General features: G+C 34.5%; 60 protein-coding genes (1 of these 60 running past the window's edge). All 60 read right to left on the bottom strand.

All coding sequences use genetic code 11. The annotated features are described in order from the left end of the window. A protein-coding gene (locus BMZ74_RS02045; RefSeq protein ID WP_089858873.1) for a DUF3084 domain-containing protein crosses the window boundary here: on the bottom strand, positions 1–1,066 show its 5' portion. It extends 218 nt beyond the left edge of the window; the window shows 1,066 of its 1,284 coding nt (coding positions 1–1,066); it begins with the start codon at positions 1,064–1,066; its stop codon lies off the left edge, out of view. 26 nt (positions 1,067–1,092) lie between these two features. Continuing rightward, on the bottom strand, positions 1,093–2,193 hold the full coding sequence (locus BMZ74_RS02040) for an LptF/LptG family permease (RefSeq protein WP_089858870.1): 1,101 nt from the start codon (positions 2,191–2,193) through the stop codon (positions 1,093–1,095). Positions 2,194–2,207: 14 nt separating this feature from the next. Further along, on the bottom strand, positions 2,208–2,927 hold the full coding sequence (gene lptB, locus BMZ74_RS02035; protein WP_089858867.1) for an LPS export ABC transporter ATP-binding protein: 720 nt from the start codon (positions 2,925–2,927) through the stop codon (positions 2,208–2,210). Continuing rightward, the gene (locus tag BMZ74_RS02030) at positions 2,928–3,593 is read right to left on the bottom strand and encodes an LptA/OstA family protein (protein WP_089858864.1); all 666 of its coding nucleotides are present in this window, start codon (positions 3,591–3,593) and stop codon (positions 2,928–2,930) included. It lies immediately after the preceding gene. After that, positions 3,586–4,182 (bottom strand): LPS export ABC transporter periplasmic protein LptC, encoded by a 597-nt coding sequence (gene lptC, locus BMZ74_RS02025; RefSeq protein WP_089858862.1) that lies wholly within the window; start codon positions 4,180–4,182, stop codon positions 3,586–3,588. The genes BMZ74_RS02030 and lptC overlap by 8 nt, the downstream gene beginning before the upstream one ends. Continuing rightward, a complete protein-coding gene (gene lpxB, locus BMZ74_RS02020; RefSeq protein ID WP_089858859.1) occupies positions 4,175–5,314 on the bottom strand; it encodes a lipid-A-disaccharide synthase in 1,140 nt (379 codons plus the stop codon). The genes lptC and lpxB overlap by 8 nt, the downstream gene beginning before the upstream one ends. Further along, positions 5,302–6,138: an LpxI family protein gene (locus BMZ74_RS02015; RefSeq protein WP_089858856.1), complete on the bottom strand. Its 837-nt coding sequence runs from the start codon at positions 6,136–6,138 to the stop codon at positions 5,302–5,304. Before BMZ74_RS02015 ends, lpxB begins: the two co-directional genes overlap by 13 nt. 10 nt (positions 6,139–6,148) lie before the next feature. After that, positions 6,149–6,967, bottom strand: a complete 819-nt coding sequence (lpxA, locus tag BMZ74_RS02010; RefSeq protein ID WP_089858853.1) for an acyl-ACP--UDP-N-acetylglucosamine O-acyltransferase — start codon at positions 6,965–6,967, stop codon at positions 6,149–6,151. Positions 6,968–6,976: 9 nt separating this feature from the next. Then, positions 6,977–7,426, bottom strand: a complete 450-nt coding sequence (gene fabZ / locus BMZ74_RS02005; RefSeq protein WP_177181336.1) for a 3-hydroxyacyl-ACP dehydratase FabZ — start codon at positions 7,424–7,426, stop codon at positions 6,977–6,979. A gap of 1 nt (position 7,427) precedes the next feature. Continuing rightward, positions 7,428–8,300: a UDP-3-O-acyl-N-acetylglucosamine deacetylase gene (gene lpxC, locus BMZ74_RS02000; protein ID WP_245750786.1), complete on the bottom strand. Its 873-nt coding sequence runs from the start codon at positions 8,298–8,300 to the stop codon at positions 7,428–7,430. A gap of 139 nt (positions 8,301–8,439) precedes the next feature. Next, on the bottom strand, positions 8,440–8,910 hold the full coding sequence (locus BMZ74_RS01995) for an acyl-CoA thioesterase (protein ID WP_089858847.1): 471 nt from the start codon (positions 8,908–8,910) through the stop codon (positions 8,440–8,442). A gap of 38 nt (positions 8,911–8,948) precedes the next feature. Continuing rightward, a complete protein-coding gene (gene lpxD / locus BMZ74_RS01990) occupies positions 8,949–10,025 on the bottom strand; it encodes a UDP-3-O-(3-hydroxymyristoyl)glucosamine N-acyltransferase (protein ID WP_089858844.1) in 1,077 nt (358 codons plus the stop codon). Positions 10,026–10,076: 51 nt separating this feature from the next. Next, the gene (locus BMZ74_RS01985) at positions 10,077–10,970 is read right to left on the bottom strand and encodes a hypothetical protein (protein ID WP_089858841.1); all 894 of its coding nucleotides are present in this window, start codon (positions 10,968–10,970) and stop codon (positions 10,077–10,079) included. Positions 10,971–11,039: 69 nt separating this feature from the next. Then, positions 11,040–11,591: an OmpH/Skp family outer membrane protein gene (locus BMZ74_RS01980; RefSeq protein ID WP_089858838.1), complete on the bottom strand. Its 552-nt coding sequence runs from the start codon at positions 11,589–11,591 to the stop codon at positions 11,040–11,042. Between the two features lie 59 nt (positions 11,592–11,650). Continuing rightward, a complete protein-coding gene (locus BMZ74_RS01975) occupies positions 11,651–13,339 on the bottom strand; it encodes a BamA/OMP85 family outer membrane protein (protein ID WP_089858835.1) in 1,689 nt (562 codons plus the stop codon). Between the two features lie 27 nt (positions 13,340–13,366). After that, positions 13,367–17,914, bottom strand: a complete 4,548-nt coding sequence (locus tag BMZ74_RS01970) for a translocation/assembly module TamB domain-containing protein (protein WP_089858832.1) — start codon at positions 17,912–17,914, stop codon at positions 13,367–13,369. 23 nt (positions 17,915–17,937) lie between these two features. Beyond that, a complete protein-coding gene (locus tag BMZ74_RS01965; protein ID WP_245750785.1) occupies positions 17,938–19,914 on the bottom strand; it encodes a SpoIVB peptidase S55 domain-containing protein in 1,977 nt (658 codons plus the stop codon). Between the two features lie 24 nt (positions 19,915–19,938). Then, positions 19,939–20,973 carry a rod shape-determining protein gene (gene mreB, locus BMZ74_RS01960; RefSeq protein WP_089858828.1) on the bottom strand — a complete coding sequence of 345 codons (1,035 nt, stop codon included), beginning with the start codon at positions 20,971–20,973 and terminating at the stop codon, positions 19,939–19,941. Between the two features lie 191 nt (positions 20,974–21,164). Beyond that, entirely contained in the window at positions 21,165–22,445 is a 1,281-nt protein-coding gene (locus BMZ74_RS01955) for a cation:proton antiporter (RefSeq protein ID WP_089858825.1), read from the bottom strand. A gap of 67 nt (positions 22,446–22,512) precedes the next feature. Next, on the bottom strand, positions 22,513–22,989 hold the full coding sequence (locus tag BMZ74_RS01950; protein WP_089858822.1) for a CBS domain-containing protein: 477 nt from the start codon (positions 22,987–22,989) through the stop codon (positions 22,513–22,515). Between the two features lie 4 nt (positions 22,990–22,993). Beyond that, complete coding sequence (locus tag BMZ74_RS01945) at positions 22,994–23,944, bottom strand: 1-phosphofructokinase family hexose kinase (RefSeq protein WP_089858819.1); 951 nt, start codon at positions 23,942–23,944, stop codon at positions 22,994–22,996. 126 nt (positions 23,945–24,070) lie between these two features. Then, positions 24,071–25,318 carry a UDP-N-acetylglucosamine 1-carboxyvinyltransferase gene (locus tag BMZ74_RS01940; RefSeq protein ID WP_177181335.1) on the bottom strand — a complete coding sequence of 416 codons (1,248 nt, stop codon included), beginning with the start codon at positions 25,316–25,318 and terminating at the stop codon, positions 24,071–24,073. A gap of 70 nt (positions 25,319–25,388) precedes the next feature. Then, entirely contained in the window at positions 25,389–25,955 is a 567-nt protein-coding gene (locus BMZ74_RS01935) for a YueI family protein (RefSeq protein WP_089858816.1), read from the bottom strand. Between the two features lie 165 nt (positions 25,956–26,120). Beyond that, positions 26,121–26,783, bottom strand: coding sequence for an HAD family hydrolase (locus BMZ74_RS01930; RefSeq protein ID WP_177181334.1), 663 nt, complete (start codon positions 26,781–26,783; stop codon positions 26,121–26,123). Between the two features lie 14 nt (positions 26,784–26,797). Continuing rightward, positions 26,798–27,664 carry a tagatose-bisphosphate aldolase subunit GatY gene (locus tag BMZ74_RS01925; RefSeq protein ID WP_089858810.1) on the bottom strand — a complete coding sequence of 289 codons (867 nt, stop codon included), beginning with the start codon at positions 27,662–27,664 and terminating at the stop codon, positions 26,798–26,800. A 43-nt stretch (positions 27,665–27,707) separates the two neighbouring features. Continuing rightward, on the bottom strand, positions 27,708–28,871 hold the full coding sequence (gene nagA / locus BMZ74_RS01920) for an N-acetylglucosamine-6-phosphate deacetylase (RefSeq protein ID WP_089858807.1): 1,164 nt from the start codon (positions 28,869–28,871) through the stop codon (positions 27,708–27,710). 26 nt (positions 28,872–28,897) lie between these two features. Continuing rightward, complete coding sequence (gene agaF / locus BMZ74_RS01915; RefSeq protein WP_089858805.1) at positions 28,898–29,329, bottom strand: PTS galactosamine/N-acetylgalactosamine transporter subunit IIA; 432 nt, start codon at positions 29,327–29,329, stop codon at positions 28,898–28,900. Between the two features lie 56 nt (positions 29,330–29,385). Next, complete coding sequence (locus BMZ74_RS01910; protein WP_089858802.1) at positions 29,386–30,210, bottom strand: PTS system mannose/fructose/sorbose family transporter subunit IID; 825 nt, start codon at positions 30,208–30,210, stop codon at positions 29,386–29,388. Continuing rightward, a complete protein-coding gene (agaW, locus tag BMZ74_RS01905) occupies positions 30,200–30,973 on the bottom strand; it encodes a PTS N-acetylgalactosamine transporter subunit IIC (protein WP_089858799.1) in 774 nt (257 codons plus the stop codon). Before agaW ends, BMZ74_RS01910 begins: the two co-directional genes overlap by 11 nt. A gap of 38 nt (positions 30,974–31,011) precedes the next feature. After that, on the bottom strand, positions 31,012–31,485 hold the full coding sequence (gene agaV, locus BMZ74_RS01900) for a PTS N-acetylgalactosamine transporter subunit IIB (RefSeq protein ID WP_089858796.1): 474 nt from the start codon (positions 31,483–31,485) through the stop codon (positions 31,012–31,014). Between the two features lie 18 nt (positions 31,486–31,503). Then, positions 31,504–32,670 (bottom strand): SIS domain-containing protein, encoded by a 1,167-nt coding sequence (locus BMZ74_RS01895; RefSeq protein WP_089858793.1) that lies wholly within the window; start codon positions 32,668–32,670, stop codon positions 31,504–31,506. Positions 32,671–32,727: 57 nt separating this feature from the next. Further along, the gene (locus tag BMZ74_RS01890) at positions 32,728–33,447 is read right to left on the bottom strand and encodes a UTRA domain-containing protein (protein WP_089859099.1); all 720 of its coding nucleotides are present in this window, start codon (positions 33,445–33,447) and stop codon (positions 32,728–32,730) included. 185 nt (positions 33,448–33,632) lie between these two features. After that, positions 33,633–34,067: a F0F1 ATP synthase subunit epsilon gene (locus BMZ74_RS01885; RefSeq protein ID WP_089858791.1), complete on the bottom strand. Its 435-nt coding sequence runs from the start codon at positions 34,065–34,067 to the stop codon at positions 33,633–33,635. Between the two features lie 3 nt (positions 34,068–34,070). Continuing rightward, positions 34,071–35,483: a F0F1 ATP synthase subunit beta gene (atpD, locus tag BMZ74_RS01880; protein WP_089858788.1), complete on the bottom strand. Its 1,413-nt coding sequence runs from the start codon at positions 35,481–35,483 to the stop codon at positions 34,071–34,073. Between the two features lie 23 nt (positions 35,484–35,506). Beyond that, positions 35,507–36,400: an ATP synthase F1 subunit gamma gene (gene atpG, locus BMZ74_RS01875; RefSeq protein ID WP_089858786.1), complete on the bottom strand. Its 894-nt coding sequence runs from the start codon at positions 36,398–36,400 to the stop codon at positions 35,507–35,509. 2 nt (positions 36,401–36,402) lie between these two features. Continuing rightward, entirely contained in the window at positions 36,403–37,977 is a 1,575-nt protein-coding gene (gene atpA / locus BMZ74_RS01870) for a F0F1 ATP synthase subunit alpha (protein WP_089858783.1), read from the bottom strand. Position 37,978: 1 nt separating this feature from the next. Further along, the gene (atpH, locus tag BMZ74_RS01865) at positions 37,979–38,539 is read right to left on the bottom strand and encodes an ATP synthase F1 subunit delta (RefSeq protein ID WP_089858781.1); all 561 of its coding nucleotides are present in this window, start codon (positions 38,537–38,539) and stop codon (positions 37,979–37,981) included. Then, positions 38,536–39,015 carry a F0F1 ATP synthase subunit B gene (atpF, locus tag BMZ74_RS01860; RefSeq protein ID WP_245750784.1) on the bottom strand — a complete coding sequence of 160 codons (480 nt, stop codon included), beginning with the start codon at positions 39,013–39,015 and terminating at the stop codon, positions 38,536–38,538. Before atpF ends, atpH begins: the two co-directional genes overlap by 4 nt. A gap of 135 nt (positions 39,016–39,150) precedes the next feature. Continuing rightward, positions 39,151–39,408 carry an ATP synthase F0 subunit C gene (gene atpE, locus BMZ74_RS01855; protein WP_089858776.1) on the bottom strand — a complete coding sequence of 86 codons (258 nt, stop codon included), beginning with the start codon at positions 39,406–39,408 and terminating at the stop codon, positions 39,151–39,153. Positions 39,409–39,460: 52 nt separating this feature from the next. Then, positions 39,461–39,868 carry an ATP synthase subunit I gene (locus BMZ74_RS01850; RefSeq protein ID WP_089858773.1) on the bottom strand — a complete coding sequence of 136 codons (408 nt, stop codon included), beginning with the start codon at positions 39,866–39,868 and terminating at the stop codon, positions 39,461–39,463. Between the two features lie 105 nt (positions 39,869–39,973). After that, positions 39,974–40,231, bottom strand: a complete 258-nt coding sequence (atpE, locus tag BMZ74_RS01845; RefSeq protein WP_089858770.1) for an ATP synthase F0 subunit C — start codon at positions 40,229–40,231, stop codon at positions 39,974–39,976. Positions 40,232–40,254: 23 nt separating this feature from the next. Further along, the gene (atpB, locus tag BMZ74_RS01840) at positions 40,255–40,914 is read right to left on the bottom strand and encodes a F0F1 ATP synthase subunit A (protein ID WP_089858766.1); all 660 of its coding nucleotides are present in this window, start codon (positions 40,912–40,914) and stop codon (positions 40,255–40,257) included. A gap of 113 nt (positions 40,915–41,027) precedes the next feature. After that, on the bottom strand, positions 41,028–41,249 hold the full coding sequence (locus BMZ74_RS01835) for an AtpZ/AtpI family protein (RefSeq protein WP_089858763.1): 222 nt from the start codon (positions 41,247–41,249) through the stop codon (positions 41,028–41,030). Positions 41,250–41,423: 174 nt separating this feature from the next. Continuing rightward, positions 41,424–42,470 (bottom strand): glycosyltransferase family 4 protein, encoded by a 1,047-nt coding sequence (locus tag BMZ74_RS01830; protein ID WP_218142030.1) that lies wholly within the window; start codon positions 42,468–42,470, stop codon positions 41,424–41,426. Positions 42,471–42,493: 23 nt separating this feature from the next. Beyond that, positions 42,494–43,105: a uracil phosphoribosyltransferase gene (gene upp, locus BMZ74_RS01825; RefSeq protein WP_425432337.1), complete on the bottom strand. Its 612-nt coding sequence runs from the start codon at positions 43,103–43,105 to the stop codon at positions 42,494–42,496. 120 nt (positions 43,106–43,225) lie between these two features. Next, positions 43,226–43,699: a low molecular weight protein arginine phosphatase gene (locus BMZ74_RS01820; RefSeq protein ID WP_245750783.1), complete on the bottom strand. Its 474-nt coding sequence runs from the start codon at positions 43,697–43,699 to the stop codon at positions 43,226–43,228. Beyond that, positions 43,692–44,876, bottom strand: coding sequence for an L-threonylcarbamoyladenylate synthase (locus BMZ74_RS01815; protein WP_089858755.1), 1,185 nt, complete (start codon positions 44,874–44,876; stop codon positions 43,692–43,694). The genes BMZ74_RS01820 and BMZ74_RS01815 overlap by 8 nt, the downstream gene beginning before the upstream one ends. A gap of 35 nt (positions 44,877–44,911) precedes the next feature. Then, positions 44,912–45,769, bottom strand: a complete 858-nt coding sequence (prmC, locus tag BMZ74_RS01810) for a peptide chain release factor N(5)-glutamine methyltransferase (RefSeq protein WP_089858752.1) — start codon at positions 45,767–45,769, stop codon at positions 44,912–44,914. A 2-nt stretch (positions 45,770–45,771) separates the two neighbouring features. Further along, complete coding sequence (gene prfA / locus BMZ74_RS01805; protein WP_089858749.1) at positions 45,772–46,845, bottom strand: peptide chain release factor 1; 1,074 nt, start codon at positions 46,843–46,845, stop codon at positions 45,772–45,774. A gap of 6 nt (positions 46,846–46,851) precedes the next feature. Next, entirely contained in the window at positions 46,852–47,439 is a 588-nt protein-coding gene (locus BMZ74_RS01800) for a thymidine kinase (protein WP_089858746.1), read from the bottom strand. Between the two features lie 98 nt (positions 47,440–47,537). After that, positions 47,538–47,753: a 50S ribosomal protein L31 gene (gene rpmE, locus BMZ74_RS01795; protein WP_089858743.1), complete on the bottom strand. Its 216-nt coding sequence runs from the start codon at positions 47,751–47,753 to the stop codon at positions 47,538–47,540. 141 nt (positions 47,754–47,894) lie between these two features. Then, on the bottom strand, positions 47,895–49,175 hold the full coding sequence (gene rho / locus BMZ74_RS01790; protein ID WP_245750782.1) for a transcription termination factor Rho: 1,281 nt from the start codon (positions 49,173–49,175) through the stop codon (positions 47,895–47,897). Between the two features lie 27 nt (positions 49,176–49,202). After that, positions 49,203–50,225: a sodium:calcium antiporter gene (locus BMZ74_RS01785; protein WP_342742420.1), complete on the bottom strand. Its 1,023-nt coding sequence runs from the start codon at positions 50,223–50,225 to the stop codon at positions 49,203–49,205. 125 nt (positions 50,226–50,350) lie between these two features. Then, positions 50,351–51,208 carry a class II fructose-1,6-bisphosphate aldolase gene (fba, locus tag BMZ74_RS01780; protein WP_089858732.1) on the bottom strand — a complete coding sequence of 286 codons (858 nt, stop codon included), beginning with the start codon at positions 51,206–51,208 and terminating at the stop codon, positions 50,351–50,353. A 17-nt stretch (positions 51,209–51,225) separates the two neighbouring features. Then, complete coding sequence (locus BMZ74_RS01775; RefSeq protein WP_089858729.1) at positions 51,226–51,879, bottom strand: hypothetical protein; 654 nt, start codon at positions 51,877–51,879, stop codon at positions 51,226–51,228. 156 nt (positions 51,880–52,035) lie between these two features. Continuing rightward, on the bottom strand, positions 52,036–52,809 hold the full coding sequence (locus tag BMZ74_RS01770; RefSeq protein WP_089858726.1) for an enoyl-CoA hydratase/isomerase family protein: 774 nt from the start codon (positions 52,807–52,809) through the stop codon (positions 52,036–52,038). 21 nt (positions 52,810–52,830) lie between these two features. Beyond that, on the bottom strand, positions 52,831–54,441 hold the full coding sequence (locus tag BMZ74_RS01765; protein WP_143070135.1) for a CTP synthase: 1,611 nt from the start codon (positions 54,439–54,441) through the stop codon (positions 52,831–52,833). Positions 54,442–54,573: 132 nt separating this feature from the next. Further along, positions 54,574–56,235, bottom strand: coding sequence for an arginine--tRNA ligase (argS, locus tag BMZ74_RS01760; protein ID WP_089858723.1), 1,662 nt, complete (start codon positions 56,233–56,235; stop codon positions 54,574–54,576). A gap of 32 nt (positions 56,236–56,267) precedes the next feature. Continuing rightward, a complete protein-coding gene (locus tag BMZ74_RS01755; RefSeq protein WP_089858719.1) occupies positions 56,268–56,705 on the bottom strand; it encodes a YwiB family protein in 438 nt (145 codons plus the stop codon). Between the two features lie 90 nt (positions 56,706–56,795). After that, complete coding sequence (locus BMZ74_RS01750) at positions 56,796–57,203, bottom strand: hypothetical protein (protein WP_089858717.1); 408 nt, start codon at positions 57,201–57,203, stop codon at positions 56,796–56,798. Positions 57,204–57,671 lie beyond the last annotated feature (468 nt).

Raw genomic sequence — 57,671 nt, 5'->3', positions numbered from 1 at the left:
GGCTATTTTCGATTTCAGAACTGCTCTGACCTGCCACTATCTGCTTACTGCCAATTAGAGAATCTTTTTCAAAAACTATAAAATCTTCGTGCAGCTGAAAATTGGCATAAAGCCAGTCATTTTTGGGCACATTGACTCTGGCCACTAAAGAAACTATTACCCGACTACCTGGATCCATATTATAAATAATGCGAGCCGCATTCAAAATATCTTCTGTCTGCAGACGCAAAGCCATCCCGGTCTCCTGATTAACTTCAATTTCATTCTGCTTGGCAACTTCATTTGCTGCCTGCAGATATTTATTTAAAGCAGAAATAGTTGACTGTTCACTACGCCCTCCTGTTAGAACATCAGTATAAACAATATCACCTTTCTGATAAACCATATCTTCACCCATATAATAAATAACACCTGCCTGCAGCTGATTAGCAACTTCTCGCAGCCTGTCATAGTCAGATTCCAGATTAGCAATCTGCTCGTTTAAATCAGCTGTCTGACTCTTAAGATCTGTAATTTGTTTTTCTAAATCATCTCTCTGGCTGTTAAGTTCAGTAATTCTAGCCTGAAGTTCTTTACGATTTGCAGAAAGATTCTTTAATTCTGCTTCAACTGCAGCTATTTCCTGGTCTCTTTTTGCTATCTCTTTTTCCCGGGCAGCCAATTCATTTTCTTTTTCTTCAATAACCTGTTCTTTACTATCAATTTCATTTTGCAATTTAGTAAGCTGATCATCTTTAGCAGCCAGTTCTTTATTCCTGGCAGTAAGTTCTTGATCACGCTCTGCTAACTGCTGGTTTAAACTTTCCAGTCGAGAAAGAACATCATTAATATTGAAAAGAGCATGCCTGAGTTCAGAATAAATCCCTAATAAAATAGTGATCGAAATAACAGCAATTAAAATACCAGTTATAATTGTAATAATAATAGAAGAATAGCGGGGCCGAAGACCAAATAAAGAAACACGCTTTTTTCCCATTTTAAGTCCAATTCGATCACCAATAAAAGCGATTAAGCCACTCAAAAAAACTACCATTGCTATGATTACAAAAGCATTAATGGCCTTCACCTCCTCAAATCAAATAAACATTACTATTATTGCCGGGCACTTCGATAAAGCATAATAGATCCAACTAGAAAAATAACTATATTCTGCAGCCAGGCACCAAGCCAGGGAGCAATACTTCCTTTACTACCTAAAGCATCACCAACTGTCATTAAAATATAATAAATAAATATTATAATAATACTGATTCCAAATCCAGTTGCTGAACCAGCAGAGCGTTGTGGTTTAATTCCCAACGGAGCTGCCAGCAGTGCAAAAATAAAACTGGCCAGTGGAATAGCAAACCGCTGATGTAGTTCAACTCTTTCTTCATAGGCAGTTCTCCCCTGCTCTTCCTGTAAAGTAATTTTTTCGCGCAGCTGTCTAATATTCATTTCATCAATATCTTTACCCAGTTTACCAGCCTGAGCTGGCGAATGAATATCTTCTCGAGAACGATAACTGCTGAACTCTAATGCTGGCTGCCGATTCGATTTATCGAGAAAATAAACAGTCCCATTGTAAAAATGCCAGCCATCAGTTAGCCATTTAGCACTCTGAGCCTCCAAAACACGCGCTGGATGACCATTTTCGAAAATCTGTACTACTACATTTTTCATTTCTCCACTATCAGCATTAAAAGTTCTCGCATAAAGCATATAATCTGGACGATGGGTCTGACTATCAATCGGATTTAAAAAAAGATCATATTGAGTTTCTGGACGTTGCTCTCCATGCTTAAACTGATAAATAATTTGCTCTGATTGATAATTTGCCTCTGGAACTAAAAATTCATTAATCGCAATTGTTACCCCACTGGTCACCAGCCCCATTAATAATGCTGGCATAACAATGGCAATTACACTGATCCCACCGGCCCGCATAGCAGTAATTTCGCTGTCACCGGAAAGGCGATTATAAGCCATAATAGTTCCTAAAAGAGAAGCCATTGGAAAAGTAACAACTATAATTGCTGGCAGACTGAGAAAAAAGAGCCTGATTAAAGTTATTACATTTACTCCCCATTCGGTATAATATTCGGTTAATTTAAAAATTAGATCTGTTCCAATAAAAATTCCAGTAAAAGCTGCCACCCCAAAGAAAAAGGGTGCAATTAACTCTTTGTAAATGTATTTATTAACTGTTTTCAAAAGAATGCACCCCATTAAATTTTAAATTTATCACCCAGATAAAATTTACGGGCTTGTTCATCTTCGGTAATTTCTGCTGACGTACCTGACAGCAGAATTTTACCTTCATGCATAATATAAGCACGATCTGTAATCGAAAGTGTTTCGCGTACACTGTGATCAGTAATTAAAACTCCCAAACCACGTTTTTTTAAATAGCGAATTATTTCCTGAATATCATTAACAGCAATAGGATCAACACCAGCAAAGGGCTCATCTAACAGAATAAAATCTGGCTCTGTTGCTAAAGCACGTGCGATTTCAACTCTTCTTCTTTCTCCACCTGAAAGCTGAAATCCTTTCCGCTGGCGTAATTTTTCAATATGAAACTCAGCCAGCAGTTCATCGATACGACTTTTAATCTCTGACTGATTTAAACTCTGAAATTCTAGAATAGACCGCAAATTATTAGCTACTGTCATCTTTTTAAAAATAGATGCTTCTTGCGGCAAATACCCTACTCCCCGCCGGGCTCTTTTATGAACAGAAAGCGTTGAAATATCATTCTGGTCAAGAAATATCTTACCAGCATCTGGCTTAATAAAACCAAGCACCATATAGAAAGTAGTAGTTTTACCAGCACCATTCGGTCCTAAAAGTCCAACTATCTGACCTCTTTTTACTGTTAAATCAACCTGATTAACTACCTTTTCCTTATTATAAATTTTAACTAAACTCTGTGCTTGCAGAGGCATTTAATTTCCCCCCTGCTCATTAGAAGGACTATCCTGTGCTGCTGAATCAGATGTTGTTGATTCAGCTGGTAAAGTAAGCTTAGCCTGACCCTTAAGTTTTACCTGATTAGTTAACTGATTCACTTCTGCTGAATCAGAAGTGAATTTTTGACCATTTCTTGCTCCACGTACATTACCAGTTAAAATCATAAATTTACGATCCAAATAATAAGTTGCCTGGTCGGCTTCAGCCCAAAAATCTTGATATTTAAGGTAAACATTACCACTTGCTTCAACACGCTGTTCTAGCTGATAAAAATCTATCTGGTCACCACTAACTTCTGCTTCCGCAGTGGTTAGCTCTGCCTGATCTTGTAGATGATAAACCTGCTGATTAACATTACCTGTCAATTTTTGAGCAGCCCCCTGATATTCCTGGTAAAATAATTCTACATCATCTTGAAAATCTAATTGGCCACTGTAACGATAGTAAATACCTTGCCCAGCTGCTGTTACTTTAAGCTGATCATATAATAAATTAACATTACCAACAGCAGTAAAAATTTGTCCCTGCTCATTTTCGGAAAAATCAAGTTTATCGCCAGTTAATTCTCGAACTGCAGCTGCTTCTACTGTAGTTAAAAATAATAATATAATCAATAAGATAAATAAAGTTTTTTTAATCATTTTGCTTTCTCTCCTCTGGCTCTTTAAATTTAACCTCAGGCTTAAAATCTTTTTGCTGCCCGATAAGTTTTAAGTTATTCAGCTTTAAATCACTGTTAAAAGAGTCGGCCTTTGCATTAAATTCATTACCAGTAATTATAACTGATCCACTACCTGATAAATAATTTTTATCAAGATAATAATCTAATTTATCAGAATTAATTTGATAAAGCTCACTTTTAAGCTCAACATTTCTTTTTACTTTAAGATAATGCTCAGCTGTATAGTAAGTTCCTGTTTCTCCAGTAATTGTGTACTGCAAACTGCCATCAAGCAGAGAATAAGCTTCTGCTCGAAAAGGGGTTAAATCCATTTTAGCTGTTGTAGTATAATTATCTACATTTTTACTAATTAGTTTAATTCTAAGCTGCTGTTGATTGTTATAAATAGTAAAATTTACATTTTCCAGTTCCTGATCAGGTTTAGGCTGCTGTTGACTATCCTGCACAGGTTCAGGCAAAATAAAATTAGTATCATTAATTGTAAAATAAATCGAGAAAAAAATAATTATAAAAATAAAGAGCGCTAAAAAAATATATCGTTTATCCATTCCTTAGCCCTCCCTTATCTATTAATAATTCTGCTGTTTTTTTGACTGCACCGCCACCACCTAATTTTTTTCTAACTACTGCTAATTCAGATTTTAACTGCTGTAATTTTACAGGATTTTCTAACCAATCTGCTACCTGCCGATATATTTTAGCAGCGGTAAAATCATTCTGTAATAATTCCGGAATAATTTCTTTCTGCATAATAATATTAGGCAGACCAACAAATTTTACCTTAAATATATATTTAGCCAGCAGATAAGTAGTAAAAGCAGAGTGATAACCAAGCAAATGTGGCGTATTTAGAATTGCTGCTTCCAGGGATGTAGTCCCCGAAGCAATCAAAAGCAAATCAGCTGCCTTCATTATTTTATAATTACTCCCCCTTAGAACTGGTAAATCAAAATCAATTTTATCTAAGAATTTAGCCAGAAATTGATCTGTTATACCAGCAGCTGCAGCTAAAACAAATTCAGTCTGATAGTCTTTATGCAGCCTGGCGGCAGCTTTAATCATTTCCGGTAATAGGCTCTCCACTTCAGAATGACGGCTACCTGGAAATAAAGCGATTACTTTGCGAACTTTAGATAGCTTAAGTTCTGCTCTTAATTCTGAAGAACTAGCCTGCACTTTAACTAAATCAAGCAGAGGATGCCCGACAAAAGTAACATCAGCCCCAGCTGCCTGATAGACATCTCTTTCCATCGGAAAAACTGCCGCTATATTGGTGCCATAAGCGGCCATTTTGTCAGCTCTCCTCCTATTATAAACCCAGGCCGAAGGTGGAAAATAATTAACAGCCGGGATTCCCAGCTGACTACAGCTTTTAGCTAATCTCATATTAAAAGCTGAATAATCAACTAGAAAAACAAGATCAGGCTGGCGTTTTTTCAATAACTGGCGCATCTGTTTGAGATTTTTGAAATGCTGTCCGATATTTTTGAAAGCTTCTAGATAGCCAATGGTACTGATAGCTGTAGGATCAATTAAAATTTCTGCTCCCAAATCAAGTAAAGCAGTGGACCCCATGCCAAATATCTCAGTCTGTTTTATTTTATTTTTCACTTCTTTGAGTACTGCAGCAGCATGCATATCACCCGAAACTTCTCCTGCAGAAACCATTATTTTTGCCAAGGGAAAATCAGTTCTCCTTTGTTGTGTCCAGCCGCTACAACCACTAAATTATTAGCAGCTGCCCGCTGTAAAAACTCGGCCTGATTTAAAATAAATGTCTTACCTGATTCAATTATTAAAGCGGCTGCTTGACTGCTAATTAAATTATCTAGTGTCTGCAGACCAACTGTAGGTAGATCAAACCGCAAGTCCTGTTCTTTTTTACTGCACTTAGCCATAACTATCCCCGGGCCACCAAATTCAGCAGCTCGTTTAATAGCCTGGTCAGTACCTTCAATAGCTTCCAGAGCTAGAACCGCTCCATTTTTAGTTAAAGCAGTCTGACCAATATCAAGCTGGCCTAAGTTATAAGCAGTTGTAAAGGCAAAACTCAGCTCAGTTTTTAATTGCTCAGTTAGTTTGCCTGCTAAGACTCCTGTTTTAGCTAATTGATCTTGCAAAAGATAATCTTGGGGTAGAACGTTAATACCTGACCGAGTAAATTCTTTTACCAGAGCCAGCATTATTGTATCATCATTAAAATTAGGCAGCCCAGCCAGTAATTTTTTTAATCTTATATCGGGTTCAAAACCAGCAAATAAGTGGGCTTTTTGAATTTTGCCTAACATAATTAAATCACTAACTTGTTCTGCTTTAAGGAGTTCAATCAGTTTATTAAACTCACTTAAGTTAATTGTATATTCCTGACAAGCAAACTCAGAAAAGTTAGCTGTTATTTCTTCAGCAATAGAAATAATTATAAAATCTTCCTGAGCCATTTTGGCTTTTTCAGCCCACAGCAAAGGCAAATTCCCCCAACCAGCAAGTAAGGCCTTTTTACTCATAGCAAAACACCTACCGGCAAATTCCGCGGCTAGCATTTCTTAAAAAGCGTAGGAAATGTTCAATTTCCTCACTTGTATCCAGCTCCTGGTCCATTTTTTCTATCGCTTCTTCAATACTTAATTTAGATCGATAAAGAATTTTATATGCTTTTTTAATTTCTCTTCTCAGCTCTGGAGCAAGTCCATTCCTTCTCAGACCAACTACATTAATTCCATTTACACTAGCGGGATGGCCATCAACTAAAATATACGGTGGTACATCTTTAACAACTTTAGAATGTCCCCCGACCATTGTCATTTTACCTATCCTGACAAATTGATGTACTCCAACCATACCTGAAATAACTGCACTATCTTCTATAATTACATGGCCAGCCAGATTAGATGCATTTGACATCACAATATGATTACCAAGCTGACAGTCATGTGCTACATGACAGTAGGCCATAATTAAATTATCATTACCAACTCTTGTCTCCCCGCCGCCTTCAGCGGTCCCCCGGTGGATAGTTACATTTTCTCTAATTGTATTATTATCACCTATAAATAAATAACTTTTTTCACCCTCAAATTTCAAATCCTGGGGCTCAAAACCAATCGAAGCTCCATGAAAAATTTGATTATTTTTTCCAATAGTAGTCCAACCTTTAATTACAACATTTGGGCCAATAACTGTACCTTCACCTATCTCTACATTTTCACCTATTATTGCATATGGCCCAACTTCAACATTTTTAGCTAGTTTGGCTCCCGGGGCAATAATCGCTGTTTCATGGATTTTGCCCATATGGAGCACTTTTCCCTTTTTCTCGGCTGCCAAGACTATCATTCCCCTTCCTTATTTATCTTCAAAAGTAAACATCATCTCTGCTTCTGCTGCCAAATCATCACCTACATAGGCTTCTCCTTTTACTTTAGAAAGTTTTTTGCGAAGCCTGACTAACTCTACTTTAATTCTCAGCTGATCACCTGGTGTGACTGGAGCTCTAAACTTTGCTTTGTCAATACTGGTAAAGATAGGCAATTTATCATCCATACCATCAAAACTATAATAGATTAAAATACCAGAAACTTGAGCCATAGCTTCTACAATTAAAACACCTGGCATGATTGGTCTTTCTGGATAATGACCCAGAAAAAATTCTTCATTGATGGTAACATTTTTAATTCCCACAATTGATTTTCCTTTTTCTACTTCTTCAATTCTATCTACTAACAGTAGAGGATAGCGGTGGGGTAAAATAGACCTTATTATACTAATATCAATTATATCATTCAATTCACTCAAATTAGTTTTCCTCCTCAAGCATTTTTTCTCTAATTTTTGTGGCCAATTCAACATGCAGACGGTGTCCTGACTTAACAGCTATTATATGACCCATTATTCTTCCATTTAAATTCATATCACCAATAACATCAAGGATTTTATGTCTAACAAATTCATTTTTATAGCGCATGGGATTAACTGTTTCCTGTTCACCAATTAAAACAATATTTTCCAGACTTGCTCCCAGGGCCAGACCTTGTTCATACATCTTCTCTGCCTCTTTTTCAAAACCAAATGTCCTGGCTTTACTTATCTCAGTAGCAAAATCATCACTAAGCTGATTATACTCATAAAAGCTGCTGCCAATCACTGGATGCTGATAATCTAATGTATAAGATATTTTAAAACCATCATAAGGTAAAATCACAATATAAGCAGCTTCATCTCTAGCAAAAATAGCCTCGGTAATTTTATAATAAGAACGGGGTTTTGACTGCTTTTTAATCCCGACCTGCAGAAATTTTTCATAATAGGGAAAAGCACTGCCATCAGTTACTGGAATTTCTGGACCTGCTACCTCTACTAATAAGTTATCAATTCCAGCTCCCCAGATTGCCGCCATTAAATGCTCAATTGTCTTAATTTTGAAAGCCTGCTCTGCATCCTCACCACTGCCAATAGTTGTATTTCTAACTAAATTAACTACCGAAGCTGGCTCAGCTTTAATTTTTATAGCTGTATCAAGATCAGACCTAGTAAATAAAATACCTGTATCTATAGGGGCTGGTTTAACTTTAATTTCTGCTTTTTTACCAGAATGGAGAGAAACTCCCTTTACAATAATTTCATCTGCAAGTGTCTGCTGTTTTTCCTTTTCTATATACAAAAGATCCATCCTTTCTCTATAAAGCCTTTCAATAGTTTATTATATATTTATTAAACAGGGAATTCAAGAAAAACTTAACCGAATTTTTAGCTCAGATTACTGCAAATTTTATTTACTCAAATTTATAGCTGCTAATTTTAAATATTCCCTATCCTTGAGCAGCCTCTTTAAGCTGATCAAATTGCTGGCTTAATTCCTCAGCCCGCTTACAAGCTGCTTCATTGTCAAAATAAAGCTCTGGCACCTGGCGTGATTTAAAATCATCGTCAACTCCAATAAAGACTAAAAAAGCTGACCCAGCTTTTTGATAAGCTGATCCATTCATAGCAGCTGATAAAACCTCTACTTTTACTTTCATAGAACTTTTTCCTACCGCAAAAATTTCTGATTTTATTTTGACCATCTGGCCGCAGGGAATTCTCTGATCAAAATTAACTGCTAACATAGCGGCTGTAACAACTTTCCCCTCTGAAAATTTTGCCGCTATATAACCGGCTGAACTGTCAAATTTTTTCACTAATGAACCACCATGTAAAATACCTAAATGATTAAGCATAGCAGGTTCAACAACAAATTCAAATTCCCCTCTGGCTGTTGCTGCTGATTTCTTTTTTCGCATAATATCTCCTTCATAACTAAGTTTTATTTTTAGATTAACTAATCTTGTTTATCTAAATTATTATTTTCGAGTTCTAAAATCCTTTTCTCCAGCTGTTTAATTTTTTCTATATATTTAGGTAACCTTCTTAAATATGCCTGTTCTTTAAGAGCAGTGCGGTGTTCTCGAGCAGGAGCTCCTGAAATAAAATCACCTTTTTTAGTACTTGCAGTTACCATTGCTCTAGCTGCAGCAGTTGTGTAATCAGCTAATTTGATATGGCCTACTATTCCGGACTGTCCGCCCAGAGTAACTCTCCGCCCAAGTTTTGTACTTCCAGCAATACCAGTCAGAGAAACAATTAGCGATTCTTCTCCCACCTCTACATTATGAGCAATTTGAATTAAATTATCTAGTTTACTTCCCTGACGAATTATTGTTGGTCCACTAGCTCCTCTATCTATAGTAACATTAGCTCCAATTTCAACTCCAGACTCAATAATTACATTTCCCTGCTGGGGTATTTTATAATGACCAGTATTATCAGTTGCAAATCCAAACCCATCAGAACCAATTACAGAACCAGATTGAATGATTACATTATCACCAAGCCTGGAATCCCTTTCCACAATTACTCCCGGATGAAGTAAACAAGCTTTACCAAGCTTAACATCAGGTCCTATAATTACTCCTGGAGCTATGATTGTGTTATCAGCAACTTCTACCCGTTCAGAAATTACTACTCCGGCATGAATAGAAATATTTTTTCCCAACTTAACTGAATCTGCAATTACAGCATCAGCAGATATTTCTCCTGTATAATATGGTGTGGCAGATAATAAATTAGCTATCCTTGCATAAACTGTTCTGGGGTTTGTAGTCAATAAGAAAGATTTATTTTTTGTGCTAGAAGCTAATCTTGTTAAAAATTCAGCTTTAGTAACAACAGCTGCTGCCTTTGAATCAAGTGCTGCCTTTAAATAGTCAAACTGATCAGCAAAGGTTATGGTAGAACTATCACTTTCAGCAATACCAGAAGCTGATTCAATAATGAGTTCAGCATTACCTTTTAGATCTGCTTCAGTAAATTCAGCTAAGTAACTTAGTTTATAATTTTTAGATGACTGTACTGTCAATTTCCCTTTCCTCCTATTTGATCTTTCCTCAATAAATTTAATTAATATAGTTTAATAATATCTTTTCTGACTCTTCTCAATTAATTGTTCAAGTCTAGCAGATTTTTCTTTTTTAGATGATGCTAATCTACGTTTAAGTTCATCTCTATAGTTAGCCAGTTCAACTTCAATTTCCTGCTGATAATTTTTTAATAAATTGTTATTATGCTCAGTTAGTTTTTGCCGATAAGCTGAAAAATCATGATTAAATTCGATAATCAATTTTCTAGTTTTAGCTGAAATTTGGTTATCAATTAATCCCTGCTTATCCTGTAAAATCTTTTGCTGTTCAGCTTCAACTTGTTCTAGCTGCTGATTCAAATCATTTTTTTCTGCTTCAGTTTCAGCAATAACTGCAATTGCAATTTTCAAATTAATTATCTCCAGATAATTATCTCTAATTTCATGCTGACTATAATCAGCATAATTATTTTTTACTTCAGACCTTAACTGCTGAAGTTCATTATTTAATCGTGTCTCCAATTCTTCTCTTTTTTCCTGCAGCAAAGCATCTTTTCTTTCTGCAAGTTTTCTACTTCTTTTAGCCAGAAACTGCATTTTTTCTTCTCTAATACCATCAGCAGCTGAGATTTGATTAGCTGTTAAAACATTTAAAACGGTTTCTTTGCTAATATCCATTAGTTTAAAACTGCTTGCTTTAAAATCATCTCTAAAGTTTTTATATTCTGCTGCAGAAGCAGTCTGAACTAAAAATTCAGAATCAGCTTCTGTCAAAACTTCTACTGCTGCTGGCTTAGTAAAATTATGCTGCTGCAAATTAAAAATATGATGCTGATATTCTTGTTCAGGCACAAAAACATAAATAAGTAAAAAAGCAAAAACCAGGCCTAACACAATCGCTGTAATAAACTTTAAAGTTACTAAATGATGATTAGATTCTGACATTTTGCCCTCCTTACTCGATTTAGTCAATTAAATAAAATTGAAGTTCAATAATTAAAATTTACTGCTATTTTATTTGTTGTTGCTAGCAGACTCAGATTTTTTATCGCCTGACTTATTTTTAACATCTCCAGATTGAACTGATTGGTCAGTCACAGAAGTAGAACTGCTTTGCCAATCCTGCTTAATCCTGGCTATTACATCAGCGGTCATATCATAACCACCATAAAGCATATCTTTTTCGTTAACTACAAATTTTACTTTCTCTTCCAGAGCTGTTTTAGCTATTGCCGCTTCAACTTCTTTGGTAACTGAATCTAGCAAATCACCCTCTAGACCATTGAGCTGTTTTTGGTATTTTTGCAGCATCTCTTTTTGCTCAACACCTGATAAATCAACAGCCTGCTCTTCAAGTTCTGTTTGATAAGCAGCTGCCTGCTTATCCAATTTGCTTTGAGCTGCTATTCGAGCAGGATGTTCAGCAAATACTTTTTCCAAATTTACATAAGCTACACTATTTCTTTTTGAATCAGCACTCATTGTTAATATAATAACTGCTACTACTAAAATTGCCAGTAGTAGAAGTAGGCTTAATAATTTAAAATTTTTATTAATCCAGTTCATTTATATTCCTCCAGCAAAATATTTAAAACTACAGCCGGTTAATTAACCGGCTGTCATGATTAAAAAGTATTACCAATACTAAAATGCAGACGTCCTTCGTTATCTTCATCCCAACCATAATCAAGTCGCAGCTGTCCAACAGGAGTATTCATCCTTACTCCAAGACCATAGCCAACATAAAGATCGCTTAAAGAAATTTTATCGCTATCATCCCAGACATTACCAGCATCTGTAAAAATTACCCCGGTAAAGCTATCATTAAAGGGAATTCTATATTCTATGTTAAATAGAAGTAAGTCATTATTAGGAATTTCATCATCAAAATCACTCTGCTGATAACCGCGCAAGCTATCAGAACCACCTAAATCATATTCTTCTCCTGCTAAAGGTTCACGGGGATCACTTAAGCCTAATTTCATTCGCACAGCCAGAGCATGATTTTTGAAACCAGGGAAATACCTCCGGCTATCTAGGTTAAACTTAGTAAACTCCATACCGCCCCCCAGAAAACCACCAGCATACTCTACACTGAGGTTATTAATTGTGCCATGTCTGGGATTAAAAGGGTTGTCACTGGTATCTCGACTAAAACTTAAAGTTAATGAACGCAAATTATCATCAGAAATTGTTTCTTCTGTATCATCCCAATACTCTTCAACATGCTCAGCTTTATAGCGCAAGGAAGTTCGCCAGTCTTTAGGCAGCGGATGACCGATGCTAATGCTACCACCTCTACTCTTCTTAGTATAGTCTTGATCATCAGAGGTAGTTCTTTCGCTTTCTTTATCATAGACACTAATTCCAAAGGAAAAATCTGTATCCCAGAGATAGGGCTCGTAAAAATTCAGTGAATAAGTCGTTGAGTCACCAAACTGCCATCTTACTCCAACTCGCTGACCTTTCCCAAAAAGATTTTTTTCGCTTACATCAATAAATCCTATCCATCCATCAGTAGAGCTATAACCCCCACCAAAGTTTAATTTACCAGTTTTTCCTTCAGTTAAATTAATAACTAGACGAGCCAAATTTTGCTCAGAATCAACTCTTTCTAACTCAGGATTGATATTTTCAAAATACTGAAGTCGTAAAAGCCTCTGATATCCCTTCTGGATTTTTTTAATATTAATTATGTCTCCTGGTTCAATTGGCATTTCTCTTAAAACAACCTTATCTTCTGTTTTCGTGTTGCCACTTACCTCAATTGAGTCAAGTCTCCCTGGAGTGATCTGAATATCTAGTACTCCTGCTTCGGAAATGTTAACATCATGATAGCGGGCAAGAATATAACCGTCATCCTGCATTTTAGACTGCAGCTTTTTTAAGTTTTGATTCATTTTCTTTACATTTAAAACTGTATCTAAGTCTAAATCAAGGACATTAAGAATCTCAGTCCGACTGTATAACCCTTCATTTCCGGAAATTTTAATCTCTTTTAAAACAGGGTTTTCCACTACCTCAAAAATAACATTTAAACCACCCTGATAATTTTCAAATACAATATTAACATCAGAAAAATAACCCATATCATAAACAGACTGCATATCAGCCCGTAAAGCATCCTGATTAGTTTGATCACCAACTGTGGTTTGAACTGAATTTAATATTTCGAAATCACTAACATAATTATTACCCTCTACAGTAATTTTAGTTACCTCATCAATAGGAATTTGTTGAGCTGTCACTGGCAGGGAAAAAACACAAATTAAAAGTGCCCAAATTAATAGGCCTGACCCAAAACTACGCTTCATTTTTTGCCTCCTTAGTCCTTTGTAAATTTAAAATTCTATTTCTGATTCAATGCTGATCTGGTAGTCATTATCGCCTAAATAACTTCCTTTTAAAACTGAAATTTGATTCAATTTATACTCAAACGATATTTCTCCTTCTCTACCATCCTCATTAAAATAGCTTGCATATTCTAAATAAAACTTATCTGATAAATTTTTACCAAGATAAATAGCAAACTCACGATCAACCCCATAATTATAGGTATCTATTTCAATCCTATCCAGCGATAAAGCTGAACGGAAATTAGTTTCTAAGTCACTGATTACATCTTTCTGGAGTGAAGAATTAACCAATCTAATTAGCTCTTGAAAAATAATTGTCTGGATTCCAATATCTTCGCCGCCAATTACAGCTGAACCTAATGCACCCTGACTGGATAAAAGGTTTAGAATTTCTTCCTGGGTCATCTCTGGTGTTGAACTAAATGTCATCCGCATATTATTAGCAGGACCATTTAAGTTTATATTTATTTCTCTTCCACCAGCATATGTTTCGGCATTAACTCGTAAAGTTGGAATTGAGTTTTCATCAAGGGGAGTAAAAATTGCTTCTCCATTAATCAATTCAAAGCGAGAACTGTAATAATTAAAAACCCCTCGATCACTGCTGAGCCGACCTTCCATAGCAAATGGCTTTTCTCGAGTAGCATAATAGCTAAGTCTAACACTACCATCTTGTACTAAAACATCAATATTATCACTTTTAACTCTTACATTATCAGTAGGGTTAAGTTGTAAATCAAGAGCTGGTTGAAAAGACTGCTCTGTCTCCTGAGTTGTTTCAACTTGATTAACCTCCACCTGATCAGCAGAGTTCTGCTGATCAGCTGACTGCTGATCGCTGTTATCTGACCATTTAAAAGGAATGCCAACTACAAAATCATATAAGTCAAGCTGACCTCTCAACACCGGACGCAAAAGCGGACCTTTAAATTCAAGTTCAGTATCAAAAAGACCTTCCAGTGATCCATGTGAGAAATAAAGCTTATGACCTGTTAAATTAAGCTGCCAGGCCTGATCAAGCTCAGCCAAATTTATTGTACCATCTAGTTTGAAATCACCATCAACAAAATCTCCAGTTATAGCTTCTAATTTAATATTTTCTTCTGAAAATAGAATATGACCTTGATAGTTGCGAATAGGGTCAGAAAGACCAACAGCTAGATTATTACCAGTCAGATCTAAATTACCATCAAGTTCAGGCTTTGCTATAGTGCCAGCTACAGTTAAGCTTCCATCTAAATTGCCATCAGAACTAAAATCATCATCTAAAAATGAAAGTAAAAATGAAATTGGCAGAGAATTTAAATCAGAACTAAAATCAAGGCTCTGATTTTGAATTCCATAACTTCCTGCAACTAAAAGACTCCCAGCAGATTTAAATTTTATTTCCTGCTCAACTGAAATATGTTCACTATCATTAATCACCAAATTACCTTTAATTGATTCTAATTGTGATGAATTAAGGGTCAGCTCAGTTAATTGATTATTAAGTTTAAAGACTGGTTTCTGTAAACTTCCGGTTAATTCACCAGTAAAATCAAGCCTGGACTGGAGATCAAGTTTAAATCCAGTTCGATCACTAACTAGATTAAGTGGCAGATCTTTTGCTGCTAGCTTGACTGACATGCCCTGACCCAGCTGTCCTTCAACACTAAAACTGCTCTTAGAATCAGCTGGAAATTGACCTGTTAAATTCAAATTAGCTGTCACCGAAAGCCCGGTGCCCTTAATGTCAGTTTCTCCCTGCAGAAAAACAGGCTCAGCCAGCGGATAAGTATTTAAGTATTGTTCTGCTAACTGTTGAATAGGAACTCTTTTCAATTGCAAATTCAAATTTGTCTGCAGCTGATCAGCCAATACTAAATCACCCTGCAGACTATAGTCACCACCAGCAAGTTCAAAGTCAAATTCTTCCAGCTGAAGCTGCCTGGAGTTTGGTCTAAAATTTAACGCAGTATTTTGTAAATTCGCTTTAAAACCAAAAACTTCCAGGTTCTGAGAATCAATATTAAAATCAAATTCTGGCTGCAGCAAAGGCCCCTTAACTCTACCTGTAATGTTTAATTGACCTTTAATATTATTAAAGTTTTTACCCAAATAACTGGAATAATCATTCAAAATAAATGGTTCTAGATTAAAATCAAGCTCAAAGCCATTATTTAAAGAAAATTCTCCGGCGGCAGTTAAATTGACATTTTTTTGCTGAACTGAAAATTTATCCACTCTAAAGCTACTGCCATCACCAGTTAAATTAAGTTTAAGATTTGAAAAATCAAATTCATTTTCAGCAATTATTAAAGAACTGTTATCAGCTTTAACTTCCAGCTGAATATTAGGCTGGCTCAGTTTTGAATTAAGCTTAGCTTTTAAAGATATTTCTCCACTCAATGGAAGCGGCTGCTGAATAAATTTTGCAATATCTTCAAAATAGAGATCTTCACTTTCAAGCTGTAAAGCAAGCTCTGCCTCCTGACCAGCACTTAAATTATTAATTTGACCAGAAACATTTATTACTGCTTGATTTAAATCTGCTGTAAGCTGTCTAATTTTAACTTGATCAGCCTGATAACTACTTTTTAAAACAATATTTCTTAATTGATAGCCTTGATACTCCCAATAGGGAGTTTTAAAACTAAGCTTTATTAAAGGATCTGAAATTTGCTGACTAATTGATCCCTGTAAGTAAGCAATATTAGGCTTAAAATCAGCTAAATACTGACTGCTGGCTGGATAAAAATCTTTGACTAGATCAGCCTCAATATTTTGACCAGCATAACGCAAATTCAAGCTATTAGCTGCAAAATTTATTTCTCCCATTAAATCTAAATAACCAGAATTAGATTTAAACTGCAGCTGATTAAAAATTAAATTTTGTTGAGCATACCAGAAAGAGCTATTTAAGTTAATTAATTCAGACGAATCAGCCAGAGCAAAATTAAAGTCTAAATTACCAGCTGCTGAAAGAGCATTATTTTTTCCATAAAGGCCAGCTAGTTTAGCAGAAAAATTAAGCTTATTATCCTTTATTCTTTCTAACTGATTTAAATATTTTTCTGTCTCAGGTTTAAAATTCAAAATTTCTGTTTTTAATTTATTGCTAATTACAAATTGAGTTGTCTTAAGCTGCAGTAAGTAGTTTTCCTGCTGCAAATTATAACTGCCTTTCAAGTCAATTTCTCCTTGATTGGACATTAATAAATGTCCCTGATCAAGGTAAAGTTTATTTTGAACAAAACGCAGTTTAAATATTCCTTCTTCTAGATCAAACAATTCATTTGTTAGCTGGTTAACTTTCACTTCAGCTGTGGCCTGGGTAAGCTCATTTTTCTTTCCCTTACCAGCCAATCTAAAGTCAAAATTCAATTGTTTAAAATATTTTTCAGGAAAGGGATAGTCTGCCGAAAAACTGCTGGCTGAAGCTGTAAACTCAAATTCACTATCTGCTTTAAGTTTAAAAGCAATTTCAAGTGGATTATTAGCTAAAATAAAATTAGTTTTTTTAAAGGCAACTGCTAGTTTAGGACCAGAAATAAAAAGCTTAAGCTGTGGGATCTCCAGATTAAAAACACTTTGATTTACAGGCTGCAATTCTGCTTGAGAAACTGATTGTTCAGCTTCTGTACCTGTTTGGTAATTATAAGCGGCTGTCGCTGCTAAATTAGTCAAATCTAATTCTGAATTATAATTAATTAATCTCAAACCATCAAATTTAATTTCTCCCTGTAGGGCTGCGTTTCCAGTAAGCTCTTCGAGATTAGTACTTAAATTTTGATAATTATATATTTTATGTTCAAGATGAGCTACCATATCCTGCAGCTTAAAATCAGCTGTCGCGAAATATAATTTGCTTTGTTGATCCTGTTTAGTAAAACTGAGATCAAGCTTATCCAGACTAATATTTTTAAGCTCTTTAGGCTGCTCAATTTGATCGAGCAGCTTTAACTGATCAATTTTTAGAGCAGTTGTCAAATCAGCTGTAAAATCAGTTGGACTGCTTATATTTAATCCCATATTTAAGCGTTCCAGCTGTAATTTATAATCAGGTAAATTTATTTCAAAATTAGAATCAACTATATTTAAGCGCAAACCAGTCAAAAAATTTGGCAAAGCAAAGTTATCAGCAATTTCTTCTGGGTTTTCCCTTAAATTAGAGCTTGAAGACTCTTTGTTTAAATTATTATTCTGTAAAAAAGGACTGACATTAATTAAATTTAAATCGGCTTTTTTTAACTCCATAAAGTTAATAGTTAATAATTTATCAGTAAAAAAGCTAAGGCTATAATTAAGGCTAAGCTCATCTGCTTTAAAGGAATTACCAGATTGGTCTTGATAACGAAACCCTGTAAGGCGCAATCTATTTAAAGGCCAGAGCGATACTGACTCAAAAGCAATATCAGCCTGACTCTTTTCTTCTAGAAAAGCAATAATATCATCTTTAAAAAACTGGGGGAGTCCTGCAAAAAGATTTAAGAAATACATTGCAATTATAAAAAGGACTAATATTCCCACCAGATATTTAATCTGTTTATCCATTTATAAACCCCCAGAAAATATTATTACTTACTTTCATTATTCTCCTTTTCTGTATCTTGATTAGAATCTCGTTCAAGTGCTGTTTCCTTTTTATCCTCTGGCTGTTTTAAATTATCAGAAGACTGTGCAGTTTCTGCCTCGGTTGCTGTACTATTGACAGTATCTGCATCTGGCTGAATTATTTCAAGATTTAAATTCAGATTACCTTCCAGAACATAATCGGTGGTAAAGCGCTCTTTTATTTCCTGTTCAGCAGCATTGTCAGCTGCAGTTTCCTGCTCAAGCTCATTCTTAGCCTGCTGCTCATCTTTAGATTTAGGATCTTCTTTTTGATTTTTAAATCTCTCAGTAGGTGATTCAGCACTGCTTTCTTCATAAGCTGGAGGTGCAGAATAAGCAGGGTAAAGCTGTAGGATTAAATCATTATTGTCTGCTGAATCTAAATATGCCTCCAACATTGATTCAAATGTCTTATGACCAGCAATTTTAGCTTCTTTGAGTCCATCACCATTGCTATTATTTTCTGGCAGCTCCTCTGGCAGCTGGCTGCGATTTGTTTCACCGGTATAACCACCATCAATAAATAAAGTTGCCATTCCCGGTTCAATATCTTCGGGTATTTTAAGTTTTACAATTTTCTTCTCTATTCCATCACGATATTTATGCAGTTTAACTTCAACTTCTAGTTCATCACCAGGATGAATTTGATCATTCAATACTTTAGCTTCCTGAACCAGAGCTACACTGTCTTTTTTGCTAAAGTCAAGCTCAAGTCGAATATCTATTAAATTTATCTCTTTATATGGATTAGTTAAAATCAAATTGAGAAGTTGGGAAAAATCAGTTAACGCCATGCTACCAATATCATTCTGGCTATAATACATATTGTCTGATTCAACTTGAAGTTCTGGTAAACCTCTTCCCATTATTTTCAACTTTGAATGAGCAGAACCAGGTCCAATTCTATCCAGAGCAGAATCAACTGCCTGTAGAGCAGCTGTATTAGCCAGTGAATCAAAAAGATGTTCATCATTAATTATCTGCAGGCTAACCTCTTTAATCAGCTTTCCATCCTCATAAACAGCTACATAAAGCGGTGTAATTCTAGGATAGGTATCAATTTTACCTGCTATTCCAGCCCCTCTATCCTCAGTTATTGAGCCTAATAATCTATTATAAGGAGAACCCAGTTTAAAGGGCTGTTCTGTACTTGGAATTACTGCATTAATTTTAGCTCGACTCAATAAATAACTCACCTTTCCCCGGTTAGTAAAAGGGTGGCCAAAAGCAAGGATATTATCTTTATCAATATAAGTTAATGTTCCGATTGAAGCAATACTAATATCACCTCTAACTAATTGTACAGCTATCGCCTCCCCAGGCCTGGGCCGGGCATTACTCTTATCAGATTCTTCAATACCTGGACTTGGAATAACATCTAATTTATAGTTCGTTAGGCGACTCTTTAATTGTTTAAGAGCTCTCCCGCTCAATCCGCTCACCATTAAAGGAGTTGTTGTTTTAATGAAATTTTCTTCTGGAGCAAAATCATTAACTTCAGCCGGACGCTGCCCGACATTTGTTTGACTATTTAAGCGGTCAGAATCAATTAATTTAAGCATTCGTTCAATTGGAGTAACAAGTCCATAGCGGTGATCACTATTACTCCAACCATAACCAATAGCTCCTATTAAACGGTCGTTAATATAAATAGGACTACCACTCATTCCGGCTGCAATTCCACCATATTCTTCGACTTCTTTACCAGTTAATTTAATTAAAATAAGATCCTGATCCAGGCTCCTATCATTCATAATACTAATAACTTCAATTGGAAATTTTTCTATTTTAGTCCCTTTAAAAACAGTTTTTCCATAACCAGTCATTCCCGCTTTAACGTCTGCCAGAGGCATTATATCTTCTGCTGCTAAGGCAGGTAAACTAAAGCAAAGCAAAAAGAACGAAATAGCAATTAAAATCTTAATCCTCTTTTTTTTCAAAATATCATTCCTCTCCAGCCAGATTTAAGAAGAAATACTCTGCTGTCCTGTACTTAAAACATTAGAAATTTTATCTAGTTCACTAAGTGCCTGTCCTGTTCCTTCTGCAACACAAACAAGAGGATCATCAGCCACAAAAGCTCCTACTTCTGTCTTTTGACTAATAAATTTATCAATTCCATTTAGAAGTGAGCCTCCTCCTGTTAAAATAATCCCTTTTTCTACTATATCAGCCGAAAGTTCAGGTGGGGTTTTTTCTAAAACACGCCTTGCTCCTTGACCAATACTTTCTAAAAGTTCTTTAAAGGCTTTGTTACTTTCTGCTGCTGAAAGCTCTATGTGACGGGGTAAACCAGTCATTAAATCTCTACCTTTAACTTCAAATTTAGCTGTAAATTCAGGATCAGCACTCCCAATATTTATCTTTATTTCTTCAGCTGTTGCTTCTCCAATAACAAGATTATAGTTTTCTCTCACATAGCGAACTAAAGCCTCATCAAACTTGTCACCACCGACTCTAATTGACTCGCCAACAACTATACCACCAAGAGATAAAACTGCAATTTCTGTAGTACCTCCACCGATATCAATTACCATACTTCCTTCAGCTTTTTCGATTTGCAACCCAGCTCCAATAGCAGCTGCAACTGGTTCCTCAATCAAAAATGCTTTGCGGGCACCAACTTGAATAGCAGCATCCAGTACAGCTCTGCTTTCCACCCCAGTAACTCCAACCGGAATGCAGACCATAATTAAAGGCTTAATAAACTTATTTTTAACTCCAACTCGCTGTAAGAAACTTTTTAGCATTAATTCGGCTACTTCAAAATCAGCAATCACTCCATCCTTTAGCGGTCTAACTACTTTTATGCTAGCAGGTGTTCTGCCCAGCATTCTCCTCGCTTCTTCCCCAACAGCTAAAACTTTATTTGTTTTAACATCTAAAGCCACAAAAGAAGGCTCTTGAAGTATTATCCCTTTATTATTTTCATAAATTATTACTGTTGCAGTACCTAAATCAATAGCAATCTTTTTACCTAGTTTATTTAAAAAACTCAATAATCTACTCCCTCCCACTTTACCTTGCTCAAGTAATAGATACAAATTCAAACTATATTAATCTAAATTTCTATTTAAAAGGCTTAAATCCTGCTCTAACTGGCAAAAGAATTCTAAAATAATTATACATGATCAATCTTAAAATATAATTAGAATCAACAAAGTAATTTTAACTGTCCAGCCCATTTTTATTAGTTTTCTGCTTCCCCAGAATTAATAACTGCATATTTTGTTAAAAGCGGACCAATTATTTCAGTCAAAGCAGCCGTTAAAAGTAAAGTATTAAAAATTAGAAGGCCAATTTCTGGTGCTGCTACATACTGCTTTTCCACAGAATAAGCTAAAGCAATTGCTACTCCACTCTGTGGAAGCAAACCAAAGCCAATATATTTTTGTACATTCCGGGGAGCTGCCGATAAATGAGCTGCCAGAGTTGAACCGCCAACTTTACCAATTATTCTCGCTAATAAATAAATGAGGGCAATTAATAAAAAAGCAGCTGAAAACATTTCTGAAAATCTAATCTCAGTTCCAGCAATTATAAAGAATAAAGCATAAAGTGGAATTGTCAAAGTATCAAGATATTCTGAAATTTGCAAGTTTTTGTGGGCAAAGTTTCTAACTGCAAATCCCACTGTCATATTAGCTATTAGAGCAGATACACCCATAAAAATAGAAATAGCTGAACTTAGTACAATTCCGGTTACAAGAGCTAATATTTTTTTAGTCTTTTCATTAAGATTACCCAATAAATATTGTAATAAATAGCCAATTAATAAACCAATGATAATTGCTCCACCAATTTCTAAGAGAGGATCGATAATTATCTCTTTTAATAAGAGCTCTCCTCCGCCCTGGAAACGCAGATAAGCAATTGGACTAACTAGCGAAAAAATAATCAAAGCGAAGGCATCATCTAGACCAACTACTGCCATAATTGTTGAACTGAGCGGTCCTTCAGCATTATATTCTCTTAATACCATTACTGTAGCAGCTGGTGCAGTTGCAGAAGCTATTGCTCCCAATAACAAAGCCATAAAAATAGGATAACCAAATGCTAAAATAGCAAGAGTAACTACTATAAATGCTGAAACTGATTCGAAAATAGCAATAGCAATAATACTTTTACCTAATCTTCGAATAGTTCTTAAAGAAAGCTCACTCCCAATCGTAAAAGCGATAAAGCCAAGTGCTATTTGAGTTATATAGCCAAGATTAGAAATTATAAAAACATAAAAATCATAAAATTCACGATCAATCCCGGGCAAAAGAGCAACAATATCAGGACTTAATACAATTCCTAAAAAAACATAGCCAACCACAATTGGAATTTTATATTTTTTAGCTAAAATTACTGTTAAAAAAGCAAGCAGTAAAAAGACTGCCAGTAAATATATTTGCTTATTTATGATATTATTTAAAGTTAACCATCTTTCAAAATCACCAATTGAAATTGATAGTAATTCTTCCATAATCAGCACCCCGTTTTGCTAGTTTCTTTAATTAATAAACTGATTCTAAATCTAGAAGCTAAATTATTTACTTACTATCAGCTGTAAGATCAGAATTATCTGCTTCGTCAAGTAAGAAGTGTAATAAATTAGATCGCTCAATAAATCCTCTTAAATAACCAGCTTCATTGATAACAAATAAAAGTGATTCCTTATTATTCAACATTATATCTGCTACCTTTTTCATATCACTATCTTCTTCAACAGCATCTCTGTTCTCTGACATATAAATTTCTATTGGCTCTGCTTTAACTTCTTTTAAATTTTCTACTGCCTCATTAACTTCATAAAAAAGACGGCTGCTGTCAAGAAACCCAAAACTCTCGGGGATAATATTTTTTAAAATATTGTTGCTATAAATTGTTCCAATAAAACGATTATGTTCATCAACTACTGGAAGCACTGATTGTTCAGAACGATACATAATTTCAATAGCTTTCTTAATACTATCTTTAGGGGTGATAGAATTCATTGTTCGAATCATATAGTCTTTAACTTTACTCAACCTATCACACCTCCAATTTCTTTATTTTAAGCCGGTCAAGACAGCAGTTAAAATTTTCTCGGGCAGAAAGATAAATCTTTTTATTTTCAGCTACCCAGAGAGCTGCTGCTGCCCCCCGCAAATTAGCTTCAAAAAAATCAAAATCATGCTGGAATATATAATCCAGAAAAGCTGTGTTATAAGCATCACTTGCCCCTAACCAATTAATAATACAATATTCCTGAGGGGAAAGTTGATAAACATCACCATTTTTATCAAACAACAAACGATCACAGTGAAAAGGAATCATAACATATTTAGCACCAAGCTCCTGCATTTTATGGCCAGCCTTAATATAATCCTTTTTAGTATCCATTTCGAGATCAAGGATAGTTTGGTGGTGTTTAAAATAAGGAGTTACTATATCGGGTTTAGCTGCTAGAGCTAACTTAAGTGCTTCTCCACTCCCCTGCAAAAAAACTCCTTTATCTTTTGTTTTGGCAATTCTAATTAGTCTTTGATAAATGTCGAAATGAACACCTTCTGGAATTGAACCCGAAATTAAAATACAGTCACTTTCGGAAATAGAGCGCTGAAAACGATTAACAAGTTCCTGAACTTCTTCTGTACTAACCTGATAAGTATAATCGTTATATTGGGTATAAGTAGCTGGGTTACGGCCAATAATTTTAACATTATTTCTAATTTCTTTTTCGGTATGAATATAATTGCTTATTATATCGTATTTTTGTACCATTTTTTCGAAAAAAAGCCCCTGCTTTCCTCCTACAAAACCAATGTTTTGTACATCATGGTAGCCAAGCGCTTTAAAATTAACAGCACTAATTAAACCTTTCCCACCTGGATAAACTTTCAAATCTTTTTCATTGTAAATAAACTGGTTTTTCATTACTTCATTGTTGTCAACAAAATACTCACGGTCAATTGCAGGATTGAGTGTTACTGTCGTAATCATTTTCGCACCACCTTAACTATTTTTTGCCGTAAAATTTTAATGTTCATTGTAAAAATAAAAGTTATATTTTAGCAAAATTAAACAAAAAACCGCTGAAAATATCAGCGGCAGGTTATAATTCCTTTTTTAAGATATTTTATTTATTTTTGCTCCCACAAGTTGAAGCTTTTTTTCAATGTCTTCATAACCACGCTCTACATGATAAATATCACGAACTTCTGTTTTGCCTTCAGCAGCCAGACCAGCCAGAATAAGCGCAGCCCCTGCCCTGAGATCTGTTGCTCTTACTTCTGCTCCGGTTAGATGGCCCGGTTTAATTAGCGCACTATGACCATCAATCTTTATATCTGCTCCCATGCGTTTTAATTCATCAACATGCATAAAGCGATTTTCCCAGACTGTTTCAATAATTAAACTAGTTTCATCTGTCTGAGTTAAAAGAGCCATCATTTGCGACTGCATATCAGTTGGAAAGCCAGGATAAGGTAAAGTTTTAACATCAACTGCTTTAAAATCATTCTGACCAGTTACCCTAACACCTTCAATATTTTCTTCTACCACAATTCCCATCTCATGCATTTTAGCAATCAGAGGTTTTACATGCTCAGTTAAAACATTCCGAATAAAAACATCACCTTTACTGATTGCTGCTGCAATCATATATGTTCCTGCTTCAATCCGATCAGGGATTATGCGATGCTCAACTCCATGCATCTCAGAAACACCTTCAATTTTTATTACATCTGTTCCAACACCTTTTATCTTTGCTCCCATTACTGTTAAAAAATTAGCCAGATCAACTATTTCAGGTTCACGAGCTGCATTTTCTATTACAGTTTTACCTTCTGCCCGACTGGCAGCTATCATAATATTAATAGTTGCTCCAACACTGGGATAATCAAGATAAATTTCTGCTCCTTTAAGTCGGTCTGCTTTAACTTCTACTACACCATGATCAAGGTTAACTTCCGCTCCTAAAGCTCTAAAGCCTTTCAAATGAAGATCTATCGGTCGATTACCAATATTACATCCTCCCGGCAAAGTGGTTCTTGCATGACCTTCTTTTGCTAACATAACCCCCAGTATATAATAAGAAGCTCTTAATTTTCTAGCCAGTTCATGGTCTGCTTCACTCTTAAAAACAGTTCTGGGATCAATTTCAATCCGATGATTAGAAATTTTAACTTTAGCTCCCATTTCTTCAATTATTTTACATAAATTATTAACATCTCTTAATTGTGGTATATCTTCTAAAACTCCTGGTGAATCTGCCAGCAGAGCGGCAGCTATAATTGGCAGTGCTGCATTTTTTGCTCCACCGACTTTAATCTCTCCTTTAAGTGGTCTAAGTCCCTCAATAATATATTTTCCCACCTCTAAAAGCTCCTTTCCAAATTTTGCCTTTAAAGGCCGCATAAAAGCATTAATTAAAATTAGAGTATCACTACTTTTCCTGGCAGCCCACACAATCGTTACCTGTTAGTTTATCAAATATCCCGGCTTTTTGGTAATTAATTTTTTCTTCCGGGGCTTTTTCAATTAATTCTTGCCAACATTCCTTACATAACAAAGAACCTGCATTCCTTATAATATTATCAGATAAGCCCTTTTTTTGCAACTTTTCTTCTCTATTGGGAACTTTACCAATTTGTTTTGTAACCGCATCACTACCGGCAATAGCTAAGGCCACTTTCCCTTTAAATTCTGGTGAGTTTTTACGATTGAATTTGACTCCCATTTCTCGAGCCCAGTCAAGATATTGTTCTATTTTATCTCTAGCTATATCTCCTCTAATGATCAACTTTTCTGCTTCATTCTCTTTTAATAACTCTTTAATTTCAGGGTAAATAGCAGTTTCATTTACCTGCTTTTCCTCTAAATAACCAATAATTCTTTCTTTAAATTCTCCTAAAAAGCGATTTTTTTCTCCTTTATTTATTTCAACTGGACCAAAAGCACCCGCCCGGGCTGTCTTTTCCAATTTGCTCTCCTGTTTATTTTGATTATACATTTCTTTAGTACCTCCTTGTTCTATTTTATCATTTTTAATTTTTTATTCAACAAAACAGCAAATTTTGTAATTAAATTAAGAACTATTAATAAATATTAAAATAAAAGACCATTCCAATTAAAATTGGAATGGTCTTAAAAGTATACACATATAAAGCAATATATTTTAAAATAATTTTAATACTCTTTTTAAGTTTTGATAATTAAATTTGTCAATTATTAAGTCAGCCTGACTAAAGTCCTGCTTTTTTTGTCCGGACTGTTTATAAGCAACAGATTTAATATCTGCTCGATGAGCTGCTGTAATACCATGAGTTGAGTCTTCGATTACCAGACATTCCTCAGGAGAAACATTGAGTGTTTTGGCAGCTGTTAAAAAAATATCTGGGTCTGGTTTCCCATTTTCTATTTTATTAATGTCAACATACTGCTCAATATAATAATATAACTTTAACTTATGGTAAATATAATCAATAATTTCAGGATATGAAGAGGAAGCAATAATCATTTTTATTTTTTTATCTTTAAAAAATTGAAACCATTCTTCTATTCCATTCATTAATTTAAGGTTCTTTTTATTTTTCAAAGCTAATAAAAAATGATTAAGATTGTCTTGAGCAATTTCATCAGGTTCAATAGGTTTATTTAGCTTATAATTATTGGTTATATCTCTCCACATATCAAGTAAATTAACTCCTTGATATTGAACTGGTTTAACTTCTTCTACATCAAGGCCATAGTCTTTAAACATTTTTAAATTGACTTCATGATAAATTGGCTCAGAATTCAATATTACTCCATCCATATCAAAAATTACAGCTTTTAACATAAATCTCATCCATCCTAATTAAATAAAGATTTTTTATCATTACTACCACATAACATTATTTTATGCCTAACTACTTCTTTCATTTTATCTTTACCAGGAGTTAAATATTTGCGCGGATCATTTGCCTCTGGATTATTTTGAAAATATTCTTTTACACCATCTGAGAATGCAATTTTTAATTCTGTGGCAATATTAACTTTTGTAATTCCTAATTTGATACTTTTTTGGACAGACTCATCTGGCAATCCAGAAGCACCATGCAGAACAAGTGGTACCTTAATTAGTTTATTTATATTTTTTAAACGATTATAATCAAGTTTAGGTTCTTTTTTGTAAAGTCCATGAGCAGTTCCAATTGCAATTGCTAAAGAATCAATATTTGTTCTTTTAACAAAATCTACTGCTAAATCAGGATTAGTTAACTGAGAATCTCTTTCCGAAACTGTAATATCGTCTTCTTGCCCTACCAATTTACCTAATTCAGCTTCTACACTTACATCATATCGATTCGCAAAATTAACCACCTCTTTTACTTTAGCTATATTTTCTTCATAGGATAAAGCTGAGGCATCAATCATTACTGACTTACATCCTAACTTAATTGCTTTCTTTATATCATTTATATCCTCATGGTGATCAAGATGGAAAGCAATTGGAATATCAGTTGATGCAGCTGCTGTATTCATAATATTTATCAAATATTCAATTCCCGAAAATCTAATTGTACCGGGAGTCGCAGCTAAAATAACTGGTGAGTTTAATTCTGAAGCTGCTTCAATCACAACTTTAGTAGTTTCTAGATTATGAATATTAAATGCTGGAACTGCATAATTATTTCTTTGTGCATTTAAAAGAAGATTTTTATCTGATATTATAAACATTTAAATTCTCCTCATTAAGAATAATTTTTTAACACAAGTCAGTTTATAAATTATTATAAATTATTTTCCCATTTATAATAGTTAAATAAACATTCATTTTTTTATCTATTGCAATTAAATCAGCTTTTTTACCTATCTCTATACTGCCTATTTCTTCAGCTAATCCAATTGCTGCTGCAGGAGTCAAAGTAGCCAGTTTAAGACTATCGAATAAAGATAGTTCAGCTGAATCTTTAATATTTAAGATTGCTTCTCTAATCTTTAGAGTGCTCCCAGCAAGAGAACCAGTTTCAGTCCTTGCTATAGAATCATGTACTTTTATGTCAAGTTCTCCTAATTTATAGTTTCCATCAGCCAGACCGCCAGCTCTAATACAATCACTTATCAGCATCAATTTATTATTTTTTACTTTATATAATATCTTAATTACAGCTGGATGCACATGAATCTTATCAGCAATTAGTTCTGAATAAACTTCTGCTGAAGATAAAATAGCGCCTACTGCTCCTGGAGCCCTATGATGTAAACCAGTCATACCATTAAAGGTATGAGTAGCAATATTTGCTCCACAATTAATTGTTTTTTTAGTTTCTTCATAAGAAGCATTAGTATGTGCAATAGTAACCTTTATTCCTTTTTCAGTAAGATATTCAGTTATTTGAGAAGCAAGATCTTTTTCTGGCGCTAATGCAACTACCATAATGTTATTACCTGATAAATCAATTAGTTCATCAATCTCTTGCAAATTTATTTCTCGCATAAATTCAACCGGGTGAGCACCATTATGTTCAGGCGTCAAATATGGCCCCTCTAAATAAATACCAAGAATTTTTGCTCCATCAACTCCTTTTTCAATTCCCAATTTGACATTCTGTAAAGCTGATTTTATTTTAGAAAGTGGAGAAGTTAAAGTAGTTGCTAAAAATGAAGTAACTCCATTTTTAGCAAGGAATTGGGAAATAGAGTTAAGAGATTCATAATCAGCATCCATGACGTCCTTGCCAACTGCACCATGGATATGAAGATCAATCAAGCCTGGAGCAATTATTTTACTCCCTAGATCAATTATCTTTAAATTTTTATTTAGAGATTTATTTTCAGAACAACTAAAAATATCTTTTATAATTTCATCTTCTATTAATAAATATGCATTTTTTAAAATTCTATTTTCTAAAAATATCTGTTCACTCTTTAGATAATATTTCACATTTTCACCTTATTTCTGAGTCTAATTTAAATACCATCTTTAATTTTATTTTCAGCTTTATTGGTGTTTTCTTTAACTTCAAAAGCAAGTATTTGTTTTTTGCCAATTTTTAGGGCCTGATTTTTTAAATCAGTTAAGGAAAGATCTTCTAATTTAAATATAATCTCAAGAATCATAGGTACATTTGTACCTGTAATAACTTCACAGTTTTCTATTTCAAGTGATAATTTTACTGATTCTTTAAATGGAGATCCGCCTGGTAAATCAGTAAAAATCAAATAGCTATCACAATCTAATTCTTTAACTTGGCTGGTTAATTTTTTATAAAGCAAGTCAGTAGAATCACTTTCTAAAAAGTTTACAACACCAATTTTATCTTGTTTGCCAACAACTAATTCTATTACAGAATTAATTCCAGCAGCAAAATGCCCATGTCCGGAAATAATTATACCAGTCATTTTAATCACTCTCCTGAGTTAATAGAAGGGGATATCCCCTTCTATTAAAAAATTAATTATAGTATTGTTAAATATTTTCCTACAACTCCAAAAACTACTGTCAAAGCAATTAATTTTATTGGAGACCAACCTCTTTTTAACAACCAGTACATTAATAAAGCATAAAGTGCAGGCAGTAATTTAGGCATAATTTTATCTAAAACATCTCCCTGTAAAGCTACACTTGCTTTACCAGCATTGATAACTAGAGTAGTTTTTAAGCTAATATAGGAAGCAACTAATCCTCCAATAACAGAAAGTCCAACTATATTTGCAGCTCTTGATACTTTTTTAGTATTCTCTTTTAATTTAGAAATAGATCTAACTCCTGTTTGATAACCATAATGCATTAAGCCAAACCTTAAAGAAAAATGAACAATGTTAAATAGAAGAAGAAAAATTATCGGACCTGCAATGCTGCCCTCAACTGCTAAAGAAGCTCCTATTCCTGCACTAATCGGAAGTAAAGTGAGCCAAAATAAAGCATCACCAATTCCACCCAATGGACCCATTGTGGCAACTTTAATTCCCCTAATAGTTTGAAGATCATTTTTATTTTCTTCCATAGCAGAAATGATTCCCATAACAAAAGTAACTAAAAAAGGATGAGTATTAAAAAATTCAAGATGCATTTTCATTGATTTACTAAGATCTTCTTTTTTCTTATGTATCTTTTTTAAAGCGGGAGCCATACTATAAAGCCAACCAGCTGCCTGCATTCTTTCATAATTAAAAGATGCTTGTAAAAGCAAAGAGCGCCATGCCATTTTATTGAGATCTTTCTTAGTCAAACTCACATCTGTACTTTGATCAGTGTACACATTTTCGTTTTTAGATTCCATCGGCTACTACCTCCTCATTATTATTATCTGGAGTTGAATCATTAGACTGATTTTTAAAGAAATCATATAAAGCTATCGATGTACCAATTAAAGCCACTGCTAAAATTGGTAATTCTAAATAAGCTACTAAAACAAATCCAATTATTAAAAATCCTATATATTCTTTCTTAAACATTATTTTTAATAGTAAAGCAAAACCAACGGCTGGCATCATTCCTCCAGCAACAGAAAGACCTGCAATAAACTTTTGAGGTAACATTTCAACAGCAGCCCGGGCTGCGTCTGCTCCAAAATAGATTGGTAAAAATGCTACAATAAAATAAGATACAAATAAAATTGTTATACCTAAATAATTAATCATATCAATACCTTTTAGGTTTGCTTCTTCAGCATATTTATCTGCTTTGTGCATAACTGGAGAAAAAACTGTAAAAAGCAATGTGATACCTGCCTGAGCAGCTACAGCAAAAGGAACTGCAATTCCAATTGCTACTTTGGGATCTTGACCAGTTAGGATAGCAAAAGAGACTCCAATAATACCCCCAATCACTACATTAGGTGGTTGTGCCCCAGCTAACGGAACCATTCCCATCCAGACTAATTCCAACATACCTCCAGTTATTAAGCCAGTTCTAAGATCTCCCAAAATAAGTCCTACAATAACTCCTGTAACGATAGGCCGATGGATATGAGTTAAACCATTATACATATCAATTCCTGCGATACCAGCAAGTAAAGCAATTAATAGTGCTTCTGTTAACATTAATATTCCCCCTCATTTTAAGATTATACTAATTACCTTTAAAGCAAGTCGATTATATTTTCCCCCTTTTCATCTGGAACTCTTCGTAAATCAAGCTCAACTCCTAAATTATCAAGCTCTTTAAAAGTTTCGATATCTTCTTTAGAAACAGAAACTGTCGAAGATATTTGTTTTTTACCTTCAGCATAATGCATATTTCCAATATTTACTTTTTTTATTGGAACACCACCTTTAATTAATACTAATAAATCTTGTGGTGTTTCAACTACTATAAAAATCTTTTGTCTGGCAGATGCTTTATCAATAATATTAATAGTTTTTTCTAAAGTAAAGTATCTTGTTTCTACTGTTTCTGGCATAACCATATCCATTAAATTTTGTCTAATACTATCCTCCGCTACTTTATCATTAGCTACTAAAACTAAATTTGCACCTAAATGACTAGACCAGGTAACTCCAACCTGACCATGAATAAGACGATTATCAATTCTTGTCAATAAAATATTGGGCATTTTTAAGCCTCCTAAATTTTAATTGTGATAGGGATAAATTTTTACTCCTTTAACTACTCGATTAACACTTCCATCCGGACTAGGATTATCTGGGTTTATCTTGTTATTAATTGAATTATACAAAGAAATTATTTGAGCAAAAATAATATAAATCAATGAGTTAAATACTTCATCTAATTTTTGATTACTTTCAATTTTATAATTATAATCACTAAGTTCTATAATTTGGTCATCTATTAAATCTGAGATAACAAAAGTTTTCACCTGATCTTCTTTTAATTCTCTTAAAAGATCATATTCATAAAGCCTTGCATATTCTGAACGTGATAAGAAAAATACAACCAATGTCTCTGAATCAATTATGGACTTAGGACCATGCCGAAATCCCAGAGGAGTATCATACTTAGTAACAGTCTTACCTGCACTTAATTCTAGCAATTTTAAGCTAGCTTCTTTGCTTAGACCATAAAAATAAGAAGATCCAAGATAAATTATTTTTTTATATTTCTTAATTAATAGCTCATCAAATTGTGGAAAATCATTTATAACTTTTTTAGCAGCAGCTACTTCGGATTTAATTAAAGGTTCAAGCTCAGCTAATTTGTTTAAGTTAAAAAATAATAAGGCTGCTAATAACATTGAAGTAAAACTACTAGTCATTGCAAACCCCTTATCATTAGTAGCTTCAGGCAATAAAATTACTTTGTTTTTCCTCCCTTCTATAGACTTTGCAAGTTTACCAGCTTGATTACAAGTTATAACTAACTGATAAAGATTATTAACAATTTGTTTTGCTAAATTTACAGTAGCTACACTTTCAGGACTATTGCCAGATCTGGCAAAGGAAACTAATAAAGTAGGAATATCTTTATCTAAATATGTAGCCGGATGACTAACAATATTTGTTGTATGAACAGAAACTACATCTAAATCACTATATTTTTCTTTAATATAATTAATAAGTGTATCACCAATAAACCCAGATGTCCCGGCTCCAGTTAAAATAATACGAATATTTTTATTTGCTAGAACTTCTTCTAAAAAGCTCTTTAATTCCTGTTGTGCATTTAAAATTTTTTGTAAAGTTAAATTCCACATTTCAGGCTGTTGGTATATTTCTTTCGCTGTATATAGGCCCTGTTTTTCTTTCCATTTTTCTTCATTTAAATTTAGTAATTTTGTCAATTATAACACCTCATTATTATATTATGTTGTCATTACAAGTTGTTTAAAATTCAATTTTTATTCCAGCACAACATGGAATTTAAATTTATCGCCCCGGGCAATACTAACTGTATATTCAATTATAGAATTAGTCTCATAAGTCAATCTTTCTAATAAAATAGCTGGAGAATTTTCTTTTACATCAAGCAGCATAGCTTCTTCACTATTAATACTAGTTGCCTGAAATGTTTCTTCTGCTTTAGCAAAGACAACATCAAATTTCTTCCTAAATATATCATACATGGCTGAATCACTTAGTTCTTTTTCTGTCAAGTTCTCAAATCTATATGCCGGTAAAAAAGTAGTTTCCAGCATCATTGGCTCATTATCGGCTAATCTAAGTCTTTTGATCTGGTATACCTTATCATCTTCTTGCAAATTTAATTTAGCTATGATTTTTTCAGCTGCTGCAACTAGTTTAAAATCAATAATTTTTGAAGTAGGCTTTTTATTAATCTTTTTCATTTCATCAGTAAAACTATAAAAATTAAGTAAGTCTTGTTCAAAAGCTTCTGGAGAAACAAAAACTCCTTTACCCTGCTTTTTATAAATCAAATTATTTTTTTCCAGTTCAACCATAGTTCTTCTTACAGTAGCCCTGCTAATATCATATTCTTCACAAAATTCTCTTTCAGAGGGAAGCTTATCATCTTCTTGATAGATTCCTTCTTTTATTTTTTTACTAATAATATCATACAGTTGATAATATAGCGGCAACCGTCTATCAGAACTAATAATATCCAATTAATTCACCTCTTATTATGTTATCATGATAAGTATATATAGATATTAACTCTTTTTTGCCAATTTGTCAAGCTAGTTAGCAAACTTTTAATAATTTTATTATTAATCAATAAAATTAAAATAAAAAAGCAGTTTCAAAATAATTGAAACTGCTTTTAAAAAACTAATTAAATTAGTTGTTAAACAGTAGTTGTATAAGAGCGATCATTATGACCAGCAGCTTTTAGACGTGCAACAGCGCGCTCATAAGATGCTTCTGCTCTAGCAAAATCAATGTTTTCACCAGAACTCTGTAATTTTTCTTCCGCTCGGTCACGGGCCGACTCTGCTCTTTCTATATCAATCTCTTCCGGCAGTTCAGCTGTTCTAACTACTAAATTAATTTGATCTGGTCTAACTTCCATAAAGCCCTCACTAATAGCTATCTGGATTTCTTCGCCATCTTTAACAACTCTCACTACACCAATCTTCATGGCAGTTACTAGAGGAGCATGTTTAGGCAAAATTCCAATCAAACCATCAACTGCAGGTCCTTCAATAAGATCAACTTGGTCACTATAAGCTAATTTTTGTGGTGTTACTACATCTAACTGGATTTTTGGTGCAGCAGCCATAGGCTACTCACCTTCTTCCATCTGTTTAGCTTTTTCTACTGCATCTTCAATAGTTCCTACCATATAAAATGCTTCTTCGGGCAAGTCATCATAACGACCTTCTAAAATACCTTTAAAGCCACGAATTGTATCATCTAACTCAACATATTTACCAGTGTTACCAGTAAACTGTTCTGCAACAAAAAATGGCTGCGATAAGAATCTCTCAATTCTTCTAGCTCTGTTTACTACTACTTTATCTTCTTCAGATAATTCATCCATACCCAAGATAGCAATTATATCCTGCAAGTCTTTATACTCTTGCAAAATTTCCTGGACTTCCCGGGCCACATTATAATGCTCATCTCCAATAACTCTAGGATCCAGAATATTAGAAGTTGAATCAAGTGGATCAACAGCTGGATAAATACCTTTTTCAGAAATATCCCTAGATAAAACTGTAGTAGCATCAAGGTGAGCAAAGGTAGTAGCTGGAGCAGGGTCAGTTAAGTCATCAGCTGGTACATAAACCGCTTGCACTGAAGTTATTGAACCTTTTTTAGTAGAAGTTATTCTTTCCTGTAATGAACCAACATCATAAGCAAGAGTTGGCTGATAACCTACCGCAGAAGGCATCCTACCAAGTAAAGCTGATACTTCAGAACCAGCCTGAATAAAACGAAATATATTATCAATAAATAGTAGTACATCCTGACCAGCTTCATCTCTAAAATATTCTGCCATAGTAAGTCCTGTTAAACCTACTCTCATTCTAGCTCCAGGTGGTTCATTCATCTGACCAAAAACCATCGCAACTTTATCTAAAATATTTGCTTCCTGGAATTCTAACCAGAGGTCATTTCCTTCTCTTGTTCTTTCACCAACACCAGAGAAAACGGAATAGCCACCATGCTCGGTTGCAATATTATTAATTAATTCCTGAATCAATACTGTTTTACCAACACCAGCACCACCAAACAAACCAACTTTACCACCTCTGGTATATGGTGCCAGTAAATCAATTACCTTAATTCCTGTTTCAAAAAGCTCAGTTGAAGGTTCTTGTTCTTCAAACTCTGGAGCAGATCGGTGAATTGGACGTCTTTCATCAGTCTCAACTGCTCCTCGATTATCAATTGCTTCCCCGAGTACATTAAATACTCTGCCTAGCACGGCTTCGCCAACTGGAGTACTGATTGGAGTCCCCTGGTCTACTGCTTCCATTCCACGAATCAAACCATCTGTAGAAGCCATTGCAACAGAACGAACACGATTATCACCAAGCTGTTGCATTACTTCACAGGTCAGGTCAATATCTCTTTCTTGATCTTCTATTTTAATAGCATTATAGATTTTCGGTAAATTTCCGTCCGGAAATTCAATATCAACTACCGGACCAATAACCTGAACTATTCTACCAATGTTCTGGTCACTCACACAAATTCCTCCTTTATAAAACTTTATTTAAGTGCTTCTGCTCCCCCAACAATTTCTGTAATTTCTGTAGTAATCTCTGCCTGACGAGCTCTGTTATATTGCAAAGTAAGTTTATTTATCATTTCATTTGCATTATCAGTAGCAGAATCCATTGCTGTCATCCTGGCACCAAATTCACTAGCTTTTGATTCCAGCAAAGCAGAGTAAATTACATTAATTAAATACTGAGGCAAAATATTGTCAAAAACTTCAGCTGGTGATGGTTCAAAAATATAATCAACAAAATGTCCATCTGCTTCTGCTTCATTTTCTGCCTGATCTGCTTTTAATTTTTCGGCTGAGGCAGCAAACTTTTCTACTGGCAGCAGCTGCATAGTTTTGACCTTTTGACTAATAGCAGAGTTGAAATGAGTATAAACAATTGAGACTTTATTGACATCTTCAGCTATAAAATGTTCAATAATTTCATCAGCAAGATCATTGGCAAAACCATAACCAGGGTAATCATCAAGCTGGATATATTCAGCCATAATATCAACCTGACGTCTACGAAAATAATCTCTCGCTTTTCTACCCAAAACAATCAATGATACTTCTCCGTCTGCTTTAATAATTTCTTCTACCCGATCATTTACCCTGTGATTATAAGCCCCACATAATCCTCTATCACCTGTCACAGCAATAACAAGATGACGGCCTGTTTCTCTTTCTGCCAGAAGTGGATGATTATTTTCTCTAGTTCTACTAAAAACTCCCTGCAGAACTTCTACAGTTTTATTAAAAAATGGTCTGGCATCTTCTGCCCTATCCTGGGCATTTTGCAGTTTCGCAGCAGCAACCATTTTCATGGCTCTAGTAATTTTCTGGGTGCTTTTTACACTCCCAATTCGCCGCTGAATATCACGCATATTCTGCATTATTAGTTCACCTCAGCTTCCTCTGCTTCGGTATCAGAATCTTCCATATCAACAATTGTATTTTTCTTAACCTGGAACATATCTTTAAATTCTTTAGCTGCCTGATTAATTTTTTCTTTTAACTCATCAGTTAGCTTGCCATTTTCTGTTATATCTTTTTTTATTTCTGCATAGTTGCTATCAATAAAGCCTAAGTATTCTGATTCAAATCTACCCAGATTATCAACTGGTAAATCATCAAGATATCCGTTAGTAACTGTATAAATAATTATTACCTGTTCAGCAACTGGCATTGGAGAATATTGTTTCTGTTTCAGGATTTCAACAATTCTTTCCCCACGATTAAGCTTTTGTTGAGTTGCTTTATCAAGATCAGAACCAAATTGAGAGAATGCTTCTAATTCACGATACTGGGAAAGATCAAGCCGCAATGTTCCAGCAACACTTTTCATCGCTTTAATTTGAGCATTACCACCAACACGGGAAACAGATATACCAACATTAACAGCAGGACGAACTCCAGAGAAAAACAATTCGCTTTCTAGATAAATCTGACCATCTGTAATAGAGATAACATTAGTTGGAATATAAGCAGAAACATCTCCTGCTTGTGTTTCAATAATTGGTAGAGCAGTTAAAGAACCCCCTCCAAGATCATCATTTAATTTGGCAGCTCTTTCAAGTAGGCGAGAATGAAGATAGAATACATCTCCTGGATAAGCTTCACGTCCAGGTGGTCTTCTCAAGAGTAGGGACATTGAACGATAGGCCACTGCATGTTTGGAAAGGTCATCATAAACAACTAAAACATCTTTATCTTCTTCATACATGAAATATTCGCCCATTGCACAACCAGCATAAGGTGCAATATATCTAATTGGAGCAGGCTCACTTGCTGTAGCAGATACTACAATTGTATAATCCATTGCGCCTTCTTCTCTTAATCGTTCAGTCAACTGAGCAACAGTAGAGTTTTTCTGGCCAATAGCAACATAAATACAAATTACATCATTATCTTTTTGATTAATAATTGTATCTACTCCAATTGCTGTTTTACCAGTTTGACGGTCTCCAATAATTAATTCACGTTGGCCTCTACCAATAGGAGTCATTGCATCAACAGCTTTTAAACCTGTTTGTAAAGGCTCTTCTACAGGTTGTCTCTGTACAACACCAGGAGCTTCTGATTCAATTGGTCTATATTTATCACTATCAATAGCACCTTTACCATCAATTGGCTGCCCAAGTGGGTTAACAACTCTCCCTAACAATGCTTCCCCAACCGGAACTTCAACTACTCTCCCGGTTCGTTTTACATCATCACCTTCTTCAATCAGGGTTTCATCTCCAAGTAAAACAACCCCGATATTATCTTCTTCAAGGTTTAAAACCATGCCAAAAACTTCATTAGGAAATTCTAATAACTCACCAGCCATAGCATCCTTAAGTCCATAAACATGAGCAATACCATCACCGATATCAAGCACGGTACCAACACCAGTTGACTCTAGCTTCTGGCCATAATTTTCTATTTCTTTTTTAATGATCGAACTAATTTCTTCTGGTCTTAGTTTCAAATTAATTCACCCCTAACTTACTTACTGGAATCGCTTTAAGCTGCTGCTGTAATGAATAAAGTCCATTACGCAGACTACCATCAATAATATAATCCTCAACCTTAAGTACAAGTCCACCAATAATTTCCTGATCAACTTTATTGGTTAGCTGAATATTATATTTAAGCAGTTGATCCAGTTTAGCTTTTAATTTATCAATCGTTTGTTCATCTAATTCTATAGCAGATGTTACTTCAACATGTAAAATATCTTCTTCTTGATCAACAAGATTATTGAATTCATCTATAATTGATTCTAAAAAATATTCTCTTCTTTTATCAATTAAAATATAAAGAAAATGCAAAATATCTGTTTCTAATTCATCAGAAAATATTTTTTCAATTATTCGCTTCTTGTCTTCGGGCATTATTCGCTGATGAAATAAAACCTGATTCAAATCTTCATTTTCCACTACCAGCTGCCAAAATTCAAGCAAGCTATCCCGCAAAACAGGCAGGTTATCTTTTTCTTTACCAAGATCAAAAAGAGCCCGACTATATTTTGAAGCTACTTCATTTCTCATTGCAGCTCACCTAGCTTTTCTTTATCCAGACCATCGATAAATTGATTAATCATCACCTGATGTTTTTCTTTATCTAATTGCTCCTGGATTAGTTTATTTGTAGCTAGAATTGTATAGTCAGCAATGCTGTCCCGAAGTTCAGATACTGCTTCCTTCTTAGCCTGTTCAATTTCTGCTAATTTCTTTTCTTTTATATTTTCAGCTTTTGTTTCAGCCTCACTAATTATATCTTTAGCTTTCTTATTAGCTCTTGTTTCAGCATTATCAACAATCTTTTGTGCTTCATTACGGGCATTTCTTAATTTCTGCTCGTACTCTGCTTTTAACTCTTCGACTTTTTCTTTTTCTGCTTCAGCAGCATCAAGATCACCATTGATCTGAGCAGCTCTCTGCTCCAGCATATTTTTTACTGGTGAATAAAGAAACTTCTTTAAGAGAAAAAGCAATACAAAAAAGTTTATTAATTGCCATATCATTGTAGTATTAATATTAACCAAGAGTACATTCACCTCCTGAAATATAATGACCTATCTTTAGTAGTATAAAAACAGGAAAATATAGTAAGATTAAGTCAGGAGATTAAGTCTCCCGACTTAATTTTCCACCGCTTACTATATAGTAAAAATTAAAACAATCGCAATAACCAGAGAATAGATACCTGTTGACTCAGCAACAGCCTGACCTAAAAGCATAGTAGTAATAATATTACCTCTTGCTTCCGGATCTCTAGCTACAGATTCAACAGCTTTACCAGCTGCATAACCCTGACCAACACCAGGACCAATACCTGCTATCATTGCGAAACCTGCTCCTAAAAGTGCTGCTGCCCTAATAATTGTGTCAATAACTTCTGGTGAAAATTGAACCATTTTAAATTCCTCCTCTCGATATTAAAAAACAAATAACTAACTAAAAATTAAATTATTTATACTGATCAAGTTTATTTTGAAAACTATCTTTAACTAGATCAGCAACTGTCCACAGTAAGACTACAAATTTTATCATAAATAATCCTACTGTTGCAGCAAGAAAGTTTAAATTATCATTTCTAGCTGCGGTAAATAATACAAAAAAGTAAAGGGCATATTCCAAAAAATATCTATTTCTGATAAATTTTTCTGCTGATTCTTCTTGCATACTCAATGCCCTAACTATATTATTATATTTTAACCTTAAAAGAAGAGTAGCGATTACAAGCCCAAAAATAAAGCCAAATAAGACCTTAAATTCTCCTGCCAGTAGCGAAGAAATGATAGGCAGCAATGAAAACAAATAAACTTTTTTTAAAATTTCTTTTTGTACTTTTACAGGATCATTAATATCTTTCATTAAAATCTCCTTTGGTTAACAACAGTCATTATTCAATACTTTTTTACTTTTTGTCTAAACTTCTTTCAAGAATTAAAGCAAAATAGTTAAACTAATTATTTAAGTCTAAGTTCCAAAAATCAAAACAATTGCTATTACCAGTGAATAAATACCTGTAGAGCCAGAAATAACCTGGCCTAATAACATTGTAGTAATAATGGGTCCTCTTGCCTGGGGCTGTCTTCTAACAGCAGATGTTGCTTTTCCAGCAGCAAAACCCATTCCTATTCCTGGACCAACACCAGCAATTAAAGCAGTTCCTGCAGCAATATAAGAGGCTGTTTTAATAACTGTATTAGCTACTTCAGGCGAAAATTCTAACATAAAAAGGCCTCCTTTCTCAACAACTATGATTTAGCAACAGAAATATAGGCGATTGCAATCATACCAAAAATAAGAGCCTGGATTAAGCCAACAAAAAATCCAAACCAGGCGTGCAGTGGAACTGGAATTAAAGCAGGGGCTGCCTGATAAACAAGAGTAATAATAATTCCACCACCAACAACATTTCCAAAAAGACGAAATGAATGTGAGATTGGTTTGGCAAGCTCTCCAATTACATTAATCGGTAATAAAAATATTACTGGTTCAGCAAAACTCTTAATATAACCCCAGACGCCATATTCTCGCATACCTTCATACTGAACAACAAGAAATACTGTTAAGGCTAAACCAAGGGTCGTATTTAAGTCACCTGTTGGACTCGCTAGACCAGGTATCAGACTAATTAAATTGCTAAAGCCTATATAGATAAAGATGGTAGCGATAAAAGGAAGAAATCTCCAGCCTTCATTAGGCAACATTGGCTCAATCTGACCATGAATTAATTCAACAATAAATTCTGCTACATTCTGTTTCCCATTTGGCCTAATACTCATTTTAGAAGTTAAGTATTTAGCTAAAATCAAGATAATAACTACAGTCAGCCAGCCAACCATCAGGGTATCAGTGATCGGAAGATAATCCTTACCAAATAAATAAAAAACTATCTGTGGACCTGGATTCAATTTGCTTCCTCCTTTCTGCAAATTATTTAGACTCAGAGAATTTGTAAAATATACAGTTTGCAGCTGTCTTACTTTAAACAGCTAAAACTGCCAAAATTTATTTTAGAAAACTTTTAATCATCAAAAGTTGAGATTAAAAGTTTATAAACTGAATAAAAACCTGCAAAAATACCAACGATTAAACCAAGCAGTTTGAAAAATAAACTAAAATTCAAAAAACTATCAATTAAATAGCCCAGCCCAAAACCAAGACCGGCTGAAATTATTATAATTAAACCTACCTCAGTTAAAAGCGAAAAAGCTCTTAAAATTTGCCGCCAATTTTCCTGTTTCATAATTATCTAACCTTTGTAATATTTTATTATAGAAAAGTAAAAGTTGCAAGCAAGTATGTGAATTAAACAACAAAGTTTTTAAAATCGCAATTATTTGCAGATACTGTTTATTTTATCTTTAAATATAAATTGATTCTGTTAAAAACAAACAATTTTTACGGAATAAAATAAATATCAAGACTGACTATCTTCTACAGAATAATTTTCTTTAGGCAACTTAACTGAAAAAATACCTAATCGCTTAGCACCATAAATAATAATTAAAATTACTGCTAAAAAGATAGTTAATGCCTTATTAAAATTAATACCATTAATTAAAAATGCTATTCCTCCCAGAACAGCACTAATTAAATAAACTGAAATAACAGCCTGTTTTTGATTTAAGCCAATCGCCAATAAACGGTGATGGATATGGCCGCGATCTGCCTGCCCAATTGGTCGATCATTGAATAAACGTCTTGCTATAGCAAAAGTAGTATCTAAAATAGGAATTGCTAAAGCCAGCATTGGTACAAAAATAGTAACTGCAGCTGCACTCTTTAAGGCACCTGTAATTGAAACAGCAGCAATAATATAACCAATAAACATTGCTCCAGTATCTCCCATAAATATCTGAGCAGGATTAAAATTATACTTTAAAAATCCAAGACAGCTGCCTGCCAGCATTATAGCCAGAAAAGAGGCTAAATATTGACCTTCTTGTAAAGCAACTGCAAATAAAGTCAGTACAGCTATAATTGAAACTCCTGCTGCAAGACCATCAAGACCATCAATTAAATTAATGGTATTAATAATACTTACTATCCAGAAAACAGTTAAAGGAATTGAATAAACTCCTAAATAAATAACTCCTCCAAGGGGGTTAGTTACATAATTAATTCTAACTCCAAAATAAATCAAGATTAAAGCGCCAATTATCTGTCCTGAAAACTTTATTGGCGCAGAGAGCTCAAATTTATCATCAATTATTCCCAGAATAAGCATATAAGTACTGCCAATTATAATACCTTTTACAGTTGAGTTAAGTGGCAAAAAGAATATTAACGGCAAAACAAAGGCAAGATAAATTGCTATTCCACCTGCAGTAGGGATAGCTTTAAGATTAATTTTTCTCTCCCCAGGATAATCCATTAGATTAAAACGAGGCGCATATTTAATTATAAGTGGTGTTATAATTAAAGAAAGAATTAAAGTTACAACAAATGCAGCTAGATAAAGCAACTTACTTACCTCCTTCTCAGTTATTATTTAGTTCCATAAAGTCTGTCACCAGCATCACCAAGGCCTGGCACAATATAGGCATGATCATTAAGTTTTTCGTCAAGAGCAGCTGTCCAAATATCAATATCAGGATGTGCTTCCTGAATCTTTTTAACTCCTTCTGGAGCAGCTATTAAAACCATTAATTTTATACTACGAGGATTTCTATCTTTAAGAAATTTAATTGCTTCCATTGCTGTATTACCAGTTGCCAGCATTGGATCAACAACCAGCAAATCTCTTTCTTCAATATCTGTAGGAAGTTTACAATAATACTCAACTGCTTCTAAAGTTTCTGGATCACGATAAAGCCCAATATGACCAACTCTAGCAGCTGGAATTAATTTCAAAACACCATCAAGCATTCCTAAACCAGCTCTTAAAATAGGAACAATCCCCATTTTTTTACCTGCTATCATTTTAAATTTATCTTTTGTAATAGGTGTTTCAATTTCAACTTCTTCTAAAGGCATATCTCTGGTTACTTCATAAGCCATTAAAGTTGCTACCTCATCAACTAACTCTCTAAATTCTTTTGGCCCAGTATTTTTATCTCTAATTATTGCTACCTTGTGTCTAATCAGCGGATGATCCATTACATGTAATTCGCTCAAGTTTTATTCTCCCTTCATTTTTTTAATAATTTATTATCAATAACTTAAGTTAAATAAAGCTTTATTATAATTATTCTACTTAAACAAGCTTAGTCCTCCTCTTTAGAGGGAAAAATCTTTTAACTTTTTTACCATTAATTTAAGTTCTGTCCTTATTTCTTCTCGAGTAGAACGATATTTTTCTTCTGACAAGCCAAACGGATCCTGAATATCTTTTTCTATTTGATGATCATCATTAGCAAATTCTTTTAATGTGAATATTTTATCAGCTAAATCAGGATGATTTAAAATTAGAGCACGGCTATGTTTACGGGTCATTGTTAATATTAAGTCTTCCTGACTTAATTCAATCTCATTAATATTGCGGGAACGATGTTCGCTTAAATCAATGCCAAGCTCTGCCATAACTGCGGCTGCTTTTTCATTAGCTTCAGAGCCACTAATAGCCGAAATTCCCGCTGAGCTAATTTCTAGTGACTGATTAGACGAGTCTGCTGTAATTTCCCTTAATAAATATTCAGCCATTGGACTACGACAGGTATTGCCTGTACAAACAAACAATAATTTTTTAATCATTTTCACCTCCCGGCTGAAAATCATTTGCAGCTGCTGCAGCTTTATAAATTCTATTCATTAAAGCCTCTGCTATTCCTGTTCCAGCTACCGACTCAATGTAAATTTCTTCAACTTTAGAATCTTGATCAAGTTTTCTTAACAGATCAAATAACTTATGAGCTAGTTCAGCTGGCTGTTGCCGATTAAAAACTTTTAACAGTTTGATTTCAATTTTATTAGTTAATTTTTTAAATTGAGAGCTAAGTTCAATTTTATTTTCCCGGGCAGTAATTAAAGCTATCCGATCAACCTGCTGAAGATTAATTCGGCTGGCTAATTCCTCACCAGTAAAATCAACTGGTAAGACATATAATTTTTTTTCAGGAGCATAATGACGATATTTCATCCCCGGTGCAATAGCAGCTTTATTCTTTGGCAATTTCCCAGGAGCAGCTATTTTCACTTCTTCTCCCAAAAAAGCAGCTAATTTTTCGCGACTTAATGCTCCAGGCCTCAGAACAACTGCTGTTTTCTTTCTTAAATCAACTACAGTTGATTCAAGTCCAAATTCACAACTTCCTCCATCTAAAATCAAAGGTATTTTACCGTGAAGATCAGCAAAAACATGCTCTGCTTTAGTTGGACTGGGATAACCAGAAGTATTAGCACTGGGAGCTGCTAGTGGAAAACCACTTTTCTCAATTACAGCCAGAAAAAGCGGATGAGAAGGCATTCTAATTGCTACAGTTTTTAATCCTGCTGAAGTTTGATCTGGAACTAACTGTTTTTTATTAAATATCAAAGTGAGTGGTCCTGGCCAAAACTCAGTCAGTAAATTTTCTAAATTATTATCAAGCTGATTAGAAACTAATTTTTCCAGAGCAGACTTTCTGGCAATATGAATAATAAGAGGATTGTCTTGCGGTCTTCCTTTAGCTGCAAAAATTTTTTTAACAGCCCTGGAATTGAGAGCATTAGCCGCTAAGCCATAAACTGTTTCAGTAGGTAGAGCAACTACTTCACCTTCTTTAATCAATTCAGCTGCTTTAATTACAGCTGGTTCTTGCTGCAGATCTTTAATTATTGCTAATCTATCCTTTGACTGCAGCTGGCTAAAATTTTTTATAACATTTCGACTAATGATTGGTTCTAAAACTTCTGTACTAAATTTTTCTGGAAACTCAAGTTTTTTCTTCATTCCAATTGATACTCCTTTTATTTAATCATCAAAAATCAAGGAACATAGACTGCCTTAATAATTCGATCATGTTCAGCATAATCTTTAATTACTTCTATTTGCTGCCAATCATCTGAAAAAAGAGCTTTAACTGACTCGGCTTGCTGATAACCAATTTCAAGAAAAATATGACCCCCATCAGCCAATACTTTCTCTGACTGTGGAATTAACTTGCGATAATAAGTAAGTCCATCTTTCCCTGCCAGCAGAGCTAACTCTGGTTCTTGCTTTACTTCAGCAGAAATTTCTTCCATTTCAGCAGCTGTAAGATAAGGAGGATTTGCAACAATAATATCTATTCCATTAATCTCTCTTTTAATAAATTCTGTTAATAAATCACTTTTCAGGATTTTGAGACGATCATTTAATTCAAATTTTTCACAATTTAGAGAAGCAGTTTGAAGTGCTATCTTGGAAACATCAACACCTACTACACGGGCTGATTCAAGATAATAAGCTAAACTAACTGCTATTGCTCCACTCCCAGTTCCAACATCAATTATTTGAGCCTCTGTAAGATCATCCTCTTTACAATAATTGAGAACTGTTTCAACCAGATTTTCTGTATCAGGACGAGGAATTAAAGTACCTTTTTTAATTATTAAATCAAGTGACATAAATTCTTTTTTGCCCAAAATATAAGCTACTGGAACATGCTGTGCCCGCTGTTTTATCATTTCACGATAGCTATTTATTTCTCCTGTTTTAAGTGGATAATCAAACTTAACATAAAGATTAATTCGCTCCATTTGCAGTAAATCAGCTAGCATAACTTCTGCATCAAGGCGTGGACTTACAATACCCTGTTTAGCTAAGAAATCAGTGCTTAGATTTAAAAGTTGCTTAATATTCACTTTTAGATCTTCTCCAATCTTTTCAGGTTGTCCTCCTCAATTAAAGCTTCAATTACCGGGTCTAAATCACCATCAAGAATATTATCAAGCTGATGTAAAGTTAAGTTGATCCGGTGGTCACTTACTCTTCCTTGAGGGAAATTATAAGTTCTAATTTTTTCACTTCGGTCACCAGTACCGACTTGTGATTTTCTCGCTTCAGCTCGTTCTGCCTGTTTTTCCTGCTCTTTCTTTTCCTGCAAGCGAGCTCGTAAAACTCGCATAGCTTTTGCTTTGTTTTTATGCTGCGATTTCTCGTCTTGGCAGGAAACAGTTAAGCCAGTAGGCAAATGAGTGATTCTAACTGCTGAATCAGTTGTATTTACGCTCTGACCACCTGGGCCACTTGAACGATAAACATCAACTTTTAAATCATTTGAATCAATCTCAACATCTACTTCCTCTGCTTCTGGTAAAACAGCAACAGTAGCTGTTGAAGTATGAATTCTACCACTTGATTCTGTAGAAGGTACCCGCTGGACTCTGTGCACTCCACTTTCGTATTTTAAATATTTAAAGATATCAGTTCCTTCAATAGTAAAAATCATTTCTTTATAGCCACCTGCACCAGATGGATTTGCACTCATTACTTCGACAACCCAACCTTTTCCTTCCGCAAACCTGGCATACATCCGATAAAGATCAGCAGCAAAAAGAGCAGCTTCATCACCACCAGCTCCAGCTCTAATCTCTACAATAACATTTTTTTCATCATTAGGATCATCAGGCAGCAGCATGATTGGCAGCCGTTCTTCTAATTTATTAAATTTCGGTTCTAATTCAGCTATCTCCATTTCTGCCAGTTCCTGTACATCAGGATCATCATCAAGTTCAAGCATTTCCCGTGCTTCTGCTAAGCCCTGTTTGGCAGTCTTGTACTCTTGATATTTATCGATAATTTTTTTTAGTTTAGCATGTTTTTTCAAAAGTTTTTGATATTTGTCACTATCATTTATTATTTCAGGATCACTTAGTTTTTTATTTAATTTCTGATAATTATCAACCAATTTATCCAATTTTTCTTCTAAATCAAACATTTAAATTCACCTCTTTGCTTTTCCTTTTATAGCATGACAACTTCGACAGCGTGCTTCATAAACCTCAGCTGCTCCAACTAAAATTATAGGATCATCGAACGCAGCTGGTTCTCCATTAATTAAACGCTGAGTTCTACTAGCTGGTTCACCACATTTCATGCAGATAGCATGTAATTTATCAACATATTCTGCCCGGGCCATCAACTCTGGCATAGGCCCAAAAGGCTGATTGCGAAAATCGCGGTCAAGTCCAGCAATAATTACCCTGACTCCCCGATCGGCTAGATCTTCACAAATCTGAATCAAATCATCCGGGAAAAATTGCGCTTCGTCAATCCCCACAACATCGATATCAGAATTTATTTTAGTTAAAATCTCTTCTGGATGATCAACAGGGATTGCCTCAATACTATTTCCACTGTGAGAAACAACATCTTTTTTACTATATCGATTATCAAGTACAGGTTTAAAAACTTTAACAGTTTTTTTAGCAATCTTTACTCTCCTGATTCGCCTAATTAATTCCTCACTTTTTCCACAATACATTGGGCCAGTAATAATCTCAAGCCAGCCGCTATTAGTAATCTTATACATCAGTCCACCTCATAATCTAAATAATTATTAAATTTTCTCTAAAAAAAAAGCAGAGCAATTAAGCCCTGCAGCAGAAACAAAATGGATTTCTTTCCTTTTTATTCAGAATCTTCTTCTGAAATACCATATTTTTTATTAAATCTTTCGACACGACCACCTTTAGTTGTTCTACGCTGTTTTCCTGTATAGAATGGATGACAGCTGGAACATACTTCTACCCTGATATCTTCTTTAGTTGACTTAGTTTTATAAACCTCGCCGCAGGCACAGGTTATTGTGGTTTCCTTCATTTCTGGGTGGATTCCTTCACGCATCTATATCACCTCTCTTGCATACATAATAATTTTACACTGATAAATCAGCTATCCTGAAATATCTCATTTATCAGGCTGAAGACACAAATCCTCAAACTAGAGTTTATTATAACATAGCAGTTTAAGCTATGCAAGCAAAAATCAATTCTTAAATATCTTAGCTAAAGTATCAACCAGCTCCAGATTATCTTCCGTGTTTTTGAGCTGTTTAAGTAGAGTATCCATTATTTCATAATCATTTAAATCAGAAGTCTGCTGACGTAATTTCCAGATAATATCAAGTTCATTTTCTGTCAATAACATTTCTTCTTTCCTGGTACCAGAGCGGTTAATATCAAGAGCTGGAAAAAGCCTTTTTTCAGCTAGCCTTCTGCTTAGATGAAGTTCCATATTACCTGTTCCTTTAAATTCCTCATAAATTACATCATCCATTCGACTTCCAGTATCTACTAAAGAAGTAGCAATAATTGTTAAACTGCCTCCTTCTTCAATATTCCTGGCAGCTCCAAAAAACCGCTTAGGAAAATGCATAGCTGTTGGATCAAGGCCCCCTGAAAGTGTCCTTCCGCTGGGAGGAATAGTTACATTTGCTGCCCGGGCCAGTCTAGTAATACTATCGAGCAAAATTACTACATCATTTTTATGTTCAACCAGCCGTTTGGCCTTTTCTAAAACTAACTTTGCTACCTGAATATGCTCTTCCTGAGGCTCATCAAAAGTAGAACTAATCACCTCAGCATCAACAGAGCGCCGCATATCTGTAACTTCTTCTGGCCGTTCATCAATTAATAAAATCATCATTTTAGTTTCGGGATAATTATGGCGAATGCTGTTAGCAATTTTTTTTAATAGAACTGTTTTTCCTGCTTTAGGTGGTGAAACTAAAAGTCCCCGCTGACCCTTGCCAATAGGAGAAATAAGATCAATTAAGCGAGTAGATATTTCATTTTTATGATATTCTAGCTGATATCTTTCTTCTGGATAAAGAGGAGTCAAATCTTCAAAATGAGACCGGGAGCGTGCTTTCTCCGGATCTTGATAATTAACCGCCTCAATTCTTAAAATAGCAAAATATTTTTCACTGTCTTTAGGCTCTCTAACTTGACCTGAGACCACATCCCCTGTCCGAAGGTCAAAGCGCCGAATTTGAGATGCAGAAATATAGATATCATCACTTGAAGGAATATACTTAGAAGGTCTTAAGAATCCATAGCCTTCACTCTGAATAATTTCAAGCACTCCTTCGGCAAATATATTTCCTCCTTTTTCTGTTCCTTTTTTTAGAATAGCAAAAATCAGATCTTTCTTTCGCATCTGCGAATAACCACTAATCTCCATTTCTTTTGCTATTTCATGTAATTCTGTAATAGTTTTTCTTTCTAGTTCACTGATGTTAAGCACACCAAAACCACCTTTCCGCATTTACATTCATTTTATTACTAATAAAAACTACATAATATTCAAACCAAGTCTAAACAACATATAGACCCCGATCAAATAAACTGCTGCCGCTGCAATTGAATCCCAACCTAAAAATAGAAAAGACCGGCGTGATCTATAAAATAACCCGATTAAAATAATAGTTGCCATTACAATTCCGATTGCAGCAGTTAAAATATGTACAATTTTAACATCTGCCAGTAAAATTCCCTGTCTATAAAAAAGATCAGCAAAAAAGATAACTGCCATATTAAATATATTGCTGCCAAAAATATTACCAACTGCCATATTATATGCATTTAATCTAACAGCAGAAATAGTGGCTACAAATTCCGGCAGAGAAGTTGCCGCTGCAACCAGAATGGAGCCAATAAAGCTCTGATCAATTCCAGTCAAAGCAGAAAGTTGATCAGCTGTAATAGTAAGATAATAACCGCTAAACACTATTACAACTGCACAGGCAAAAAACCCAAATCCAGCTTTACGCAGTGTATAATCAGGATTAGGATCTGCCTCTTTTTCTTCATTTGGATCAAGAGGATTCTTTTTATCATAACGATAAATCATTCTAACTCCAACTATGTAGGTAAACAGAAGAATAATACTATCAACACCGAGCCCAAAAATACTTAAATGAATATTTAAAAAATGTGAGAGAATCAAACTGAACACTACTAAAGATGAAAGTAGAATACCAATTAAACCGGAAAGAATGTGACTGTAGTTTACTCTCAGTAAAAGAGGTCCTCTGCCCTGAATAAGATCTGCAAAGGCTAAAATAACGAGGTTAAAAGTGTTACTGCCAAAAGCATTGCCAACGGCAATATCGGGTACACCTACAACAGCAGAACTGATACTTGTTACTAGTTCTGGCAAAGAAGTTGCCATCGCAATTAAAATCCCTCCGATAAAAGCCTGACCAAGGCCGCTCTTATCAGCAATAATATCACCAAACCGAGAAAGATAAGTACCAGAGATAATAATTAAAAGTGCCATTAAAATAAATTTTAACCAGATCTGTATCAACTGCACCCTCCTCTCTTAAAAATATAATTATTATACATTAAGAAAAGGAGAAACTCCACCGATTAAGAGAATTCCCCTTTTCTTAAATAAAATTTTAGCAATATTTTAATCATTGTATTGTGATAAATTAATTACCAGGCTTTATCATTGCTTCCTAAAGTTTTAATTTTTTCTTTAACTTTTTCAGCAATAGCATCCCTACCTGGTCCACAATATTTACGAGGATCATATAGTTCAGTTTTTTCAGCAAAAATTTCTCTAATTTTAGTAGTAAAAGACTGCTGAAAATCCGTATTTACATTAACTTTATTAACTCCATATTTAACTGCTGTTTGCAGATCAGCTGCTGAAACTCCAGATGCTCCGTGTAAAACAACTGGCATGTCAATAATTTTTTTGATTTTAGCCAGACGATCAAAGTCAAGTTCCGGCTCACCAACATAAACTCCATGAGCTGTTCCAATTGCAATTGCTAAAGCATCAACTCCTGTTGCCTCAACAAATTCTTTAGCTTGATCAGGATCAGTATACATAGCATCTTTTTCTTCTACTGTATGGTCATCCTCTGTACCACCAATTGTTCCTAATTCAGCCTCTACACTAACCCCCACATTATGGGCTGCTTCAACAACTTTTTTAGTCAATTCAATATTTTCAGCAAATGGTTTTTTCGAAGCATCAATCATAACTGAAGAATAGCCAGCTCTAATGCACTTCATAATGCTTTCAAAACTACTTCCGTGATCAAGATGTAAAGCCACAGGTATTTTCGTATTTTTAGTAGCAGCTTCAACCATTTTAATTACATAATCCATACCTATGTAGCGAATAGCACCTTCACTTGTCTGAAGAATTACTGGTGAGTTTAATTCTTCAGCTCCTTGCATAATTCCCTGTAAAAATTCCATATTATTAATGTTAAAGCCACCTACAGCATATGTTTTTTGATGGGCATCCTGTAAAATATCCGCCATTGGAACTAAATTCATAATTTATTTCCTCCTTATTAAATATTAATCCAGGGATCAAGAGAATTTTTTGATTTTCCCTGAACAGCCTGTAATTCTATTCTATTTAATTGCCGCAATTTTTGCAAGTCTGTTTCAGAACGCGCAGCAATATCAAGTTGGGAACCGCAGTTATTGCAAATAAGCTGAATCTTATCGGAAAAAAGTTCTATATTTATATCATGACTGCCGCATTCACAATAAAGCTCTTGTTCTGCAGCTATATCATGGATAATGTCCAGAGCCTGCAACATTAAATCGGGATCTTTAAAATCATCAAGCCCCATTTCTTCAGCCATTAGTTCTAGATCCTTTTTTACTTTTTCGAGTTCATTTTCTACTAATTTAGATGGACCAAAAAAGCCCAGATTGAGACCTGTCTCTTTACAGGAAAGTGAGGTTAAGTTTTTACTATACCAGAACTTCTGTGGTGAAATTAATAACTTATGTGCCTGATCACAATGCAAACAAAAATAACTTAATCCCAGATAATTATTAGCCTGCCTCTGCAGAGCAGCCTTTTCAGCTCCACAACTACAGCTGAGTTTTTTTGTTTCAGCAACTGGCAATTCAAAAATATTAATTTTCTCTCTTTCCAGACGACCACAGGCAGGACAGCTTAAGGCTATTGTAGTAGAGATATTAATTAGCATCTTAAATCCCGGCCTGTATTAGCAAGGCCAGGTCTTCACCTCCTTAATCTAACTATTCTCCATTAGATTAGAAAATCCTTTTTTGATCTCAAAAAAGTAATTTAGGAAGTTTAATTATAAGCTAACCATAAAAACTAATCTCTTTAAGTTTAATTGTTATTTATCATCTTTAATTATTTTTTTTAATTCTTGAAAACGCCTCCGATGCTCTTCATTATCAAAACAACGGGCAAAAGACTCATTTTCATAATTACGAGCTGCCGCTGCATCTTCTTGATAATTTTTATTGATAGCTGTTTTTATCATTTTAACAGCTGCTGCTGATTGAGCAGTGATTTCCAGAGCCAATTCTCGAGCAGCTGTTAATAAAGATCTGGGGGTAACAACTTTATTAATTAAGCCTAATTCATAAGCGAGAGCAGCATCAATTATCTCACCTGTAAAAAGTAATTCTTTAGCTTCTGCAATACCGATTAAGCGGGGTAAACGCTGTGTAGCTCCAAAAGCTGGAATTAATCCTAACTTAACTTCCGGCTGACCAAAACGAGCTCTGGTAGAAGCAAGCCTGATATCACAAGCCAGACTAATTTCCATTCCACCACCTAAAGCATAACCGTCAATAGCTGCTATAACAGCAGGGGAGCTCTGCTCGATTAAATCACAAATTTGCTGACCTTTATGAGAAAGAGCTGCTGCCTGGTGAGCATTTAATTTTTCCAAATAATCAATATCACCTCCAACAGAAAAAGCTCGATTACTGCTGGAAGTTAAGATTACAGCTCCAATTTCTGGTCTGGCAAAAACTTCAGCTAGAACTTCGTATAATTCAGTTAGAAGCTGATCATTATAAGCATTTAATACTTCAGGTCGATCAATTTTTATTACTGCTATTGAAGTTTCATATTGACACTGAATGAATTCTCCTGCCATTATTTTTCCCCCTTAGTTTTTTTACTTCTTATTTTCTAAAACTGCTTTAATGAAGCTGACAAATAACGGATGGGGTCGATTTGGTCTTGATTTAAATTCAGGATGGAACTGTACTCCGACAAACCAGGGATGATCAGGTATTTCAACTATTTCTACCAATCTTTCATCAGGAGATAAACCTGTAATTTGCATCCCAGCGTCTATTATCTGTTCACGGAATTGATTATTAAATTCATAGCGATGACGGTGACGTTCATAAATCACTTCCTGCTGATAAGCTAATCTACTAATTGAGCCATCCTCTAATTTACAGGGATAAAGTCCCAGTCTCATTGTCCCTCCCATGTCTTCAATATCATGCTGATCTGGCATTAAATCAATTACTGGGTAATCACTCCGGGAATTAAACTCAGAGCTATTAGCCTCTGTAAATGATAAAACATTACGAGCATATTCAATTACTGCACACTGCATACCAAGGCAAATACCGAAATATGGGATTTTATTTTCACGAGCATATTCAACTGCTTTTAATTTACCTTCAATGCCCCGATCTCCAAAACCACCAGGAACTAAAATACCATCTACTTCTGATAGCTTAGCAACAGCCTCTGGGCCAGTTTCAAGATCTTCAGCATAAACATAATCTATTTCTACACAGCAATTATTGGCAATTCCAGCATGAGTAAAAGACTCAGCAATACTTATATAAGCATCTGGTAATTCAACATATTTACCAACAATGGCAACTTTTACTTTTTCACTACGATTTTTTATTTTATCAACTAACTCAATCCATTTTTTCAAGTCAGCTTTTTCCACCTGATTGCTTAATTTCAACTTGCTAATTACATTTTCAGCCATACCTTCTTTTTCCAGCATTAAAGGAACTTCGTAAATATGCTCAGCATCAACTAGCTGAATAACATCTTCTTTTTCTACATTACCAAATAAAGATATTTTATCTTTTACTTCTTGTGACAATTTTCTTTCCGAACGACAAACAACTATATCAGGCTGAATACCAATACTTCTCATTTCTTTAATGCTATGCTGAGTTGGTTTTGTTTTTAATTCACCTGCAGCAGCTAAATAAGGAACCAATGTGCAGTGAATATAAAGAATATTATCTCTACCTAATTCATTTTTGAGCTGTCTAATCGCTTCTAGAAAAGGTAAACTCTCTATATCTCCAACTGTACCACCAATTTCAGTTAAGACAACATCGGCATTGGTTTCTCTTCCGACTCTAGTTATTCTATCTTTGATTTCATCTGTAATATGAGGAATAACCTGAACAGTAGCTCCCAGATAATCACCACGGCGCTCCTTTTTTATTACTGATCCATAAATTTTACCTGTAGTAACATTATTACTCTGACTTAAATTAGCATCAATAAAACGCTCATAATGACCTAAATCAAGGTCTGTTTCTGCTCCATCGTCAGTTACAAAAACTTCTCCATGCTGATAGGGACTCATTGTCCCTGGATCATAGTTAATATAAGGGTCAAATTTCTGAATACTGATTTCAAGACCTCTACTTTTTAGCAGACGGCCCAGTGAAGCAGCAGTTATCCCCTTACCAAGGGCTGATACTACTCCTCCTGTTACAAAAATATATTTGGTCATTTTTATTATCTCCTCCACTTTAAATATTAAGCTAAACTTATTTTTAAAATTTATCCTAGAAAAAGATTTCCTTTTAAAAAACTAAATTTATAAAAGGAAATCTTTTTAACTAAAATTAATCTTTTTATTAGACTACATTTTTTCTGGAGCACTAATTCCCAGTAAAGTTAAAACATTTTTCAGAACCTGGCGAGCCGCATCTACTAAATAAAGCCTCGCCTGAGCTAAATTTTGATCATCTGTATTAACCCGACAGTTATTATAGAACGAATGGAAAGCAGTTGCAAGGTCATAGGCATAAGTTGTTAGATGATGGGGCTGTCTTGATTCAGCGCTTAAAGTAACTTCTTCTGGCAGGCGGGCCAGCATTTTAAGCAGATCAATTTCAGCAGGATCAACAAGCAAATCCAGATTATCGGCCGAAGCTGTTAGATCTGCATTATCTAAAATACTATGAATTCTGGCATGGGCATACTGAACATAATAAACTGGATTACTACTTGACTGTTCTTTAGCCAGCTCCAGATCAAAATCAAGGTGACTATCAGTACTACGCATTATGTAATAATAACGAGCAGCATCTGTACCCACTTCTTGATTAACATCTCGCATAGTTACAAAACTACCTGCTCTTTTAGACATTGGCATTTTTTTACCATTACGCAGTAAAGTTACCATCTGAACTACAATAACTTCCAGGGTTTCTCTATCATAGCCAAAAGCTTCAATTACTGCCTGCATACGTGGTATATAGCCATGGTGATCTGCTCCCCAGACATTAATCAGTTTATCGAACCCTCTTTCTAACTTATCTAAATGATAGGCTATATCAGCTGCCAAATAAGTTGCTGAACCATCAGATTTGATAACCACTCGATCTTTATCATCTCCAAACTCAGTTGACTTAAACCAGAGTGCTTCTTCCTGTTCATAAATATAACCCTTTTCCCTCAGACTGGCAATTGCCTGCTGAATTTTATCAGGATGAAGAGTCCGTTCACTAAACCAATTATCAAATTCAATCCCGAATTCAGCCAGATCGCGTTCGATATTTTTCAACATCTTCTGATAGGCATATTCTCGACAAATCTCTAGCTGCTCTGTTTCAGCCTTAGTCTTTAAATCAGCTCCATATTCTGCTTTCAGCTCAGCTGCTATTTCTTTAACATAAGCACCAGCATAAATATTTTCGGGCAGCTCAATATCTTCTCCCAATAGTTCCTGATAGCGTAATAAAGTTGACTCAGCTAAAATATCCATCTGATTACCTGCATCATTAATATAATATTCTCTTTCAACATCATACCCTGCTGCTGCCAAGATTGCTGCAGTAACATCACCAACCACTGCACCTCTACTATGTCCAACATGGAGCGGGCCAGTTGGATTAGCAGAAACAAATTCAACCTGAACTTTTTTTCCTTGCCCGGCTTCAACTCTTCCATAGTCATCGCCTAACTCTTTAATTAAGTTGAGATTTTTATAAAGCCAGTCATTTTTAAGTTTTAAATTAATAAAACCAGGGCCAGCAATGGATATTTCTTCTACAATTTCAGTTTCAAAGTTATCAATAATAATCTCAGCTAATTGACGTGGATTCAAACCAGCTTTACCAGCTAAAACTAGCGCAATATTAGTTGCATAGTCTCCGTGTTCTTTCTCCCGTGGTATTTCAATATTTATCTCTGGAATTTCTGCCAGCTCTAGTTTTCCTTCATAGACTGCTTTTTTTAGACTTTCGGCCAGATAGTTAATTAATTCCGCTTCTACCGCTGCCTGTAAATTTTTTTGCAAAACAATAAACCCCCTATAATTTCTTTTCCTAATTAATCTTCTTCTAAAACACTATAACTTAACTTTAAGTAATGCTCAGCATTTAAACTGCCAGCTAAAAATAATTGATAGTTTATTTTAATAATTCCTTTAGTTGCGGCCAGATCAAACTCTAAACTACTAGTTTTAACTGCCAGATCAATTGAGCCATATTCAGTTTTAAAATAACCTGTCTCTTTTTCTCCAACTGAAAAATCTTGTTTTAAAGCAGCTGGATCTTCACGCAGTAGTAACATTCTTTCAGCAGCTGGATCAATTTTAATGACAGTTCTTGCTCCTGCTAGTCCTTCCGAATGGTCTTTAAATTTAAGATAAATCTTGCTGTTTTTTAATTGCAGCTGGCCCTGATAATTTTTAATTATTTTGTTTTCCTCTGTTTCACCAGTCAACAATTGTTTATTCTCTAATCTTATTTTTACTGCTTGAGTCATAGTTACTTTAATCACTCCAAATTTTTATAATTTGAAAAAACCACAGTCCAAATTTTAACTGCGGCTTTTAAGTTCTATGTGTTTATATCCTTATAATTTTATGTTTTTACCAAATTCTACTGCAGATTGATGGTTTTTAATTGCTCTAAAATTTTTAACTATACAGCCCTGTGTTTCTAAAGCTGACATAACTTTTTTGAGTGCCTTATTTGTAGCAAAAAATCTGGGTTTTACAAAAGCTACAGCGTCTTTACCCCCAGTCCGCTTAGCCTCACTTAAAAATCTAGCTAAAGAGTCGTCTATTTTCCCTCTAAAAATACCTTGAGTTGGGCTGCCTGCTAATATCAGGTCATAAGGATAAAAAGAAATACCACTTCCCAGATCTTTAGTATTTTTTAGATCAACTCTAAAACCCTGGGTCTCTGCTCCCTGCTTGATTCCTTCCGCAATGTCCGTTAAATCTTGATCAGGTGTGTGTATAATTAATAAACGCTGCAATTATAACCCTCCTTTTTTAATCAATCTTAATTCTATCATAAAATCAAAACTTTTTACAGGGTTAATTCCTTAATTAAACAAAATAAAACCTCCTTCATTTCAGATAATAATCTAGAAGGAGGTTTTTTATTAAATAAGCGAATTTCATAAAAATAAGCCTTGATATAACAAAGATTTTAATGATATAAAAAGGGCTTCACCCCATCTTGTCGAATTAAATAGTAGCACCCATAAAACCCGAAAGAAGGTGAAGCCCTATTAATAATATTCGACAAGAGTGTCTCTTTCCCTTTGAAGAATTGCTAAATTTATCGGAAACAGACAAATTGATTTGTATTTTAGATCCTATTGATCTTAAACCTTTAGTTGAAAAGATAAAACCTAAGTCTAATAAAGGACCAACTGGATACAATCCAGAAGCTGTTTTAAGAGCTTTTCTGGTCCAGCAGATTGAAAAGATTCCCAGCA

It is taken from the genome of Halanaerobium salsuginis, assembly GCF_900114545.1.
In the GTDB taxonomy this organism is placed as follows: domain Bacteria; phylum Bacillota; class Halanaerobiia; order Halanaerobiales; family Halanaerobiaceae; genus Halanaerobium; species Halanaerobium salsuginis.
Note: the sequence above shows the minus strand (reverse complement) of the source record. Positions and strands in the feature narration are given on the sequence as shown.

What these genes read in the sequence shown, in the direction of transcription:
- lptB (WP_089858867.1), bottom strand. Translation starts at nt 2,927, where the DNA reads ATGCCTCTGCAAGCACAGAGTTTAGTTAAAATTTATAATAAGGAAAAG.
- BMZ74_RS02030 (WP_089858864.1), bottom strand. Translation starts at nt 3,593, where the DNA reads ATGATTAAAAAAACTTTATTTATCTTATTGATTATATTATTATTTTTA.
- lptC (WP_089858862.1), bottom strand. Translation starts at nt 4,182, where the DNA reads ATGGATAAACGATATATTTTTTTAGCGCTCTTTATTTTTATAATTATT.
- BMZ74_RS02015 (WP_089858856.1), bottom strand. Translation starts at nt 6,138, where the DNA reads ATGAGTAAAAAGGCCTTACTTGCTGGTTGGGGGAATTTGCCTTTGCTG.
- lpxA (WP_089858853.1), bottom strand. Translation starts at nt 6,967, where the DNA reads ATGATAGTCTTGGCAGCCGAGAAAAAGGGAAAAGTGCTCCATATGGGC.
- lpxC (WP_245750786.1), bottom strand. Translation starts at nt 8,300, where the DNA reads ATGGATCTTTTGTATATAGAAAAGGAAAAACAGCAGACACTTGCAGAT.
- BMZ74_RS01995 (WP_089858847.1), bottom strand. Translation starts at nt 8,910, where the DNA reads ATGCGAAAAAAGAAATCAGCAGCAACAGCCAGAGGGGAATTTGAATTT.
- BMZ74_RS01985 (WP_089858841.1), bottom strand. Translation starts at nt 10,970, where the DNA reads ATGTCAGAATCTAATCATCATTTAGTAACTTTAAAGTTTATTACAGCG.
- BMZ74_RS01980 (WP_089858838.1), bottom strand. Translation starts at nt 11,591, where the DNA reads ATGAACTGGATTAATAAAAATTTTAAATTATTAAGCCTACTTCTACTA.
- BMZ74_RS01975 (WP_089858835.1), bottom strand. Translation starts at nt 13,339, where the DNA reads ATGAAGCGTAGTTTTGGGTCAGGCCTATTAATTTGGGCACTTTTAATT.
- BMZ74_RS01970 (WP_089858832.1), bottom strand. Translation starts at nt 17,914, where the DNA reads ATGGATAAACAGATTAAATATCTGGTGGGAATATTAGTCCTTTTTATA.
- BMZ74_RS01955 (WP_089858825.1), bottom strand. Translation starts at nt 22,445, where the DNA reads ATGGAAGAATTACTATCAATTTCAATTGGTGATTTTGAAAGATGGTTA.
- BMZ74_RS01945 (WP_089858819.1), bottom strand. Translation starts at nt 23,944, where the DNA reads ATGATTACGACAGTAACACTCAATCCTGCAATTGACCGTGAGTATTTT.
- BMZ74_RS01935 (WP_089858816.1), bottom strand. Translation starts at nt 25,955, where the DNA reads ATGTATAATCAAAATAAACAGGAGAGCAAATTGGAAAAGACAGCCCGG.
- BMZ74_RS01930 (WP_177181334.1), bottom strand. Translation starts at nt 26,783, where the DNA reads ATGTTAAAAGCTGTAATTTTTGATATGGATGGAGTAATATTGAATTCT.
- BMZ74_RS01925 (WP_089858810.1), bottom strand. Translation starts at nt 27,664, where the DNA reads ATGTTTATAATATCAGATAAAAATCTTCTTTTAAATGCACAAAGAAAT.
- agaF (WP_089858805.1), bottom strand. Translation starts at nt 29,329, where the DNA reads ATGACTGGTATAATTATTTCCGGACATGGGCATTTTGCTGCTGGAATT.
- BMZ74_RS01910 (WP_089858802.1), bottom strand. Translation starts at nt 30,210, where the DNA reads ATGGAATCTAAAAACGAAAATGTGTACACTGATCAAAGTACAGATGTG.
- agaW (WP_089858799.1), bottom strand. Translation starts at nt 30,973, where the DNA reads ATGTTAACAGAAGCACTATTAATTGCTTTACTTGCTGGTATCGCAGGA.
- agaV (WP_089858796.1), bottom strand. Translation starts at nt 31,485, where the DNA reads ATGCCCAATATTTTATTGACAAGAATTGATAATCGTCTTATTCATGGT.
- BMZ74_RS01885 (WP_089858791.1), bottom strand. Translation starts at nt 34,067, where the DNA reads ATGGCTGCTGCACCAAAAATCCAGTTAGATGTAGTAACACCACAAAAA.
- atpG (WP_089858786.1), bottom strand. Translation starts at nt 36,400, where the DNA reads ATGCAGAATATGCGTGATATTCAGCGGCGAATTGGGAGTGTAAAAAGC.
- atpH (WP_089858781.1), bottom strand. Translation starts at nt 38,539, where the DNA reads ATGAGAAATGAAGTAGCTTCAAAATATAGTCGGGCTCTTTTTGATCTT.
- atpF (WP_245750784.1), bottom strand. Translation starts at nt 39,015, where the DNA reads ATGATATGGCAATTAATAAACTTTTTTGTATTGCTTTTTCTCTTAAAG.
- atpE (WP_089858776.1), bottom strand. Translation starts at nt 39,408, where the DNA reads ATGGTTCAATTTTCACCAGAAGTTATTGACACAATTATTAGGGCAGCA.
- BMZ74_RS01850 (WP_089858773.1), bottom strand. Translation starts at nt 39,868, where the DNA reads ATGAAAGATATTAATGATCCTGTAAAAGTACAAAAAGAAATTTTAAAA.
- atpE (WP_089858770.1), bottom strand. Translation starts at nt 40,231, where the DNA reads ATGTTAGAATTTTCGCCTGAAGTAGCTAATACAGTTATTAAAACAGCC.
- BMZ74_RS01835 (WP_089858763.1), bottom strand. Translation starts at nt 41,249, where the DNA reads ATGAAACAGGAAAATTGGCGGCAAATTTTAAGAGCTTTTTCGCTTTTA.
- upp (WP_425432337.1), bottom strand. Translation starts at nt 43,105, where the DNA reads ATGGATCATCCGCTGATTAGACACAAGGTAGCAATAATTAGAGATAAA.
- BMZ74_RS01820 (WP_245750783.1), bottom strand. Translation starts at nt 43,699, where the DNA reads ATGATTAAAAAATTATTGTTTGTTTGTACAGGCAATACCTGTCGTAGT.
- BMZ74_RS01815 (WP_089858755.1), bottom strand. Translation starts at nt 44,876, where the DNA reads ATGAAGAAAAAACTTGAGTTTCCAGAAAAATTTAGTACAGAAGTTTTA.
- prfA (WP_089858749.1), bottom strand. Translation starts at nt 46,845, where the DNA reads ATGTTTGATTTAGAAGAAAAATTGGATAAATTGGTTGATAATTATCAG.
- BMZ74_RS01800 (WP_089858746.1), bottom strand. Translation starts at nt 47,439, where the DNA reads ATGTATAAGATTACTAATAGCGGCTGGCTTGAGATTATTACTGGCCCA.
- rpmE (WP_089858743.1), bottom strand. Translation starts at nt 47,753, where the DNA reads ATGCGTGAAGGAATCCACCCAGAAATGAAGGAAACCACAATAACCTGT.
- rho (WP_245750782.1), bottom strand. Translation starts at nt 49,175, where the DNA reads ATGCGGAAAGGTGGTTTTGGTGTGCTTAACATCAGTGAACTAGAAAGA.
- fba (WP_089858732.1), bottom strand. Translation starts at nt 51,208, where the DNA reads ATGAATTTAGTTCCAATGGCGGATATTTTACAGGATGCCCATCAAAAA.
- BMZ74_RS01775 (WP_089858729.1), bottom strand. Translation starts at nt 51,879, where the DNA reads ATGCTAATTAATATCTCTACTACAATAGCCTTAAGCTGTCCTGCCTGT.
- BMZ74_RS01770 (WP_089858726.1), bottom strand. Translation starts at nt 52,809, where the DNA reads ATGGCAGGAGAATTCATTCAGTGTCAATATGAAACTTCAATAGCAGTA.
- BMZ74_RS01765 (WP_143070135.1), bottom strand. Translation starts at nt 54,441, where the DNA reads ATGACCAAATATATTTTTGTAACAGGAGGAGTAGTATCAGCCCTTGGT.
- BMZ74_RS01755 (WP_089858719.1), bottom strand. Translation starts at nt 56,705, where the DNA reads ATGACTCAAGCAGTAAAAATAAGATTAGAGAATAAACAATTGTTGACT.